The sequence below is a fragment of the Flavobacterium sp. LPB0248 genome, assembly GCF_013388355.1.
Classification (GTDB): domain Bacteria; phylum Bacteroidota; class Bacteroidia; order Flavobacteriales; family Flavobacteriaceae; genus Flavobacterium.
In genome coordinates this window covers 1,153,430-1,210,899 of record NZ_CP058246.1, presented here as the reverse complement: position 1 = coordinate 1,210,899, position 57,470 = coordinate 1,153,430, and the positions used below count along the sequence as shown (strand labels likewise).

Genomic DNA, 57,470 nt, shown 5'->3' with positions numbered 1-57,470 from the left:
TTAGCGAAGGCTGAAAATCTATGGATTCTCTCGAAATGGTAAAAGTGTGTTTTAGTTTGAGATTGTATTCTCTTAAAATTAGTTTCATTGGTATGCGATGTTTTTTTATGTTTTTTTCAATTAATAGCCAAGCCAGAGTATTGCTTCTGTAAAATGATCACGCCAAAGCTTTTCATTATGTTCTCCGCCTTTTACAATCTTGGTTTTATCGAGATGAAGACAATAACAGCGTTTGGTATCTAGTAAACGTTTCATTTTAGTTAAATCTTTTTCCATGTCGTCACTTTCTTTATCGCCACACAGAAAATAGATCTTAGTTTTAATTTTAGATTGCTTTTCTGTGAAAGTATAAATCTTAGGTGAAAACCAGAATGAAGGCGAAAAAACACCCGCTTTTCCAAAGACTTCAGGATATTTTAAAGCTCCGTAATAAGAAACTAGTCCGCCCAAAGAGCTTCCAAAAAGAATAGTGTTTTTGGCTTTTATTTTGGTTCTGTAATTTTTGTCGATATATGGTTTTAAGGTTTTTATGATAAATTCGAGATAATTATCGGCATTTCCTCCACCATATTTTTCATTTTTGAAAGGAGTAAGCTCTTCGATTCGTTTTTCATTTCCATGTTCAATTCCTACAACAATGATGGGAGCCTTTAGGCTGTCCAATTTTTCGTCTACATTCCATTCGCCAGAATAAGAAGTTTTAGCATCAAACAGATTTTGAGCGTCGTGCATGTAAATAACGCTGTATTTTTTCTGAATGTTTTTGGAATAATTTTCTGGAAGATAAATCCAGATTTTTTTTGAGGTATTTAGTTGAGGCGCTTCAATTGTAAAAGTAGATACATTTTTTGAAGCAGTGCTTTGTGCCTTGCCAATAAGAGTAAATAGAAGTAAAATTGCCAAGAAAATCCTCTTCATCATCCTTGTTTTGTATTTTTATTTAAAAGCAATATTTTAGCTAAAAATAATAAATTGATGAATACAGAAGCAGAAAAAAGAAGTTTACTTTTAGAAATGATTACCCTCGCCACTGTAGATGGACATTTGCACAAACGTGAGCTTGAATTTTTAAGAATTGTAGCTTTGGAATTGAATATTAGCGAGGAAGAATTTCAAGATTTATTTCATCAGGAAACAAAACCATTGCCAATACCATCTGAAATGCAGCGTATCAATCAGTTTTATAGATTGGCTTTATTAATGCATTGTGATGGCGTTTTGCACGAAAGAGAATTTCATGCTATTCAACAGATAGCTATCGGAATGGGACTGAATCTTTCTGCAGTAAAACGTGTTTTAGAAATGATGAAAAAAGCACCAAATACAGTAATTAACCCAATTGTGCTGTTAGAAATTTTTCACGAACAACACAATTAGATTAAAACCTTTTGTAGTTTATTATTTGTTTCGGATTTATTTTTTAGAGGGTTGAAATTTTGGATGTCCAGTATACGCATAAGCAAAACTGATTAAGTTGCTGTCTTTTTCGATAACTTTTGTTGCGCTGTCACCCATTCCATGACCAGATTCAAAGTCGGCTAAAAAGAAGATTGGATTGCTGGAGGTGTTTGCATTTTGAAGTGAAGCTGCAAATTTTGCAGGTTGCCATGCAATTACACGAGGATCATTCATTCCCGCTGTTATTAACGTTGCCGGATAGGCAGTTCCTTTTTTAATATGATGAAACGAATCCATTTCTAAGAGCGCCTTGAACTCTGTTTGGTCTTTTATAGTTCCAAATTCAGGAATATTACCAGGACCATTTGGCGCTAATTCTGAACGAATCGTATTAAATTCCCCTACTTCTGGAATGGCAGCGGCAAACAAGTCTGGTCGTTCCGTAATGGCTCGTCCAATTAATATACCGCCAGCACTTGCGCTCCAAATGGCAATTCTTTTAGGAGAAGAATATTTCTCTTTAATGAGATATTCAGTGACCGCAATTAGATCTTTCCATGTATTAGGTTTGGTGGTTTTAAAACCTGCTTTATGCCAAGCTTCGCCCAATTCTCCGCCACCTCTAACGTGAGCAACAACATATATGCCGCCATAAGTGCAGTAAGGCAATGCAAATCCAGTACTAAAACGTGGTTCAAGAGAGATTCCGTAAGCGCCATATCCAACCATAAGGATTGGATTGTCGCCATTTAATTTGATATTTTTATTATAAATGATAGAAACAGGAACTTTAACACCATCATAAGAGGGAACCATAATTTCTTTAGACACTAAATCTTTAAATTCAGGATATTCAATAGGTTTTGATAATGGCTGAAAAGTAAACGTATTTGATGCTGGATTATACAAATAGCGTTTTTGAGGAGAAGTCCAGCCTGAAAGCGTCATCCAAATTTCGCTTTTATTTTCGCTTATAGCCAAAAAAGAGACTGAACCTGCTTGCAGAGGTAATTTTAATTCAATCGGATCTGTTTTTCCTTTTGCTAAGAAAAATACTTTTGCTTGGACACCGTTTTCGGTAATTGAATAATATAAGCCATCCTTTGTAAGTTTAAAATCGGTAATGTTTCCGTTTTTTGGTTCGGGTATAACTGTTTTTGCTTTTTCGATATCTGGATCAGATATAGGAACTTTGATGATTTTATAGTTGGAAGCATTTTTATAAGTTAAATAATAAATAAACTCTTTATCGACAAGATAATTGGTCACTTCATCTTTTTTATCGACCAAGTTGGTCCATTTTGCAGGTTTAAAACTATCTTTTAAATCGGTGTCATATAACTTAATCCGATTATCAACCGTAACGACCAGTCCGTAGTTTTTATTAGAATTTTTATGGTAAAGATTTAAAGGGAATTCTTCTGCGCCTATATTGAGTTCAGGATTGGTTGTATTGGATAAAAATTCGACATCTTTGTTTGGATCTTCGCCTAATTTATGATAGTAAACTTTGGAGTTTAATAATCTATTTGGATCTGTAACATTGAAAGAATTTAATCGTCCGTATGTAAATGAATTTCCGTCTGGCATCCATGAAGGGGAGCTGAACCAGCATCTGTCGAATACTTCAGGATAAACTTTTCCGTCGCTGTTTATAATAAGCAATTCGGCACTTTCAGAACCGCTTGGTGAAATTTCTATCGCTACTTTATCTCCTTTTTCATTGGGAGTTATAGAGCTAATGTTGTAATTTACTCCAGCTGCTTTTTTATAAGTTTCTGGATCAAAAAGTAGTTTCTCGGCTCCTTTATAACCAATTCTCTGGTACAATTTGCCATTTTCTTCGTTGGCATTTCGTTTTAGATAAAAATAATGGTCGTTTTCTGTAATTTGTAATTCAGAGATTGTACTTTCTTTTCTTGCATCAAGCTCTTTGAGTTTCTTTTGAAGATTTTGCCGTTCTGGAATTTCGCTTAATTTTTGCCGAGTATAATCTGTATTTGCTTTCATCCAAGCGACAACATTCGGATCATTTAAATTTTCTAAATATTGATAGCCATCTTCTATCTTTTCTCCAAAATATTCATCTGTGACAATTTTTTCTGGCGCGGGCTGTGGTTTATTTTGCCCAAAAAACGATACTACTGAGCTGAGTGCTACAGTAGTGCAAAGTAATTTCGTATTCATAATCTGTCTAGTTTAAAAGAAAGGCTGAATTTCCAGATAGATTATGGACAGGTAAAGTTATGAAATTATTTTAATTAATTGATATATAGTTAATTATGTTTTGCTTGTGTTAATTGCTCTTGTAGTTTTTTAATTTCGTCACGAAGTTTAGCTGCTTGCAAGAAGTCTAATTCTTTAGCTGCTTTTTCCATCGTTTTGCGTTTTTCACGAATCATTTTTTCTAATTCAGCTTTAGATAGATAAGCTGTTTCTGGTTCAGCTGCAACAGGAATCGGATGACCTAATTCATATTCAACTAAAGGATTTTTAGTGAAAGCACTTTCGATTTTTTTATTTAAAGCTTGAGGAACAATATTATTTTCAACGTTGAAATTAATTTGTTTCGTTCTTCTGTAATTGGTTTCATCGATTGTTTTCTGCATGCTTGCCGTAATTTTATCAGCATACATAATGGCTTTACCGTTTAAGTTTCTCGCTGCACGTCCAATAGTTTGTGTTAACGAACGATAATTTCTCAAGAAACCTTCTTTATCAGCATCTAAAATAGCTACAAGCGAAACTTCTGGCAAGTCTAAACCTTCACGAAGTAAGTTGACTCCAATTAAGACATCAAAAAGACCTTTTCGTAAATCCTGCATAATTTCGATACGCTCTAAAGTGTCTACTTCAGAATGTATATATCGGCATCGAATGTTCACTTTGGTTAAATATTTAGCTAATTCTTCGGCCATTCTTTTGGTCAAAGTTGTCACAAGAACCCTTTCGTCCAATTCACAGCGAACCTGGATTTCCTCAATCAAATCATCAATCTGATTCAAGCTTGGCCGCACTTCAATAACAGGATCTAATAATCCTGTAGGGCGAATAATCTGTTCGACATAAATACCATCCGATTTTTGTAGTTCGTAATCAGCTGGTGTTGCAGAAACATATATAACCTGATTTTGCAAGGCTTCGAATTCTTCAAATTTTAAAGGTCGGTTGTCCATTGCTGCAGGCAATCTAAAACCGTATTCAACAAGGTTTTCTTTACGACTACGGTCGCCTCCATACATAGCATGAACTTGAGAAACGGTTACGTGACTTTCATCAATAATCATTAAAAAATCGCTCGGAAAATAATCTAATAAACAGAAAGGTCGCGTTCCTGCTTCACGTCCGTCAAGGTAGCGTGAGTAATTTTCAATTCCAGAGCAATAACCCAATTCGCGAATCATTTCTAGATCAAAATTGGTTCTTTCTTCCAAACGTTTGGCTTCCAGATGTTTTCCAATTTCTTTAAAATAATCAACCTGTTTCACCAAATCTTGCTGAATCTGCCAAATTGCGCCTTGTAAAACTTCTGGAGAAGTCACAAACATGTTGGCAGGATAAATGGTTAATCTTTGAAATTTCTCTATAACTTGAGATGTTTTTGCATCAAAGGATTCAATCTCTTCAATTTCGTCTCCAAAGAAATGAATTCGATATGCATCGTCTGCATAACTTGGATAAACTTCAACCGTATCTCCCTTAATCCTGAAAGTTCCCGGGTTAAAATCGGCTTCTGTTCTAGCGTATAAACTCTGCACTAAACTGTGTAATAATTTAGTTCTTGAAATAACCTGATCTCGTTTAATTTCAATAACGTTTTTCTGAAATTCAACTGGGTTTCCAATACCATACAAACAAGAAACTGAAGCTACAACCAAAACATCGCGGCGACCAGAAAGTAGGGAAGAAGTAGTGCTCAAACGCATCTTTTCCAACTCTTCATTGATTGATAAATCTTTTTCAATGAAGACTCCAGTTACAGGCATAAAAGCTTCTGGCTGATAATAGTCGTAGTACGAAACGAAATATTCAACAGCATTATTTGGGAAAAATTGTTTGAACTCAGAGTATAATTGAGCGGCCAAAGTTTTATTGTGTGCCAGAACCAAAGTGGGTCTTTGCACTTCCTGAATTACGTTGGCAACGGTAAACGTTTTTCCCGAGCCTGTAACTCCTAATAAAGTTTGGTATTTATCTCCGTCGACCACGCCCTGTGCCAATTTTTGTATGGCTTGAGGCTGATCTCCTTTTGGGCTATATTCTGAGGAAACTTGAAATTTCATTTGAGTATACTGAAAATTTGGTTTTGTAAAGATACGAAGTTTGAATTCTAATCTAAAAAATTAATGATCGCATCATTTACCACTTTTGGCTGATCTATCGTTAAAAAATGTCCTGCATCTTTTACCGTTTTTGTTTTACAATTGACAAGGTGTTTTTTTGCACGATCCAAACTTTCTTCTGAATTAATAACATCTTTATCTCCGATTAAAATTAGAACCGGATTTTGAATAGATTCTAATTCTTTATCTGAAAAAGGCATCATTTTAAGCATGCTGGAATTTGATTTTGCATATTTATTGGCCAAATAGAATTGTCTTTTATAAATGACACTAATATTTTCTGGATGAGTAGAAAATGTCGAAAGCGTTTTGCTGAATTTCTTTTCGCTTGGAAAAAGTTTTAAAAGTAAAGCCGATGATGTTTTTCTTGGTTTATCAAGAAATTTAAAAGTCTGTGCTGGACTTAATAAAACAATTTTATCGATCGAATTTGATTTTTGAGTGGCTAATAATGTTGCAATCCAGCCGCCTCGTGAAGCGCCAATGATATCAAATTTCTTTAATTTGTAATAGCTGAAAACTTCATTGTAAAAAACAACAATATTATCGGATGAAAGCGGTTTAGTGGTTAAGTTGGATTTATTGGGTTCCATTATAAAATCGATGGCGTAAATGCGATGATTTTTGGCCAAAGTTTTAATGTTAGGATACCACATGGTCGAACTGGCATCCATTCCGTGAAGTAAAACAAGATCTTTTCCGTTTTTTGGTCCAGCAATAATTACATGCGCGGTTCCAAAACTAGTTTTTACATCTTCTTCGGTATACGGAATATTCCAAAGTTTTAAAGCTTTATCATAAGCGGTTTGATATTTTACCTCTTCAGTTCTAGTTTTAAAAACATAATCGTCAAATTTTGCCTTTTTGGACGAAGAACAACTTGTGACTAAAAAGAGCACAACTGCCAATCGGAAATATAGTTTCAACATAGTAATAAAATTCAATTTTCAGCTTAAAGTTACGAGCAGAGCTGGCGAAAAGTGTATCAGAATTTTATTTTAAAATATCATAATTTTAAGATTTGTCGTTTTTGGAAGTCAGATAATAAATCTGTACAAAAGCTAAAATAGCGTTCGGAATTATTACGGGCCAAAGCCATTGGTTAAAATCTCTATAGTCGTTTAAAAAGATGCCATAAATGGCAAAACAGATACAGCCAAACATATTAATAAATCGGATTGCTCGGAGATTTTTCAGCAAAAAACCTCCAACAATAAATACAGATGCGAGATAACCAATATATTCTGCCATAATCTTGATTTTAAATAGTTTACAATAAATGTAGCAAAAGCTAATTATAAAATCAAGGTTTTGTTTTGGAAATGAGTTATTTAAGTAGAAAAAAGATTATAGTTTTTTTTGATTACGACTTGTGTGACGAATTCTCAAAATATGAATCTCATTGAAAGTTATTTTATAAGATATTCGATAACTATAAATTTCGTATGCGCGATAACTTCCATTGTTTGGAATTTTCATTTCATCCAATTCGTAAATTTCCCAATTTGTTTTTAAAATTGTTACAGAATTATAAATACTATCAATTACTTTGTTTGGGATATTTTTACTTTTAGATTCTTTAAATATATGAAAGTATATTTTTTCAAGCTGAATTTTAGCGGCTTTAGACCAAATTATTTCTTTTTCCATTGTTCAATTTGATCCTTCATTTCATTATGAGAATAGAAATTACCACTTTGAATATCTTCTTCAGCAACTTTTAAATCTTCATTATATCTTTCAGAATAATTGACAGGAGTTTTGCGACTATCTAAAATTGTTTTTAAAGCAGATAAAAACTGATCGTCATCAATTTTTTCAATTTCAGAAATTAAAATATTTTTAAGTTCAAGAGTGTTCATAATAGCGTAATTTTATCGAAGTTACAAAACAAAATCATACGATTGGTTTTGAAAACCTTAAAATTTCCAAGAGTTGTGCTCAGTGTCATTTAGAAAACTCCAAGCTACAATTCGGCTATTTTTTTGTCCTTGTGACATTTCTATTGTTTTGACAGAAACGGCGTTTACTTTTTTCAAGATTTTGTAAATCGAAGAAAGATTCTCTTTTTTAGAAACTAGAGTAGTAAACCATAAAACTTGCGATGGATATTTAGCACTTTCGTAAATCATTTGCGTGATGAATCCGATTTCGCCACCGTTGCACCACAATTCTGCATTTTGTCCGCCAAAGTTTAGAACAGGATTTGTATTTCTTTTTTCTTTAGGGTTTAAATTGGAAACTTTTCTAGAAGTGCTTTTATGAGCTTCTTCGGCAGATGCATGAAAAGGCGGATTGCACATCGTGAATGTAAAACGATCTTCGGGCGTGATAATATTTTTAAAAATAAATCGAGGTTCAGTTTGCTGTTGCAAGCTGATAGAATCAATTAATTCGGGATTGGTTTCAATAATTTTAGCGCAATTTTCAATTGATCTTTGGTCAATATCTGTTCCAACAAAACTCCAATTGTAAATTGAATTTCCTAATATCGGATAGATTAAATTTGAGCCTGTACCGATATCTAATCCTAAAACAGTGCTGGTTTCTGGAATTTGATTGTTATTGCTTTCAGCCAATAAATCGGCTATATAATGAATATAATCGGCACGTCCTGGAATTGGCGGGCAAAGATAATCTTTAGGAATATCCCAGTTTTGAATGTTGTAATACGTTTTAAGTAAAGCTTTGTTTAATGTTTTTACTGCAAGCGGATTACTGAAATCAATGGTTTCTATTCCGTGTTTATTAATGGAAACAAAAGCCTTTAATTCGGGACAATTTGAAATGAGAAGTTCAAAATCATATCGGTTTCGATGAAGATTTCTTGGATGTAAATTGTCTTTTTGGGAATTGTTTTCTGCTTTCATTTTTTTTGATTTCGATGCAAAGATAGGCATTCCTTTTTTGGAAATGATTTTAGGAAATTCCCATTAGTCCTATTGCCAAAATCTGTTATAGTAGCTATTGGCTGCAGTTTTTTATTTCCATTCAGTTTCTGTTGCTAATTTGGTTAGTTTTGAATACAGAGCACTTAATCCATAAGTACCACTTAATCCGTAATCCTTTATTTTCTTAATTGACCCATCTTCAAAAATTATGTGAAGAGTTGCTGTTGAAGCATCAGTATAATTAACTTCGTAGTAATCTTTTAATTTCTTAATTTCTATGTAATTTAGTAAGTCAAATATTTCTGCAACATTTTTTGGGTCAAATTGATTTATTGATTTTCCTCTAAACTTAGTAAATTCTATACCATCAAACTCAGCTAGACCATTTTTATTAATTGTAAGTTTAAAAACTGGACAGGTTCCATAGCAATAATCCGTTTTAACTTCTATAGATTTAATTTTATTATCAATGATGACTTTGTCGTTAAGTTCAATAAAAGAATTAAACTTATATGTTAAAGTATCTATCTTGATATATTTCTCAATGTTATCATCAAAATCAAAAGGTAAATTTACTTTTCGAATTTGTAATTCATTTTTATCTTTAACTTTAATTGGTTTCACATATTCGCAAATAGCAAAATCAATAATAAATCTAGTTAGTTTAAAATTATTACTGCCTTGATCAATTATAGCATATTGTGAATATCCGTAATAATGCGGAATGAAAAGCAAATCAGTTAGTCCATCGTTGTTAATGTCTACTTTTTTCCAATTATTTATGTCAGATTGATTGAAAATCTTCTGACATTTTAAATTTGTATAAATGCTATCTGTTGGAACGATTCTAAAATTTCCATAATCAAAATCTTTCCATACTTTCTTAATAAATTTAGGAGCTACAGTTTTGATAAAATCTTCAACGTCTTTATCTGTTTTGAGTTCATCTATTTTATTTCCAAACGCTACGTTTGAAAAAATAATTACGAATATTAGAGTTAGTTTCTTCATATTATTGGTAACATCCTGCTACTACAGTGGCTTTGAGACTAAATTAAGGCTATTATCGGATTTACCACCCGAGCGATAGCGAACAGGTGAAGCAAATCATTCAAACACAAAAACATTTTCCATTAAGCTTATTGTTCAAATCTGTTGTACTAATGTTAGTTACCGACTTTATTGGTTTATTTTTGCCATTTTATTTTTACTGCTGAAATTTTGTCAAGTTCAAGTCTTACATCTTTTAAAATTCTAAAACCACATTTTTCATAAAATTTTAATGGCGAAATATATTCTTGCCCGTTTTTTTTCTTGTCCTTGTTATGGTCTATTACCCAACCATTTAATACTAATTCAGTATTTTTAATTTTGTCTAGCATTTTTCGCCCTAATCCATTTCCTTTTATTTTTTCTGATAAAATGATAGCAAACCACTTCTCATTATCTCTGTCAAATGTCAAAGCCCAACCCAAAATTAAGCCTATGTCACTTGTCAACAAAAAATGCTTAAGGTTATTTAAGTTTTGCAGATAATTGTCAAATTCAGTTAAACTATTGTATGAAAGTTTTTCAGGATATTCCCTATTCCATAAGTCAAGCACTTGCTTTTTTGCTTGTTCGTTTAGTTCAGTTGTCTGTATAATTTCAATATTCTCTATCATTTGTCTTTGTGAATTCTGCGCTTAAGTCTGGGACTAACGTTCTGGCACTAGAGCGGTTTTGGGATTAAATAAAGTCCATTCTTCGGATTTGCTATTTGAGCGATAGCGAACTGGCGAAGCAAATTATTCAAATATAAAACCATCTTTTTATTAAGCCTATTGCCCAAATCTGTTGTAGTGGCTGTTGTGAGCTGTTTTTAAATTTAGACTTTGTTTCTTTTCAAAAATTGTAAGTAAAGAATTTTTGCTGTCAAAGATTATTTTGTTTCCATCAATTTTTCCTTTTCGTACATTTCTGATATAGTAATTAGTTGCACCACCTGTTGACGGATAAAACTGCTCGAGTTCAATGATATTCTCTTTTATTTTATATTTTCCACCGTAATAAATAGAATTTTTATTTCGATGAACATTTTTATCTATACCAATTAGCATAAACTTCTTAAAAAAGCCATCGTTATGAAATTTTAAAATTTGAGGATTTTCTTTTTCTCCATTATTATAATATCGTCCTTCAAAAATTTGAACATAGTATGCGGATGTATCTATTTTTTTTAAGTCAGTTTCAGTTGGCATATCTAAAAAAGTGTATTTGACTTTTTCGTTCAGAACAGGTTCTCCATATTCGTTTTTGGGTATTCTGATATATCCACAGCTAATTAACGAGAAAAGACAAATTATAAATAAAACTTTTTTTGAAAACATCTTATTAATTTTTAGCACATTTTTGATCAAAATAGCATACAACGTCCCACAACTACAGCGGGTTTGAGACTAAATTAACCTCATTCTTCGGATTTGCTATTTGAGCGATAGCAAACAGACAAAGCAAATTATTCAAATATAAAAACAACTTTCCATTAAGTCAATTCCCTAAATCCTTTAGAGTAGTTGTTATGCGTTCGGTTATTTTTTTTCTTTTTTATAAACATCTACTAAACCTCTATTATCAATCAACATTTCATCTTTTTCCATTTTTATTATTCTGTCTTCTATTCTTTCGTAATATTTTCCATCTACGGATTTAATGGCCAATTTTCGCCTGATTAAATCTTTACCAACGAAATCTGTACTATCAATGTATAAATCGTGTTCAATCGTATTTGTCTTACTATTAAATTTCCAATTGCCAATATCAGTATTTTTTGGTGTAAAAACTTTTTCATAAGTGAAATTTGCTTTATAGATTAATTTCGGGCCAGTTGCTTGAACAGTTCCAAAACTGCCTTCATAATTATCAAGTTTCTTTCCATTTATATCACGTGTTTCAATAAAATTCCAACTTCCAATTATATTTTCTGATTTTATATCATTTACACTTTCTTTCTCAACTTTTGGAGTTTGGTTATTTCCTGTTTTAAAGCAACTTGATAATAGTGAGATAATAATTAAAGAATAGATGTGTTTCATTTTCTTGTTTGGTTTAATTGACTCTTTTAATTCTGTTTGGATTAACTGACGTAAACGTCCCTTCGCACAAGAAGTTTGAGGTTAGATCAGCGATATCTTTCGGGTTTTCCAAATCTTTCCCCAAAATACAAGCCAATTCTTCCATTAAGCCAAATGCCCAAATTGCTTGTAGCGTGTCCTCGCAGATAATCCTTTTTTAGTTTAATTGTCGTTTAAAACTACAAAATATAAAATTTTGTTTCGTTTCAAACGGAGTTGTATGATCTTCAATAATGCATTTTAATTTTTTAAATCCATTCTTCATTTCGGCGGTTAATGTTTCTTCATTATATTGTTTTATGTCTAAACCGCTACATTTTTTCGGCCCGTTTTCAGAAAATGTACCAATAGTTAAATATCCTGAAACTGATTTTCTTGCAGTTTCTATATATTTTTGAATTTGCTCTCTACTGGTTAAGAAATGGAATGTTGCTCTGTCATGCCAAACTTCAAACGTTTCATCTGTTTCAAATTCTGTTATATCGCTTACAATCCAATTCACTTTTTCTGCATTTGATCCTAACCTTGCTTTCGCTTTCTCAATTGCTTTTGCAGAAATATCTAAAACAGTTATATTTTCGAAACCTTCTTCGATTAGAAAATCTACTAGTTTGCTATCTCCGCCACCAATATCAATAATTTTAGATTTTTTCGTTAAGTCGAAAGATTTTATAAGATCTAGTGAAGTCTTCGGAATTTCTTGAGTCCAACTTACTTCGTTTGCATTTTTAGTTTCGTAAACTGTTTCCCAATGATTTTTTCTGTTTTCTTCCATTATTCCTATTTTTTTACTTACGTTTCTTTTGTAGTGTATTTGCTAAAGTCCCGCTACTGCAACGGGTTTAGAACTAAATTGGCCAATTCCTCGGATTTGCCACCCGAGTGATAGCGAACAAGCGAAGCAAATTATTGAAATATAAAATGATCTTTTTATTAAGTCAATTACCCAAATGCTTTGTAGTAGCTGTTAAGTGACGTTTTTATTTCCAGAATTGCCAAGGTTTTTTGTTATTTTTTTTCTGCCAATCTTTAAAGCGTTTATCTATTACAAGCCTTACTTTTTTGTAGTTTTCCCAACTGTTTTTATATTCATAAATGCTATCTTGATTTGAATCTAATGTGTTTACATAGTCGTCAAAATATTTGTCGGATGAATAATAATCCTCGGTAAATTTTAGTCCTATTTCATTCAAATCTTCTGCCCAAAACTTTCCATCACAACATTTAATCAGGAAATCACGACCAGTAATTTTTTTAGCTTTTACATTTTCTAATAAGCTAGCTGATTCCGTGATGTGAATTTCGCCAATTAAATTGTTATCAATTATCCAATTTAAATACATTCCAATATGAGTTCCTCCATTTTCAAGAGGAACATTTTTAGGGAAATCTTCCGTTTGATGCCAATCTATTCTGTCGATACTTGCCATTTCTGATGGTTGTGTTAAAATGTCGCCTAACTTGAGTTTTGTCTTCGGTTAGTCAAAAATATCGCATAATTAGGATATATATGTATGACGAAAACATACAAAGCTACCCAACGTCACGCATATATATGATTAATGGTAATACTTTAATTAAATCAAATATATAAACAATCTTTTTATTACAGATTTTTAAAAGAAAACTCGTTTGTTTGTTTTAAATTTTTTCGGGTTTATTTGTGGTAAATTAACATTGGTAAATGACAAAAAATACTATTTGCGAAGCTTCGACATGAAGAAATTTAAGAAGACAAATTAATCAAAACACTCCATTAAAAGCAAATCACCGTCGCGATGTGTTATGGTTACAATTCCGTCTTGTTCAACAGAATTACTGCTTCCGGTTCTGTAGCCCATTGTGAGTGTATCGTTGTTTAATTCGTATTTTAAATTGGTTGAAGAAATTCCGTTAACAACACCAATTGGAATTAACGAAATAGGTGTTTTTGCGGTATACCATTTTTCGAATTTTGTCGGCAGCAAGAATATTTTAGAATGATCGTCGAGAATTACAATTTTGAGTAAATCTCTGTAGCGAACAATCTGCGTTAGGTTTGTAATCGTATGATCCGCACGTTTTCCGGTTGCCCAAACGACATTTGCGGCAGGAATTTTTCTTTCGATAAGATAATCAAAAGCTTTTTCTAAATCTGTTTTATCTTGATCGGGTGTATGGACGATTTCGATTGGAAATTGCGAAGTTTTATAAATTTCAGGGTCAAAACCACGGTCAAAATCACCCAATAAAACATCTACTTTTATACCTAATTCAATTACTCTTTCTATAGCCGAATCTAAAACAATTACCAATGGTGACCATTCTAATAATTGTCCTAATAATTCTGGATCACAGGCAGCGCCATTTGCAATGATTAAAGCAGGTTCTTGATCGTCTCGGACTATATGATGTGATGACATAAGTGTTTTTTGAATGTGATGCAAAGGTAAGGTTTACAATTTTAGATTTTAGATTTTTTCAAAGCTTGTAAAATCTGCAATCTACAATCTACAATCTGTAATCAGAAATCAAGCAATCTTCTATGGTAATTGATTTGCCCTAAATGATACGCCAAATGGGTTGAAAGATGAATTAAGAAAAAGCCTGTTGTCATTTCTTTTTCGAAAATAATCTGCGGATAAATTTTTTCTAAATCTGTTTCGGTTAAGGAATCTAAACTGTTATTGATAACGTTAATCGTATTTTCGATTTTTGAAATCAATTCTGCTTTTGGAATATCTTTTAATGAAAATTCTAAAGGACGATTTCGGACATAATCGGTTTTGCCAATTTCAGCTCCGATGTAGGTATTTAGGTTTCCAATTAAATGAAGACACAGATTTCCAGCCGAATTGGAGATGTTCTTATCAATTGCCCAAATTGAATTTTCATTTTGATAGGATTCAATTTCGATTTTTAGTTTGTTTAAATCTCGATTGAAAAGTGTTTTTAGAGTTTCTATTGACATTTTTTATTTAAATTAACGATAAATGGAAAAAAGGCAAATCAATGTTAGTATTGTTCCTATTAGTGATGTTAGAAATACAAATGTATTATCTCGTGTTTGTTTAGTTATGAATTTAATAGTTCGATAGCAAATGAAATATACACCTATAATAGGATAATATATAAATTTTCCTAAAAGGTTAATAATCAAAATATAGAAAATTAAACTGATTATAATTCCTAATGCCATTCCGGCTAGACTTCCATAAATTGTTTTTTGATTAACTTCTCTATCTTTTAAAATTGCTTGGTGTTGATTAAATTTAGAGTCGATTAAATTGTTTAATTCATGGGAATCTAATATGTCTGATTTTATAAATTGTTTTATGAAGTCCAAATCAGAATAATCATTACTCAAATCATACACTTCCTTTGTTATTCTTTGTATTTCTTTTTTATTAGTTTTATTGGATTCCAGAGTAGATAAAAAAACGTCAATTCCTCCTCTGTTATTTATCTCCAAAAGTATTTCCTTACTAGCTTTTCCAGAGTAATCAACCATAGTAATATAAGCTTCCTCAAGATCTTTGTCAGAGTAATTTTTATAATTCATTATTAATGATAAATTCCGATTGATTAATTTCTGCTTTTTATAGGAATCCAGATTTCTTCTTCAGAATTAGGATCATCTTTTTTATACTTTTCATTCATTACAGCAAAATGAGGTCTATTATCTACCGTATATTCAGAATTTGGAAGCCATTCTGCAAAAATATAATGATAGGTTTGATGAGCTTCTGTCGCTGGCCCTAAATGAAGAAAAACAGCATATAAACCATCAGGAATAATTAAAGTTTGCATTCCTTCTGGAATAGTTGAATAATCTGAAACTTCTACGGCAGCCCATTTTTGGAAACTGTCATTAGGGTCAAAATTATCAAAATGATTTTCTGCGTAAACTTCTAAAGAATATAAATTGGCATTAATTGTATTTTTTATTTCTTTTCGATTTGGCATAAAACCATTCCATAATTGAAAAGTTTTATTCTCAATAAAAGACATTTCAATAAAATGTCCAAGGAGTTTTTTTTCGGTTAAGTTTCTAATGATAGGTTTCATAATTACTTAATTTTGTAATTTTCTGTACTGGTTTCACTTAGAGAGAAATAGCCTAACGGATAATTTTCTTTATTAGTTACATTGATCATATTTCCTTTTACGGTTGCTGGAGGAGACTGAAATGGTCCTCCAACAGTGCTTCCAGCAATGCTGACCAAAATATTCATATAATTATAGTACTGTTTTGAAATCCCGTAATGTGTGATTTCAATTTCATTTCCAATTATTAAATCTTCATCGTCTGAAAGGCTAAAAAATTCATTGCCATTAAAAAATTTATCCTCGTCTACATAGAAAGTTGATTTAACTTTATTAGAGTATAAATATTTGTATAAATAAAAATTATCTGCATCGGCAGGATCAGTATAAAAAGCTTTTATTTCAATGTCTTTTCCAGTAAAACCGCCTTGATTATTTTGTTCTATGCGGGTAATGGGAGCTACTGATTTTAAAGTTTCTGTTCCAATATATCTATTTCCTCGACTAATGACAGTTAACGTATATTGTTCATCGATAACGGGTGTAAAATTTATGCATGAATATTGACCAGTCTTTTTAATTTCGATAAAATTAAATTTTTCCTTTTTACTATTTTCTATATAAATAATTGCCCCAGAAACGGTTGGAATTTTATTTTCAAAATAACCCGTTGTCGTTGTCAGCTTTATTGTCTGCTCATTTCCTGTTGTTCCTTTCTCCCAAGTAATTGCAGCTTCTATTACTAATTTCGGAGGAGCTGTATCTAAATCAACATCCACAACTTTTTCGCAGCTTGCGAAAAACAAAGATGTGAAAAGCACGATTAAAAAAACTAATTTTTTCATAGGTATGTTTTTAGCCTTTAAACTTATTTTTAGAATTTGAAATTATAACTAACAGCTGGAACAATTCCAAAAATTGATAGCTGAACAGCTTCATTCAAACCTGTATCCGTATTTTGACGAAAATTGATTGAGGCTGCATTCATGCGATTATAAAGGTTGTAAATACTGAATACCCATTCGCCTTTCCAATTCCTATCTTTATTTGTTCTTGGTGTTAAGGTTGCTGAAATATCCAAATGATGATAGGCAGGAAGTCTATTTTCATTTCGCAAACCGTAACTTGGCACAGTGATTCCTAAATATTCGTACTGCCCATTCGGATAAGTAACTGGCTGTCCTGACTGCAAAGCAAAGTTAGCACCAAATGACCATTTTTCGTTTAAATTATAAGCAGATGTAATGGCAAGATTATGAGTTTTATCATAAGCTGAAGCGTACCATTGACCATTGTTAATTCCGATTTCTTCAGCAGTTCTTCCAGGAGTCTGCTGTTCAGATTTTGATAATGTATACGAAATCCATCCATTAAATTTGCCTTTGTTTTTCTTTATCATAAGCTCTAAACCATACGAACGCATATGGCCGTTTAAAATAACTTGTTCAATGGCATTGTTGGCAATTAAATCGGCTCCATCGATATAATCTAATCTATTTTGGATTTTCTTGTAATAGGTTTCTACTTCTAAAGAATAGGCATCATTATAAATATTTCTAAAGTATCCTAACGCCACCTGATCTGCGAGCTGAGGTTTAATGTAATTATCACTCGGCATCCAAACATCCAGCGGAGTAGGAGATGAGGTGTTTGAAATTAACTGAAGATATTGCGCCATTCTGTTGTAACTCGCTTTTATAGATTGATCTTCATTTAATTGGTAAGAAAGAGAAAAACGAGGTTCAAAATTATCATAACTCTGAATGACTTTGTTTTGGCTGAAATACTTTGTTGAAGTAGGTGTTCCTTTTTCGTAAATCTGCATATCATTATTGAAAACAACCGCTTGATTATTATCGTAATAATTAATAGTAGAAGCGCCTAATCTATAAAATAAGCTGTAACGCAAACCATAAGCAATGGTAATTTTTTTAGAAAGCTGACTTTCTGCATCCAGATAAATAGAAGGTTCAAAAGCATATTTTTTATCTAATTGATCAGGATTTATGCCCGAATCTTCGGCGGTTGGTTTTATGGTTCCAGGATTAAAATCATAATAAATACCGTTTACGCCATAATTTAGTTTTAGTTTATCTGAAAGATAATGCTTGAAATCGTATTTGATATTGTAGTTTTTGATTCCAGAATCCCAATTGAATCCTACAAAATCAAGATCTAATCCGTAATAATAGTCACTGTAAATTAAAGAGAGATTGGAGAATAATTTATTAGAATACAAATGATTCCATCTTAGGTTTAAAGTTGAATTTCCGTACGTATTGGTAAAGCTTTTGTTTAAACTGAAAACGTCACGTCCAAAATAGCCTGATAAATATAAACTGTTATTGTCGTTAAGTTTATAGCTTAGTTTGGTGTTTAAATCATAAAAATAAGCAGAGTTATTTTTGTTGTCTTCAGATAGTTTTAAAAAAAGATGGGCGTAAGAAGCTCTTCCGCCAATCAAAAAAGAACCTTTGTCTTTTACAATTGGGCCTTCAGCCAGTAAACGGCTTGAAATTATTCCGATACCGCCATTCATATGGAAATCTTTACTGCTTCCGTCTTTCTGGTAGATTTCTAAAACCGAAGAAGCTCTACCGCCATAACGTGCAGGAATTCCACCTTTATATAATTTTAAATCCTTAATAGCATCGGGATTAAAAACAGAAAAAAATCCGAAAACGTGAGAAGAATTAAAGATTGTTGCTTCGTCTAAAAGAATGAGATTTTGGTCTGCACCACCTCCGCGAACATTAAATCCAGAAGCGCCTTCGCCCGCATTGGTTACACCAGGAAGTAGCAAAATCGATTTTATAACGTCAACTTCTCCTAAAACAACCGGCATTTTCTTTATGGTTGAAATGGAGAGTTTATTTACGCTCATTTCGGGCGATTTGACATTTATTTTACCTTTATTTTCTGTAATAACAACTTCTTGCAGTTCTTCGCCACCTTCTTTAATTGAGAAATTGCTTTTTTTGTCTTGATTTAAAGAAATATGTTTTTGAATGGTTTGATAGCCAACATAGCTGATTTCGATTTCGTATTCTCCTTTAGGAACAGAAAGGGAATAAAAACCGTATTCGTTGGTTGTAGTTCCTATTTTTAAGGACGGAATAAAGATATTAACTCCAATTAAAGTTTCATTGTTTTTGCTGTCAATGATGGTTCCGCTTAGAGTGAATTTTTCCTGCGCAAATGAGGTGAAAATCGTAAGAATAAAAAGAAAAAATGTGCAGGTCTTTTTTGTAATCATTATATTGATTTTGATTTACATAGTTAACAAATTCTTACTACATATTCTTACGGAATTTTTGTTAAACATAAGTTAAGATAAAAAAAGGACAACTTTTCGAGTTGTCCTTTTACTTATTTAGAAATACAAAATGTATTCTGAATTATTTGATTTTAGCAACAATAGCGTTGAAAGTTTCGCTTGGACGCATTGCTTTGCTTACCAATTCTGGTGTTGGTTGGTAGTAACCGCCAATGTTTTGAGGTTTACCTTGAGCACCAATTAATTCTGCATCGATTTTAGCTTCGTTAGCTTCAAATTCAGCTGCAATTGGAGTAAAGATCGCTTTCAATTCTGCATCTTTAGTTTGAGCAGCCAAAGCTTGAGCCCAGTAGAATGCTAAATAGAAGTGAGAACCACGGTTGTCAATCTGACCCACTTTACGAGCTGGAGATTTATCGTTTGCTAAGAATTTATCGTTTGCTTGGTCTAAAGTTTCAGATAAAACAATTGCTTTAGAATTATCTAAAGTTTGTCCTAAATGCTCTAATGAAGCACCAAGAGCTAAAAATTCTCCTAATGAATCCCAACGTAAGTATCCTTCTTCTGTAAATTGCTCAACGTGTTTAGGAGCAGAACCTCCAGCACCAGTTTCGAACAATCCACCACCATTCATTAACGGAACAATAGAAAGCATTTTAGCAGAAGTTCCTAATTCTAAGATTGGGAATAAATCTGTTAAGTAGTCACGTAAAACGTTTCCTGTTACAGAGATAGTATCTAAGCCTTTGATGATTCTGTCTAAAGTAAATTCAGTAGCAGCAATTGGGTTTAAAATACGGATATCTAAGTTTGTAGTATCGTAGTCTTTAAGATATTTTTGAACTTTTACGATCAATTCTCTATCGTGTGCTCTGTTTTCGTCTAACCAGAAAACAGCAGGAGTGCTAGATAAACGAGCTCTATTTACAGCCAATTTAACCCAGTCTTGAATAGGAGCGTCTTTAGCCTGACACATTCTGAAAATGTCATTAGCTTCAACGTTTTGCTCCATTAAAACATTTCCGTTTGCATCAACCACACGTACAACTCCGTCAGCTTTCATTTGGAAAGTTTTGTCGTGAGATCCGTATTCTTCAGCTTTTTGAGCCATTAAACCAACGTTAGGAACACTTCCCATTGTTTTTGGATCAAAAGCACCGTGTTTTTTACAGAAATCGATAGTTGCAGTATAAACTCCAGCGTAAGAACGGTCTGGAATAACCGCGAATGTATCTTGAGCTTTTCCTTCTTTGTTCCACATTTGTCCAGAAGTACGGATCATTGCTGGCATAGAAGCATCAACAATTACGTCAGATGGAACGTGTAAGTTTGTAATTCCTTTATCAGAATTAACCATTGCTAAAGCTGGTCCGTTTGCGATTGCTTGATCGATAGCAGCTTCAACTTCTGCTTGCTCAGGTCTTCCAGCAATTTTAGCGTAGATATCGCCTAAACCGTTTCTTGTGTCAACGTTTAATTCAGCGAATAAAGAAGCGTATTTTTTGAAAACATCTGCAAAATATACTTCAACGATAGCGCCAAAGATAATTGGATCAGAAACTTTCATCATTGTAGCTTTTAAGTGTACAGAAAGTAAAACTCCTGCAGCTTTTGCTTCAGCGATTACATCAGCAGCAAAAGCTTTTAATTTGCTTACGCTTAAAACTGAACTGTCGATAATTTCTCCAGCTTTTAATGGAGTACTTGCTTTAAGAACAGTTGTTGAACCGTCTTTAGCAACAAATTCGATTTTTACATCGTTTGCTTCATTTACAGTCAATGATTTTTCACTTCCGTAAAAATCACCTCCTGACATAGAAGCTACTTTAGTTTTTGAGTCAGCAGACCAAGCACCCATTGAGTGTGGATTTGCTTTTGCAAAGTTTTTAACTGCTCTTGGAGCTCTACGGTCAGAGTTTCCTTCACGTAAAACTGGGTTTACAGCAGAACCTAAAACTTTAGCATATTTTGCTTTAATTTCCTTTTCAGCATCGTTTTGCGGATCTTCTGGGAAATTTGGTACGTTGTATCCGTGCGATTGTAATTCAGCAATAGCCGCTTTTAATTGCGGTACAGATGCTGAAATGTTTGGTAATTTAATAATGTTTGCTTCTGGCTGAGTTGCTAATTGACCTAATTCTGCCAATGCATCTCCAGTTTTTTGAGCATCTGTCAAAGAATCTGGGAAGTTTGATAAAATTCTTCCTGCCAGCGAAATATCTCTGGTTTCGATTTCAATTCCAGCTGTTGCTGTAAAAGCTTGAACAATTGGTAACAAAGAGTACGTTGCCAATAAAGGCGCCTCATCAGTTAAGGTGTAAAAAATTTTTGATTTATTCATTTTCTTTTTTTTTTATAATCGTATCGTCAGGAGTTAACGATGTAAAAGATATATTCGGCTCAAAATGAGCGGAGCAAATATAATAAAATCACAACGAAAACGGTTGAGTTTTGAAGAGAAAAGATGAAATTAACAGATTGTTATTTCGAGCTCGTTAAATTGCTAAATCGATGATTTTGGTATTAAAAAATTACAGTTTTAACAGTAGTGAAAATATAAGGCAAAAAAAAACTCGTTTCATGTAATCTGAAACGAGTTTTTTATAACATTTAGATAAATGATTATCTTCTTTTATCTTTAATCTTAGCTTTTTTACCAGTAAGTTGTCTGAAGTAGAAAATTCTAGCTCTACGTACAGCACCTTTCTTGTTGATTTCAATTTTTTGTAAAGCTGGTAAGTTTACTGGGAAGATACGCTCAACACCAACAGATCCAGACATTTTACGAATAGTAAAAGTTTCTGTAACACCAGAACCTCTTCTTTGAATAACAACTCCTTTAAAAAACTGAGTTCTTGTTTTTTCACCCTCTTTAATTTCGTAGAAAACAGTGATTGTGTCTCCAGCTCCGAAATCTGGGAAATCTTTTTTAGCAACGAATTCGTCTTGAACGAATTTTAATAAATCTGCCATGATAATTTAAATTATGGTTTTTATATTAGAGCAACATTCACGGATCTCGCCAGAGGTTGGTCAAATTCGGGTGCAAATATAGTTTGAAAAAAATGAAATTCCAAGAAATAAAATTCTAAATTCTATTTTTTTAATTAACTGATTATTTGTGGGTTAGTATTTAGTCTCAATCGCGATTTGCGTTGTTAAGACCGAGACTGTAAACTGAGACTGTAAACTGTAGACTCACTTCGGCTGTTGCTGTGTAACACAATGAATCATTCCTCCGTTTGCATATAAATTGCGAACATCAATGCCAATTACTTTTCGAGTCGGATACAAACTTTGAATTAGCTGATTGGCAACTATATCGTTAGGGTCATTATAATTCGGAACCAGAACAACCGTGTTTCCAATATAAAAGTTTACATAAGAACCTTTGTACCCTAAGTTTTTACCGTAAGTTGTCACAACATTATTTTTAGACAATGGCAATTTTAAGAAAGTAAAATTTTTACCGTTTTTATCTTTCGAATTGTATAAAGTGCCAATGTCATTTTGAGGAACTTCCCAATATTGCAAATCATTTTCATTCATGGTTACAATGGTATTTTTATTGCCAAAACGAGCAAAACCATCAATATGCATATCAGTAATTTCCCTGCCAGCTTTGCCGTCTAGCCAAATAAAATGTGTTACGCCAAGATATTTTTTAAAATTCGATTCGGCCTGTTGCTGCGTCATTGCAGGGTTTCGATTTGAATTTAGAATCGAACTTTTGGTAGCCATTAAAGTGCCATTTCCGTCTATTTCTACAGCTCCACCTTCATTGATCATTGTTTTGTTTAAATCTAAAACCGTGATTTTTTGTTCTGTAGCGATTTCTGATGGAATTATATTGCAATTTTGAAAAGCTGCTTTTTTGCCCCAACCATTAAATCCCCAATCTTGAATAACCAATTGATTGTTTTTGTCTTTTACATAAATTGGCCCATTATCTCTTATCCAAACGTCATCGGTTTTATGAATTTTAAATTCTATAGAAGATAATGAGACTCCTGATTCTTGTAATAGAGCTTCAATTCGGTTTTTTTCGACAAGGTCGTAGGCAATAATAAAAACTTTTTCACTTGTTATTAATGATTTAGCCATGGCGACCCATGTAGCATCTAAATCATTTCTATAGTCAATTCCATATTGATATTGATGTGGCCATTGAAGCCAAGTTCCTTCATGTGGAGCCGATTCTTCTGGCATGTTATACATAACTTCGGTATTTTCTATTTTATCTGTAATTGTATTCATTTCATCTCCTTGACAAGAAGAGATTAGAGGAATTAATAATAATGTTAAAAAAAGCTTTTCCATCTTAGTTGATTTAATTTTAAATGTTTAGTGCCTTTTTGTATCGATAACTTGACGGGACAAAAGTATTTCTAAATAGTAATTGCGAAGTTGTCCAAAATGGACAATTTAAATAAGAGGAATATAAATAGCTGTAAGATAATCGGCTGGCGTTTTGCAATTTGAATCGTTTTTGATGTACTGTTCAATAACTGGTAAATGAGATATTTCAAAATCATTACTAAGAAACCATCCGCCAAAAATTTGCTGATAAGTGTCTTCTAGGGTTTCATAAGATCCGTGATGAAGAAAACGTGCATATCTACCTCCAAAAAGTTTTTTTGTTGGAAGATTTCTAATAATGGTTTCAGTAATGATGCAAGCTTCATACGTGCATTTCGATTTTTCGGTAATTAAAATATCGTCTGTAATAATACCGAAATAGTCTGAAATGGATTCTGTGATTTCATTTTCTAATAAAGTATCCCAAAGAGTTTCTATTTCAGGATTAATGTATGAGGTTTTACAGCTGGAATAATAAGCTATTATTTCGGGAACAAAAACAATTTTGGGTTCTAAAATACAAATAACAAGTTCTTTTGGGTGAAAATCATTTAGCAGCAATTCTTTTTGATTTCGTGCCGCAGAAGGAGAAGATTTAAAATGTTTTTTAAAAGTTTTTGAAAAAGACTGTACATCAGCAAAACCAACTTCAAGTGCAATGTCTGAAATTTGTTCATTAGAATATAAAAGCTTTTTATATCCGTTTTCTACTTTCAGTCGAGTCTGGTAAGCGCCAATGGTTTCTTGAAACAAAGAATAAAAAACGCGCTGTAAATTTCTGTAAGAGTAACTAGAAATATCTTCAAGATCACTTATTGAGATAATTTCATTGTAATTTGTCTCAATATAATTGCGAGTATTATAAATGCGTTTTAGATTCATTTTTTTCTAGTTTTCAGTCTCACTTTTATCAGGCTGAATACTGTGGCTGAATACTGAACACTTTTTTAATGACCTTCCAATAAATCTGGACGTCTATTTTTAGTATGTTCGTATGCCTTGTCTTCACGCCATTTATCGATTTTTGCCGCGTGACCGCTAGTTAAAACCTCCGGAACTTTCCATCCTTTATAGTCTGCAGGTCTTGTATAGATTGGACCTGATAATAAATTGTCCTGAAAACTATCTGTTAATGCTGAGGTTTCATCACTTAAAACACCAGGAATTAATCGAATTAAGGCATCAGATAAAACTATTGCGCCCAATTCTCCACCAGATAAAACATAGTCGCCAATTGAAATTTCTTTTGTAATAAAATGGTCTCTCACTCTTTGGTCAACTCCTTTATAATGTCCGCATAAAATGATAATGTTTTCGTACATAGACATTTTATTTGCCATTTTCTGATTTAAAGTTTCCCCATCAGGAGACATATAAATTACTTCGTCGTATTCGCGCTGGCTTTTCAAATGTGTAATGCAGTCATCGATAGGCTGAATTGTCATTACCATTCCCGCACCTCCACCAAAAGGATAATCATCTACACTTTTCTGTCTGTTTGTGCTATAATCACGAAGATTGTGAAAATGCACTTCGACCAAACCTTTATCAATGGCACGTTTCATAATTGAAGCCTCAAACGGACTTCTTAATAATTCAGGTAAGAGAGTAATAATGTCAATTCGCATCTTTATTCGATAATTTTCTTGCGAGCAAAGATACAAATAATGCCAATGAGTCTTTTGCTAATAATTATATAACATACCGATTAAATTGTGTAAAAGTTAATTCCGTAACTTTATTTATCATTACATTCCTAATTATCAATTTATCACGACCAAAATCTAAACATAAATTCAAACGCTTTTTATGAAAAAAACAATAGTAATGTCCGCATTTCTTGCACTCTTTATCTTCTCCTGTGCAAGTACTAGTTCAGCTACGGTCGCTGTGGGAGAATCTAAAACTAAAGTCCTAAAAACATTGGGAAATCCAGTGAGAACTTTAGATAATAATCAAAATGGAGAAATTCTCGTCTATGCCGATCAGATTTTTGACAGAGAGAACTCCGATGGATCAAAAATTGCTGGGCCAAATTATTGGCGTTATAATTATGTCTACTTAAGTAAAGAAGGCAAAGTGACCTCGACGCGTCAGGAGAAACAAAATTATCCACCACAGGCAATTGATTCTCAGAAAATGCAGGGAATGAATTTGTTGACTGCAAAATAATTTTTTTTAGAAATATCTTTAAGCAATTCGTATTTTTATAATTAATTATAAAAATACGAATTGCTTATTTAATGGCTTCAGCAAAAATGAAAATACTTGCTATATCGGGCAGTACTAGAAACAACTCCAGTAACTTCAAAATTCTGAAATATATTTCAAATTACTTAAAACCTGAATTTGAAGTAGAGTTTTTTGAAGATTTAGAGCGTCTTCCACATTTTAATCCAGATTTGGATACTGATAATCCTCCACAAGAAATCACTACATTTAGAGATAAAATTATAAATGCTGATGGAATTATCATTTGCACGCCCGAATATGTGTTCAGTCTTCCCGGAAGTTTAAAAAATGCCTTAGAATGGTGTGTGTCGACGACTATTTTTTCAAACAAAAAAACGGGTCTTATTACAGCTTCAGCCTCTGGCGAAATGGGACACGAACAGCTGCTATTGGTAATGAAAACACTTGAAGCAAAATTTGATGATGCAACACAACTTTTAATTCAGGGAGTACGCGGAAAAGTTAATGCTGAAGGAGAAATCACATCAGAACAAACTGCAGAAGCACTTCAAAATTTTGCAAAAAACTTTAAGAATCAATTTTTATAATATATTTACTTTCTGAAATTTAAATCATTAACATGATTAGCAGAAGAAATTTTATCGTAACCACAAGTCTTGCTGCAACAGCAGTTTTAGCTTCACCATCATTTGCACTTTCTATGAATAAAAAAGAAATAGGTTTACAGCTGTATACGCTTCGTGATGAACTTCCTAAAGATGTAAAAGGAACTTTAGCAAAAGTAGCAAAAGCGGGATATACGACCATTGAAACGTACGGTTTTTCGACAAAAGATCAGTTTTGGGGATTAACGCCAAAGGAACTTAAAAAGATCTTAGATGATAATGGATTGAAAGCAGTCAGTGGTCATTACAATCTAGGAAGCTTTTTGTATGATGGAAATACGGAGGAATTAATTGCCTCAATTGAAGCAGCAAAGATTCTAAAAAGTGAATTTTTGACTATTCCGTGGGTCGATGAGCCATTTAGGAGAAATATAGAAGATTATAAAAAGATTGCGGCTCGAGTAAATGAAGCTGCAAAAATGTGCAAAAAAGCAGGCTTAAAACTGGCTTATCATAATCATGATTTTGAGTTTCAAAAACATGATGGAGTTACAGGTTATGAGATTTTATTAAAGGAAACCGACAAAGATCTGGTTTATTTTGAATTAGATTTATATTGGGTAGTCCATTCTGGAAATGATCCTGTAAAATTGTTCAAAGAAAATTCTGGGCGTTTTACAATGTGGCATGTAAAAGATAAGGATAAAAACAACAATGATTTGAATACGGAAATTGGATCTGGAACAATCGATTTTAAGCCTATTTTTAAAGAAGCCAAACAATCTGGAATGATTCATTTTTTTGTTGAACAGGAAAATAATTTTGCTTCTGATTCTTATGATTCGATTAAAAAGAGCTGTGATTTCATTTCGAAGAATTTAGCCTAATTCATATTTATGAAGAAACTTCTTTTGCTGGTATTTGTGATTTTTATGTCTTGTCAATCTGATAAAAAAGAAAAGATCAATTTAAAAACAGAATCAGTTCCACAGCAAATCTTGTCGCCTCAACCTTATTTCGTAGATATCAAAGTTAATGATGTTAAGCTTGGGAAGCCTAGCTTTGGAGATTGGTTATTTTCTCATAAAGAAAATGGACAGAGTTTTGAACAATTTATCCGAACTAAACATGTTGTTCCAACGAAAGAAGAAAATATTATTTATTTGCAACCTATAGGGAAGTTTAATTCGTTGCAGGTGAAACAAATCGAATTAGTTCGTCAATATTTGCAAATATTCTTTCAGCTAGAAACCAAAGTTTTAAAAGATGTTTCAAATGATATTATTCCAAATAATGCTAGAAGAATTGGGGATGTTGGACAGGAACAATTTTTAGCGGGATATATTTTAACCGATGTTTTAAAAGAAGAAAAGCCTGATAAAGGAGTTGCTCTAATGGCAATAACTGAAAAAGATTTGTATCCAAAACCCGAATGGAATTACGTTTTTGGTTTGGCATCATATAGAGATAAAATCGCAGTAAGTTCTATGTATAGAATGCAAAAAGAAGCCGATTTTAATTTAGGTTTAGAACGATTGTTGAAAATTTGTTCACACGAAATAGGACATATGTTTGGTTTGCATCATTGCATAGAAGCGAATTGCGTTATGAACGGTACAAATAGCATGATAGAAACAGATAGACATTTCGTTAGATTGTGTTCTCTTTGTCAAAGAAAACTAAATTCGGGATTTAAATACGATAATGTAAAAAGATTAAAAGAATTAGAAAAATATTTTAGGGATAACCAATTAACCAGTGGTGTTGAGTTAATGGAAAAAGACCTTAAAAGAATTCAATAAAAATAAAAAAATATGAGTCTAGGAACTAGCAAAGAATTTATAAAAGGTGACGAAATCGAGTGGGAAGTAGTCGGTGAAGGAATCAAGCGCAAGATTTTGGCTTTTGACGAAAGAGTGATGCTTGTAAATGTATATTTTGAGAAAGGCGGAATCGGTACTTTACACGATCATTATCATTCGCAAGTTACTTATATCGCAAGCGGAAAGTTTGATGTGACCATCAGTGGTGTAACGCAGACTTTAAAAGAAGGAGATAGTTTTTACATTCCGCCACACGCTGTGCATGGTGTTGTCTGTTTGGAGAAAGGAATGCTTACAGATGTCTTTAGCCCTGCAAGAGAAGACTTTTTAAACTATTAAAAGCTTAATAAAAAAAATAAACCTATAAGTGATTTAAGAAAATTTAAGTTTGGCTGTAAGTTTCACCAAGATATTTTTAAATGAACTTATATCACTTATATGGTTAAAAAAAAACTTAAAAATTATATTTTTTTTAAAGTTTTGCTAAAGATTAGAGTGGTATTTTTGCAGCATGAATTTATCTAAAAATAATGTACTGTTTATGGCAGTTTGCACTGGTCTTATAGTTGCAAATCTTTATTACTGCCAGCCCTTAATTGTTTTAATTGCCAACGAATTTAAAATTCCTGAAGCTAGCGCCGGAACGATAACATACTTAACTCAGGCGGGTTATGCTATAGGATTGTTTTTTATGGTGCCGCTTGGCGATAAAATTGAACGAAAAAGGCAAATTTTAATGACTACTTTTGCTACTGTAATTGCCTTATTAATTGCAGCAACAGCAAAGAGTTTTCTTGTTTTACAAATCGCTTCATTACTAATCGGTATCACCTCGATTGTGCCACAGCTTATCTTGCCTTTGGCAGCTTCTTTGAGCGCGCCTGAACAAAGAGGAAAAGTTGTTGGAACAATCATGAGCGGACTTTTAGTAGGGATTTTGCTTTCGCGAACTTTAAGCGGTTTTATCGGCCAAGTGTTAGGCTGGAGGTCGATGTTTTACATTGCTGCTGGAATCTGTCTTTTAATCTTTTTTGTAATTCAAAGCAAATTTCCAGTTAATAAGCCTCAGTTTAAAGGAACTTACGGGCAGTTAATCAAATCCTTATTTACTCTTATAAAAACACAGCCTGTTTTGCGCGAAGCAACAGCAATTAATGTTTTCAGTTTTGCTCAGTTTGGAGCATTTTGGACTACAATGGTGCTTTTACTTTCAGGCAAGCCATTCGATTTTAATAGTGCTACAATTGGTTTGTTTGGAATCGTTGGTGCTTCTGGAGCTTTAGCAGCGCCTCTTGTTGGGAAATTGGGAGACAAAGGAAATTCAAGAATTGCAGTTGGTTATGGCTGTTTATTGGTCTTGATAAGCTTTATAGTATTTTATTTTGCGATTGAAAGTGTAATTGGAATTGCAATAGGAATTGTGTTTATTGACATCGGAATTCAAGGTGTTCACATTTCTAATCAAACAAGAGTATATTCTCTATTGCCGGAAGCAAGAAACAGATTAAATACCGTATTTATGTCGCTTACCTTTTTAGGAACAGCAGCGGGATCGGCATACGGTTTATTGTTGTGGAAAATGGGCGGATGGCCATATGTGACAATTGGCTGTATGGTCCTATCATTATTGTCATTAACGATTTATGGATTCACATATAAATCAAAGTCTAAAAAAGCAAAAGCTCAAATTGATTAAAAAATTAATTTGTAAATTTGCGTTCAAATTAAAAATAACAACATGGAAAACGGAATATACGCTAAATTCAATACTAGCAAAGGTTCAATTTTAGTAAAATTGACACATGATTTAACACCGGGAACTGTAGGAAACTTTGTTGCTCTTGCAGAAGGAAATATGGAAAATAAAGTGAAACCTCAAGGACAAAAATTCTATGATGGATTAACTTTTCATAGAGTAATTGCAGATTTCATGATTCAAGGTGGTTGTCCAAAAGGAACTGGAACTGGAGATCCGGGTTACAAATTTGATGACGAATTTCACCCAAGTTTAAAACACGATCGTCCAGGAGTTTTATCTATGGCAAATTCTGGTCCTGGAAGCAATGGTTCTCAATTTTTCATTACTCACGTTCCGACTCCTTGGTTAGATAACAAACACACTGTTTTTGGACACGTTATTGAAGGACAAGATATTGTTGATGCTGTTGCTCAAGGTGATAATTTAGATTCTGTTGAAATCATCAGAGTTGGAGATGAAGCTCAAAAATGGAATGCAATTGAAGCTTTTATTGGTTTAAAAGGTGCTCGTCTTAAAAGAGAAGCAGCTTTAAAAGCGGAATCTGAAGCAAAAATGGAACAATTAGCTGCTGGTTTTGATAAAACAGAAAGCGGTTTACGTTATAAAATGATCCAAAAAGGTGAAGGTAAAAAAGCTGAAGCTGGAAAAACAGTTTCTGTTCACTACGAAGGATCTTTAGAAAACGGAAAAGTATTTGATTCTTCTTACCCACGTAAAAAACCAATCGAATTCAAATTAGGAATTGGGCAAGTTATTGAAGGATGGGACGAAGGTATTGCTTTATTGCAAGTTGGAGACAAAGCTCGTTTTGTAATTCCATCTGATTTAGCTTACGGTCCATCTGGTGCAGGAGGAGTTATCCCACCAAACGCAACTTTGATTTTTGACGTTGAATTAATGGACGTAAAATAAGGTTTTACAAACAATTTAGTATTGTTTTAAATAATAATCCCATATGCCACGGCGTATGGGATTTTTTTATATTTACTTGAATTAAAAACAAGACCAAGAAATGAAAAAAACAATCTTAAGTTTAATGGCTATCATGTTGCTTGCAGCAGCATGTGGTACGAAAAAAACGGCTGTTGCAGAAGCTCCTGCTGCAGGAAAAGAAACAAAAGCTACAGAATTAACTCCTGCATTAGTTGAGGGTAAAAATCTGTATGAAAACAATTGTGCTAAATGCCACAAGTTGTTTGAGCCTAAAAAATTCACAAAAGAAGAATGGACTCCGATTTTGGTTAAAATGGGTAAAAAAGCAAAATTAGATGATACTCAAATGGCTTCGATTACAAATTATATTGATTCGCAATTGTAATTTGAATTTTAAAAAGAGGTATAAAAAAACTGTTCAATCGAACAGTTTTTTTATTTTCAAATAGATATAAAAAAAACACCGTCACAAAATGAGGTGTTTTAAAATTTAAGAATGATGTACAGCCGAATTGTCTACAGCTATTACTTTTAAAGTTTTGATGCCAGCAGGTAATTCCCAATCTACTTCGTCATTTTCTTTAAAACCAATAATAGCAACACTTAAAGGTGCTAGAATTGATATTTTAGATTGTTTTACGTCTGCTGCAGAAGGTAAAACGATTTGAATTTTCATTTGTTTCTTTGCTTTTACATCTTCTATCGTTACAAATGAATTGATTCGAATTACCGAACTATCCAATTCGCTTTCTTTACTAATTACAGCGCGATCTAATTCTTGCGAAAGCTGATTGGCTTCTTTAGTATTTGTTGAGTTTTTACTTTTTAAAATCAATTCTCTTAAAAATTGATAATCTGATTTGCAGAAAGTGGGTGTTGGTTTCATATCTATATTGAATTTATTGTTATAAAATTTTAAATGATTTTTTTTTCTTAGAACAATTTACAAACGAAAAATTTCAGAGTCTTAAAAAAGACAGAATCGAAATGTTTAATCTGAAAAACAAAAAAATATCTGATCAAAAATTGATTTTTGTCAAATAAGTGAATGCTTAAGCTGATGTAAATCCTCCGTCAAAAAGAAGAAAAGTGAAGTAGACGGAGGCCTAAAAAATAAAGGCCTTATTATGTGAAATAATTACAGCAAGTAGCGGTTTTGCTACGCAAAACGACTTTATAGAAGCTGTAAATGGTGTTTTATTTCCCATAAGGAGGATTAAATTGATTTGCAAAGATACGTAATCTTTTTGAATTTAGTGAGGTTTTACTTCCATTTAATGCCACAACCTAAACTTGGCTTTTGCGGTTCTTTTAAACTTCTGTTGTAAATTAAGGCGTCTATAGCACCTCTCAGATCGCTTCCGCTAAGTGGAATTCCGTTGCTTGGTCTAGAATCGTCTAGCTGACCGCGATAGAATAATTTGTCTTGATTATCAAATAAATAAAAGTCTGGAGTGCAAGCTGCTTGATATGCTTTTGCTATTTCTTGACTTTCATCATACAAGTACGGAAAGTCAATTTTGTTTTCTATAGCAAAGTCCGTCATTAATTCTGGGCCATCTTGCGGATATTTAACAACATCATTGCTTGAAATAGCAATAACTCCAATTCCTTGTACGCGATAATCATTGGCAATCATTACAATTTCGCTTATTACGTGATGCACAAACGGACAATGGTTGCAAATAAACATAACCAAAGTACCTTTTGAACCTTTTAAATCTTCAAAAGAATAGCTATTATTAGAATTAGTGTCTTTTAAATAAAAATCAGGTGCAATTGTTCCTAAAGGAAGCATTGTTGATTCAGTTCGTGCCATTTTATTCGAAATTTGATTTTCAAAAGTAGCTTTAAAAATCTGTAAAAAAAAGAGCACAAGAATAAAAAGTATCCAAAGAAAGCAGTTAGCTACAACAGCTTGCTTCTTTGGATACTTTTTTAAGTTTTATGAATTCAAAAATTCCAGTAAATTTTCATTTAATTTGTCTCTATCTGTATAAAAAAGGCCATGAGGCGCACCTTCATATTCGATAAAAGTATTATTTGCAATTGATTTTGCTGCTTTTCGAGAAGTAAGGTCGATTGGAACAATTTTATCGTCGTCTCCATGAATAATCAGAGTTGGAACTTTTATAAAATCTAATTCGTCTCTAAAATCAGTGTAAGAGAATGATTCTGCACATTTTAAAGTAGCTCTTGGAGAAGCCACTGAACATAAAGCTCTGTAATATTCTAATAAAGGTGTGCTTAAAGGCTTATTGATAATATTGACTCCAAAAAACGTTTTTCCGAAATTATCAATAAATCCTATTCTGTCTTCTTTTATTGCCACAGCAGTATTTTCGCTTTTCTCTTTTGGATGCCCATCAGGATTATCATGAGTTTTTAGCAGAAATGGAATAATTGACGAAATCAAAGCTGCTTTGGTAACACCTTTTCCGCCATGACGACTGAAATAACGAACTACTTCGCCACCGCCCATTGAGAAGCCAACAAGAGTTACATTTTCTAACTCTAATTGCTCAATAATTTCTTTAAGATCATCAGTCAAAGTATCGTAATCGTAGCCATCCCAAGGCTGAGAAGATTTTCCGAACCCGCGTCGGTCGTAAGCGATAACTCTGTAATTATTTTGGACAAGATGGTCTATTTGATATTCCCACATTTCATTCGAAAGTGGCCAGCCGTGAATTAGGATAACGGGTTTTCCCTGACCATAATCCTTTACATACAGTCTTACGTTTTGAGCAGTTTCTATATATTTATCAGTGTGAACCTGTTTTAAATTAGATTCAAAATCTTTAATTGACATGCATGCATTTGGTTCAGTATGTTCCATGTTATATCTTTTTACGTGAGTATTTTCTTTTATCTTCTCGTAAAATTAGATTTAAGAAAAAGAAATTGGTTATAGAATTAGGTGCATTAATTACAAAATTTATAGGTTTGTAAATAATACAATTAAAAATGGATTTAACCTGGAACGAATTTGAGCGCACCGATATGCGCGTTGGAACAATCATAGAAGTAAACGATTTTCCTGAAGCAAGAAAACCTGCATACCAATTAACGATAGATTTTGGTTCGGAAATAGGAATTAGAAAATCATCGGCACAAATTACCAAGAGATATCAGAAAGAAGATTTAGTAAATCGTCAGATAGTTGCGGTTGTAAATTTTCCAAGAAAACAAATCGGAAAGTTTATGAGTGAATGTCTGGTTCTTGGCGCAGTAGGCGAGGAGGGGGATGTTATTTTATTAGCTCCAGATTTTAAGATTCCTAATGGATTGCGTATTGGATAGTTTGCAGTCGCAGTCTCAGTTTACAGTTTTAAATTGAGACTGAAAACTGAGACTGAAACTGAAAACTTATTTTATTCTTTCAATTAACTTCAGTAGTATCTCCTGTCCTTCCTCCCAATATTTTAAATCAGAATCAGAATTGATGTGACCTTGCTGTCCGATGTTTACAAAATCGCTTCCCCATTTTTCAGCGAAGAGTTTTTTTCTTTCAAAAGAAGCATAAGGATCATTTTCGCTTGCAACGACTACAGACGGAAAAGGTAATTTATAAAGCGGAATAGGCGAGAAGTTTCTCGTGCATTCTGGCGTATGTTGAGGTGAATCAACATCTGCAGGAGCTACTAAAAAAGCGCCAATAATATACGGATTATTGTGTTTTTCTGCCCAATGCAGAACCAATGAAACCGCCAAACTATGCGCTACTAAAATAGTTGGTTTGTTAAGTTTTGAAATATTCTCATTTAATCTTTCAAGCCATTCTTCGCGAACAGGTTCGTCCCAGTTGTCTTGCACAACACGAATTGAGTTTTCGAATTTCTTATGCCAAAAGGTTTGCCAGTGTTTTTCTCCAGAATCTCCAAGTCCTGGTATAATTAATAGTTGTGTTTCCATTGCCGTGGATTTTATTTAGTGATTATTTTTTACGTTCTTTTAAAATTCGGTTTACTTCATTGACTAAAAGCGGAAAGCCAGGTTCTGTCATTCCGTGTCCGTAACCGTCTAATTCATATAATTTAGTTTGTGTATGTCCAACCAGTTTCATCATTCTGGCCATGTAGGCGTTTTCTTCGTAACGTCCAAGCATTTCTAGTTCGCGATCTCCAGTAATTAATAACATTGGCGGAGCATCGGCACGAACGTGGTATAAAGGAGCAAAAGCATCAATTGTAGGCTGTTTTTCAGGAATGCCGTTTTCTCTTCTAATCTCAAAATGCGTAATGCATTGTCCGCTAAACGGAATAAGACCAGCAATTTGGTTGGCATCAATGTTTTCTTTTTGAAGATATTTTTTATCCAGACCAATCATCATTCCTAAATATCCTCCAGCAGAGTGTCCAGAAACAAAAATTAAGGATTTGTCTCCGCCATAATTTGCAATATTATTGAAAGTCCAAGCAACTGCAGCAGCAGCATCTTCAATCGCTTTTTCAGCTTTTGCTTTTGGAGATAATCTGTAATTAACACCAATAATAGCAAAGCCTTTGTTTTTTAAAGCTTCAGGAATTTCTTTGTTTCCGCCAGTTAATCCACCGCCGTGAAACCAAACGATTGTAGCAAATCCAGTTTTATTTTTTGGATAATAAATATCTAGAACGCATCTTTCGTTGATGTATTTATCGGCTTTATTTACAGCTGCACTATAATATTGAATGTTGCTTTTTGTTTCGTATTCTAAATTTTGGGCAGATAGCGAAATTCCGTAAAGGAAGAAACTTAGGAGAATAATTAATTTTTTCATCAGAAGTAAGGTGTAATTTGTAAAATTGTTAGAAGTAAAAAGTGCATGAATCGTACGTCTCACATTTTACAATTCACATCTCGAAACATAAATATATAAAAAAAGTCCAAAATGCATAACAAATTGGACTTCTACTTTATGTAGATGATTTTGGATTTAAATATCATCAAAATCAATATCTGTAAAACTAGATCTTTGGCTTTCACTCTTTTCAGAGCTATATTCTTTTTTAAAATCTTTTTGGTGTCTTTCAGAAATTACTTCTTCGCCTTTGTGGTTTAAAACATAAGAAGTCATTTCTTCTAATATTTCAGAGAAAGCACTAAAATCTTCTTTGTATAAGTAGATTTTGTGTTTTTTGAAGTGAAAAGAACCATCTTCTTCAGTAAATTTTTTGCTTTCTGTAATCGTGATATAATAATCATCAGCTTTGGTAGCTCTCACATCAAAGAAATAAGTTCTTCTTCCTGCGCGTAATACTTTAGAAAAAATCTCTTCTTTTTCTAACATGTCATTTTCTCTCATAATACGTTCTATCATTTTTGGAATTAATAGTACTCAAAAATCATAAAAAATTATCTATTACGCAACAATTAAAGTAATTCTTTTTCCGAAAGTTGTTTTAAATATAACGATGCATAATAACCTTCTTGATTTATTAATTGATTATGAGAACCTTGTTGAATTATCTTACCATCTTCAAGTATAATAATTTTATCTGCATTCTTGGCAGATGATACTCGATGACTTACAATTATGGTTGTTTTGTCTTTAGAAATTTCGAACAAATTATTCAAAATCATTTCTTCGGTTTCAGTATCAACAGCAGATAAACAATCGTCAAAAAGCAAAATTGCTGGGTTTTTAATAATGGCTCTTGCAATAGATACACGCTGTTTTTGTCCACCAGAAAGTGTAATTCCTCTTTCTCCTAAAACAGTGTCGTACTGTTTGTTAAAGGCAATAATGTTGTCATGAACCACAGCGTTTTTAGCAGCTTCGATTACCTCTTCGTCAGTTGCATTTTGGTTTCCGAATTTGATATTGTTCTTAATCGTATCCGAAAATAAGAAAGCATCCTGAGGTACAATTCCAATATTATTTCGAAGATCATTTAAGTTTAAAGTACTGATTTCGTTTCCGTCAATTTTAACTTCACCTTCTGTAACATCGTACAATCTCGAAATCAAAGAAAGAATAGTCGATTTTCCAGAACCTGTTTTTCCAAGGATAGCCAATGTTTCTCCTTTTTTTACTGTAAAAGAAACATTTTTTAAAGCTTCAATATTGGTGTCATCATAAGTGAAAGACACATTTTCGAAAGAGATATTTCCTTGGATTTCTGAAGTGTTTTCGTTGTTGTTTTTAATTTCTGGTTCAATTTTCAAGAATTCATTCAAACGTTTTTGAGAAGCTTCTGCTTCCTGTACCATAGATGAAACCCATCCTAAAGAAGCAACGGGCCAAGTTAGCATGTTTACGTATAAAATAAATTCAGCTATGGTTCCAATATTAGGAATGCTTCCGTTAATGTACATCACGCCTCCAAAATAAATAACAACCAAATTACTGATTCCGATTAAGGCAATCATTAAAGGTCCGAATAATGATTGCACTCTAGCAAGACTCAAACTTTTACGTTTGCTTTCTTCGGCCAAATCAATCATATTATTTTGATGCTGATTTTCTAAAGAATATGCTTTTATAACACGAATTCCTGAAAATATTTCTTGTGTAAAACTCGAAACCTTAGAAAGGTATTGTTGGAATGTCGTGCTTCGTTTATTGATTTCTGAACTTAACTTAAAAATGCAATACGAAAGAATCGGCAAAGGCAGTATAGTATATAAGGTAAGAAGTGGCGATACATTATACATATATAATATGACTATCGCGAAACGGATAGCTGTATTTATAGTATACATTACTGCTGGCCCAACATACATACGAACTTTTGAAACATCTTCGCTAATACGGTTCATTAAATCTCCAGTTCTGTTTTGTTTGTAGAAATTTTGCGAAAGATTCTCGTATTGTCTAAAAACTTCATTTTTTAGATCAAATTCAATATGACGAGACATTACAATTAAGGTCTGACGCATTAAAAACGTTAAAAATCCAGCAACAATTGTTGTTCCAATAATAAGTAATACGTTGTGAATGAGATCTTGGCGATATGCATTAATCACAATTTGAGAACTTTGCTCTGCAGCAGATAATTTGTCAAAATTCTCAATAGCGTTTAAAGACTTGCTAATCAGTTTTGGAGTAAATAGAGAAAATATTTGTGCGATTATGGTGATTAAAATACCAAGCGAAAAACTGTATTTATATTTAATGAAATATTTGTTTAAATAGCTTAATTCTTTCATTTTTTTAAGAAATATGATGTTGAATTGTTTTGGATTTAAGAATTATTGTTAAATAAAATTATAATAATTTGCGATTTAATCAAAACAATTAGATTGTAATATTGTTATTTTAAAGATAAAAAATTAGCACATATGTATTTTTTAATTATGTTTGAGTTGTCTTTTTGACGAATTCATAATTTTAACCTAATTAATACTAGCGCTATGGATGCAACTTTCGCAACTGGAAAGGAACTTCAAAAAATGGATCCTGTTTTTGGTCAATTATCTTTTGACGATCACGAACAAATTGTATTTTGCAATGACAAAGATACAGGTTTAAAAGCAATTATTGGTATTCATAATTCGGTTATGGGGCCAGCTTTGGGAGGAACCAGAATGTGGAATTATAACACAGAATGGGAAGCTTTAAACGATGTTTTACGTCTTTCTAGAGGTATGACGTTTAAATCTGCTATTACTGGACTTAATATTGGTGGAGGTAAAGCCGTTATTATTGGCGATGCTAAAACTCAGAAAACGCCTGAATTAATGCGTAAGTTTGGTGAATTCGTTCACTCATTAAGCGGAAGATATATTACTGCTGAGGATGTCGGAATGGAAACTAAAGACATGGACACGGTAAGAGATGTAACGCCTTATGTTACGGGAATTTCTGAAGAAAGAGGTGGTTCTGGAAACCCTTCTCCAGTTACTGCTTACGGAGTTTACTTAGGTATGAAAGCTGCTGCTAAAAGTCAGTTTGGAACTGATGTTTTAGAAGGTAAAAAAGTTTTAGTACAAGGAATTGGACACGTGGGTGAAACTTTGGTTGATTATTTAACTAAAGAAGGAGCACAGGTTACTATTACCGATATTAACGAAGAAAAATTATATCAAGTTGCTTCAAAATACAATGCAGCAATTTATACGGGAGAAGATTTGTATACTGCAGATGTTGATATCTATGCACCGTGTGCAATGGGAGCAACGATTAATGATAATACAGTAAACAAAATTAATGCTAAAGTTATTGCTGGAGCAGCTAACAATCAATTGGCAGATGAGAATGTTCATGGTGCAAGATTACAAGAAAGAGGTATTTTATATGCTCCAGATTTCTTGATCAATGCTGGTGGAATCATCAATGTTTATGCTGAATTAGCAAACTACGGTAAAGCTGAAATCATGAGTAAAACAGAAAACATCTATAATACTACTTTAGAAATTATAGATTTTGCTGCTAAAAACAATATTACAACGCATAAAGCAGCACTTACAATTGCTCAAAATCGTATCGATCAAAGAAGAATCGAGAACGCTTCTAAGTAATTTTTAAGTTTACAGTCTCAGTCCCAGTTTTCAGTTTTTTTTCTGGAAACTGGGATTTTTTTTAGTTTACAGTATTCAGTCTCAGTTCTCAGTTTCTGTTTTAGCTGAATACTGCAAACTGCGACTGCAAACTGCGACTAAATACTGCATAGCGGCAACTACATATTTTGAATAAAACTGAAAACTGCGACTGAAAACTGCGACTTTTTTACGATTTAATTTTAAAATACGCATCAAAAGTTATACTTTTGCAGACTAATTTTTAAATGTTCTTACACGGTGGTAAATAGAAGACACATACGCGTTAAAGTAATGCAATCCATTTATGCAATGCACCAAAGCGGTTCTGATAATATGGAAAAAGAAGAAAAATTTCTTTTTTATAGCATAGATAATATTCAGGACTTATATCTTATAATGCTTTCTTCATTGATAGAAATTTGCAAAAAAGAAGCTGTCTATTTGCATCTGTCAAGTAAAAAACACCTTGCTACTGCAGCAGAACGTAATCCGAACGAAAAGTTCATCAAAAACAAAATCTTTCAGCTTTTAGCAGAAAGTAATTCTCTTAGCATTGCTTTAGAAAATCGTAAGATCAATAACTGGTCTTTAAACGATGATTATATCATTTTACTTTTAAATGATGTAAAAGCAAGCGATATCTACAAAAAATACATGAGCAATAACGTAAATACGTTTGAGGAAGACAGACAATTTATAATTGATTTGTTTGAAAATGTTATTGTTCCAAACGAAAAATTATACGAGTATTTAGAGGATGATAAATTAACTTGGGTTGATGATATTCCGGTTGTAAATACACATATTGTTAAACAATTGAAAGCGATCAAAACAGAAGATCCAGACGATTTTAGAGTGCCAAAATTGTATAAAGATGTTGAAGATAAAGATTTTGCTAAAGATTTGTTTAGAAGAACAATTTTAAATGAAACTGCTTTTGCAAAAGAATACGAAGATAAAACACCAAATTGGGACAGCGATCGTATTGCCGAAATTGATACTATTATCTTAAAAATGGCAATTTGCGAGTTTATTAAATTCCCTTCAATTCCTGTAAAAGTAACTCTTAACGAATATTTAGAAATTGCAAAAGAGTATTCTACACCAAAAAGTAGTATTTTTATCAACGGAATTTTAGATAATCTTGTTAAGGAACTGACTGCCAATAAAAAAATGGTAAAAGTAGGAAGAGGGTTAATGTAATTACGGCAAATTCCAAATTTTAAATAAGAAATTCCAAAAAAAGAATTAAATATAAATCAAAAATAAATTTAAATTATGGGACAATTAACTCAATTTGCGCCATTTCTATTGATGTTTGTGGTAATCTATTTCTTCATGATTAGACCACAGCAAAAAAGAGCAAAAAACGAAAAAGAATTTGAAAGCAGCCTAAAAGTAGGTGACAAAATAGTTACAAAAAGTGGTTTCCACGGTAAAATCGCTGAATTAGCAGAAACTACTGTTGTAATCGAAACAATGTCTGGAAAATTAAAATTAGAGCGTTCTGCTATCTCTTTAGAATTGAGTGCAGCTTTGAATAAGAAAGCGTAAATTTTAAATTACATCCCGATAGCTATCGGGATTAAAAATCCCAAATTCCAAAATGGAGTTTGGGATTTTTTTTGCTTTGTATTGTCATTTCGAGGAACGAGAAATCTTCGCAAGTAGCTCCTCAAAGCATGGAGGAAAATCTTTGTAGAGTCTCTTGCGGAGATTTCTCGTTCCTCGAAATGACAAACTGTGAGAAGGAATCTTATCATCCTTCCTTCGTCAGGATGACAAAAAAAGAAAAACCTTTGTCAAAGTTTTAAACTTTGACAAAGGTTCTCTTATAGTTTCGTTCTTCGACTTCGCTCAGAATGACAGCAGTTTTGGAATTTTAAAATTCTACCTGTATTTATCATTCAATCCAATATTTGCCAAAATCATCGGAATCACTTTTTCGATTCTAGAAAGTTTTGTTTTTTCCTGTTTAGCCGTTTCGATATATTCTAAAAACTCATATTGTTTATAAGGAGAAAACTTTTCAAAAGCTTCTTTTAAAGCTGGATTTTGAATCATTTCTTTTTCTAAAAGCTCAGATACAATAGCCTCTTTTTTAGAAGGTTTAATGACTTTTCCTTGTTTTTCGTTTTCAATCGCTTCATGAATGTATTCTAAAACTTCTTTTTCATTTACTTCTTCTTTTGAAGTAAAACGCCATTGGCGCATCGATTTTGTTTTGTCTTCTTGAGCGTTGATTAGTCTCTTTTTTTCATCTTTCAGAAAAACGCCGTTTAGAAACCAAATGGCAAAATAATTTTTGAAACCTCCAATTCCGATAACATTTTTTTTGTTGTAGACATAAATAGGCCCTCCCCATTTTATGGTTTCGACCAGTTCTGTTTTGTCAATAATTGATTTCAGGAAAAGAAGTTCTTCTTCCCATTGATTGACTTTGTCCCAAACGTGTTTTTTATCAGAATTCGGTTCCACTTTATCTTTTTCTTTTAGATTTTTCTGGTGCATCAAAAATTCCTGGAATAGCAGTCAGTTCGGCAATTTTTACAATAACATCAGTTGCTTTCTGAATGCTTTCTGCAGGCACATATTCGTATTTTCCGTGGAAGTTATGTCCGCCCGCAAAAATGTTCGGACAAGGCAATCCCATAAATGATAATTGAGAACCGTCCGTTCCGCCACGAATTGGCTTAATGATCGGTTTGATGTTCAATTCTCTCATTGCTTTTTCAGCAATATCTACAATATATTTTACAGGTAGAACCTTTTCTTTCATATTGTAATATTGATCTTTTACTTCGGCGATCACAATATCTTCGCCAAATTTCTTTGCAAATTTTTTATTGAATTGTTTCGCCAACTTATGAATCAATTCTTTTCTTTTTTCGAATTTCTTTCTGTTGTGATCACGAATAATCAATTCTAAAACTGTTTCTTCGATGTTTCCTTTGATATGATGAACGTGGAAGAAACCTTCATAGCCTTTAGTTTCTTGTGGAGTTTCGCCTTTCGGAAGTTCATTGATAAAGTCGTTTGCTAAAAGCATAGAATTGATCATTTTTCCTTTTGCATAACCTGGGTGAACGCTTTTTCCTTTAAAAGTAATTTTAGCTCCAGCTGCATTGAAATTTTCATATTCTAATTCACCAATCTGGCTTCCGTCCATTGTGTAAGCCCATTGCGCTCCGAATTTTTCAACATCAAAATGATGTGCGCCACGTCCGATTTCTTCATCTGGTGTAAATCCGATTCTGATTTTTCCGTGTTTGATTTCAGGATGCTGAATCAGGTATTCCATTGCCGAAACAATTTCAGTAATTCCAGCTTTGTCATCAGCTCCTAATAAAGTTGTTCCGTCAGTTGTAATGATGGTTTGACCTTTATATAATAATAAATCTTTAAAGTAATCAGGAGATAAAACAATATTTTTCTCGGCATTCAAAATGATATCTTTTCCGTTGTAATTTTCAACAATCTGCGGTTTTACATTTGCTCCGCTAAAGTCTGGCGAAGTATCAAAGTGAGAAACAAAACCAATCGTTGGCACTTCATGATCAACATTGCTAGGAAGTGTTGCCATGATGTAAGCTTTGTCGTCTATAGTCACCTCTTCAAGTCCAATTGCTTTTAGTTCTTCAACTAATTTGTTGGCAAGATTCCATTGTTTTTGTGTGCTTGGAGTGGTTTGTGAATTTGGATCCGATTCAGTATCAATTGTTACATAACTGATAAAACGATCTATGATATGTTGCATTTTTTTAGATTTTTAGCAAATATAGAAAATTTTTCTGCTACGAAATTTAGCTTTCCATATCTGAATTAATAAAAAAAGGGATTCGTTGTCGAATCCCTTTCTAGTATTTTAAGTTTGCTATTTGCTTTTTACGCATCTAAAGCCAACATGGTTAGCAGCCGATCTGATTTCGCCTTTTCCTCTTGTTCCCACCATGTATCGAGTGCAGTATTGGTCTGTACACAAGAATGAACCACCGCGATGAACTCGTTTTATTTCGCTTGGATCACTAGGATCATAATAAGCGCTAGGTCCTTGTGGATTTTTTGTTACTTTCCCGCTTTCTGCTAATGATTTGTAATAGTCAACGCTGTACCAGTCGTTTACCCATTCCCATACATTTCCAGCCATGTCATACAAACCGTATGCGTTTGGAGCGTATTGTGCTGTTGGAGCAATGCCTTTAAAACCATCTTCTCCAGTATCACCATCTTTAATAGGGAAATGCCCCTGGTAAATATTAGCTTGAAATTTTCCTTTAGGTTTTAAATCATTACCCCAAGCATAAAGATTTCCTGTTTTGCCACCGCGTGCCGCAAACTCCCATTCTGCTTCTGTTGGCAATCTTTTTCCAGCCCATTTAGCATAAGCCACCGCATCTTCGTATACAACATGCACAACCGGATATTTTTCTTTTCCTTTAATAGTGCTCTGCGGACCGTCTGGATGTCTCCAATCTGCGCCTGGTTCGTAACGCCACCATTGCAAGAAATTGTTCAGATTAACCGCTGAAGGAGTAGGAGTAAAGACAACAGAACCAGTAACTAGATCTTCCTCATTTGCTGTCGGAAATTCTTCTTTTGTTGGTTTTTGTTCGGCAACAGTTACATAACCTGTAGCTTTTACAAATTTTTCGAATTCTTCATTGGTGACTTCAGTTTCATCCATATAATATCCATCAACATAAACTCTATGTATTGGAGCCGCATCTTTAGTAACGCCTTTAATACTGCATAAACTTTCATCTTCTACATTTGTTCCCATTGAAAATTCTCCTCCAGGAATCCAAACCATGCCTTTCGGAGCTTTTTCTGTCGGTTTAAATTTATTTTCGACAGTTGGTTTAAATTCAGATTCTGCAGTAGTACTTGGAGTTTCATGACATTCGACAGCTGTTTTTTCTGCTTTATCTGTAAATCTGGTATAACTGTAAGCAATTGAAATAATGGATAATGTGAGTAAAGCAAAGATCCAGAAGGTTTTAGTTTTCATTTTGGTTAATTTAAAAATTACTTATCAAATGTAAGAATAAACTTTAAAAAAAAAGTTTTTTATATCCAAATATATAAAATTCTATTTAATCTATAGAATTAATCGTTTAAAGTTGGTTAACTTTCTTTCTCAACTTGAACTACTTCATATTTATCTTTGCCATCAACTTGTACAGGCTGGTAATAGGTTTCGCCAAATTTTACATATTTTACATCTCCAATTGTCACTTCTTCTCCGCCTTCAGGCAAGTTTTCTACAATTGTTCCAGCAGTAGGAGCAACGACAGTATATTTTCCACCGTCTTTTTCGTAATAGGTTCCTCCGTAATAGTAATTATTGACTGTTCCCGTATTGACTGTTTCTGCTCCACTCGGAATGTTGTTTACAGTTCCGCCAACTGGTGCAGGTACAGCAGTATAACCGCCATTTGTCGAGGTATACCAAACTCCTTGGTCGTAGTGGTATTTCTGATTTTCCACACTAACAATAATCGCTGTAGTTGCTAGAGTTGCAACAAAAAATCCCCAAGGATGCCAAACTGGTCCCCAATAAAAAGGTCTGTAAGGACGTGGATAATAAGGATGGTAGCAATTGTATCTGTAACCACCGTATACATAAGGTGGACGTGTATATGGTCTATATCCAGGACGAACTACTGTATTTCGATTATTGCGAACATGAACACTATTGTTAACATTGATGTTGACGTTATTTCTGTTTCTGTTAACGTTATTGCCGCTTATGTTGGTGTTTCTGTTTCCAACATTGTTTCTGTTTACAGTATTATTTCTATTTACCGTATTGTTTCTGTTGGAATTGTTAGAAGGTCTATTTATTTTAGTTCCTGAGTTATTTGCTCCAGGTCTAGTTGCAGCTGGTCTAGTCGTTGCTGTAGGTCTTGTTGTGGTAGGTCTACTCACATTTGGTCTAGATTGTGTAGCAGGTCTAGCTTGACGAGTATGTGTAGCTGCTCCGCCACCGCCTCTGTTAAATCCGCCGCCACCTCCGCCGCCACGATGACGCTGTGCTAAACTGTCAACAGAAATAAACAAAAAAGTTCCGGTCAAACACATTAAAAGTGCCAGTTTTTTTACTGTTTTCGATATATTTTTCATATTCAGCAATTTATGTGATTTAAAGTTATGAAAAAAAAATGTTGGTTTTGAATTAATGAATTAAAAGTTTGAATTATAATGAGATATCCCATTGTATTCTAAATCGCCACCCTTCTTGTAAAGGAAGTGTTTTATCTTGAAAACTAAAATAACTTACCTCTGAAGTTAGTTTGTTTTTATGTCCTTTAAAAAACCAGTTAAATGCCAAAGTAGACTCGTCTTGTCTATTTTCTCTTATAGAATTGTCAGGTCTATAGGCGGCATGTCGTCCAGCCATTTCTAAATGTTTTGGCCACCATTCAAAAATATTATGGAAGAAATATCCAGCTTGAACATAATAGCCTTTCATTACAGTCATATCATTATTATTGTATTTGTCTATAATTTCTTTGGTATGCCATTCGCTCTGCCAAGAAAAACCGCGATACATAAAAGCACTTTCTAAATTCCATTGATTGACTCTGTATTGTCCTGGCAAACCATCTTCAAATCCGTCGAGAGAACCTCCACCGGCTTGCGAGAAACGAGTATAAGGACTTCGGTTTGTGATGGCAGAAAAGGCGATAATTGGAGTTGGTTTTTCATGAAATTCTAAATCACAGCCTTCGAAATCAAGAAATCTTCCAAGAAAATTCCATTGTGCTCTTCCAAAATACATTAAATGATTATCGTCATTAGAAGTGCTTCCTCGTCCTGTTCCTGTCAAAGCTGCAGCCCAATAATTAAAATCGGCAATTCCAGCACCTTTTAAGTGTCCGTAAACTTCAACTCCCAATTGTCGGTCTACAGTAAAGGGACGGTTAATTAATGATCGATCAACCATCTGCTGTTCGCCACTGCTAATAAAGCGTTCTCGCGTAAATTCCGTTTTCCATTGCCCAACTTTAAAGCTCAGAAAATCCCATTTTTCGACCATAATTCTAAAATCAAGTAAATTGGACTGGCTTAATTCGTATTCCCAATAATATTTAAGCCAAGGTTCAAAAGCATGACCGCCAATTTTTAATCTGGCACGATTTATTTTAAAAGTCGTTTTAGCATCTTGACTATAATCATCATAAGTTAAAGGGTCTGTGTCATTTGGTGTTGAAAAACGAAATTGAAGTCGGCTTGCCAATTGGAATAGAAATTTCTTGTCTCTAGTTTCTAATTCAATTCCTTTACTGCCATAACGAACATTCATTAGTTTGGTAGTGTCCTTTTCTTGCTGCGAAAATCCTTTGAAACCAATTAGTAAAAGAAAAACTAAGAGGGAATATTTAGAAATGCGATTTGGTTTATTTGTGCTGTACATAAGATCAATAGGTTGGTATAAATTATTTTCCTCCAAAATTTTTTGCGATTCCTAAACCAATTCCCCAGCTGTCATAAGCATTCCATTTGAAATCGTAGCTTGTAGTGCCAAAAATTTCCCATCCTTTAGGGAGTTCGTATCCATATTCAACTCCTGCTCTGGTCAGGAAAAAATCTTCTTCTTTGGCAAATTCACCTCCAAATCCTAAAAGAAAACTCCAATGCTCATTAGGTTTATAAATTCCCATTAGAGCAGGAGCAATAGGATAACTTCTTTCTACGGTTTCTTTGTCATTTCCGCTTTCATACACTTTTTCTACTTTGAATTTCTCAACAATAAAATCGGTATGTAGACCAATTGCCCATTTTTCATGAAATTGATAAGTATAATCAATTCCCCACGCCGGAAGAGTTAACGTCTCACGATTTCCTTCTTCATCTCGGCCTTCAAAAACATGAACATGATTAATAGAAATTCCGATTTGATGATGCGGGCTAAAAGTCTTTTCCTCATGTTCTTGAGCCTTAATTTTAGTCGAAAAAAAGCAGCTGATTAAAGAAATTAGAATTACAAGGAAGTTTTTTATATAATAATTGTTATCGAACATTTTGATTTACTCTTAAAGAAACATTCTTTTATTGCCTTGCATTAATTATAAAGGAAAAAGAGGTATTACTGTCCATTATTATGTTCATTAGATACCTCTTTTAAATTTCTCTTTAATTTATTAATCTCTTCCTAAAGCTCTTTTTGCTTCGTTGTTTAAGTCAGTATATTCAATTTTTCCAACACTAACGCCAACACCAATGATTTCACCGCCTTTAAAAGTACCTGGAGTTTTGTATTCTTTGCTTACAGAATCTCCGCTGTCAAATCCAACACAAAGTCCGTCTCCGGCAAGTGTAAATTTACCAGATTGTGTTCTCATTGGTCCAGAAGCAACTTCTTTACCATCAATATATAATTTCATTGTTCCAAGAGATTCGCCATTTGGCCCTGCTTTTTCACGTGTAAACTCCATTCCAAAAACATGTTTTCCTGTTGTGATAGGCACATTTGAAGTGAATTTTTGTTCAGGAGCAATTCCTAAGAAATTGTAGACATAATTTAATTTTTTGTCTTTAACAAATAGTGTGTGACCTCCAAAACGAGAACCATGTGCAAAAAGTACTCCTGAAGCGTTGGCGTCTTTTATGTCAACGTCTGCTAAAATTTTATAAGAACGTCCACGAACATTCACAGCAACTCCTTCTGGGACAGGTGATGTTTTAGGATAATATTTATAAAGATCACGAGGTGGTTCAGAAGAAGGTCTTTCAATTCCTAAAACTTCGATTGCGGAACGGTCATCAAGAGGCAATACTAAATTTTTAGCAGCTTCATCATTCCAGTCTTTAATTAGTTCTTTTAATTTATCCGGATATTTTTTAGCTAAATTATTTACTTCTGCTCGGTCAATATCCGTATTGTATAATTCCCATTCGTCCTTGTCAAAGTTGCCTTTTCCTACCAATGGAGTATGCAGAGCAACAGCTTTCCAGCCATCTTTCCATAAAGCTCGGCTTCCTAACATGGCAAAGTACTGAATGTGTTTTTGTGTTTTTGTATTCGGAGCAGCATCAAATGTGTAGCGCATAGAAACTCCAGATAATGGGTATTGTGGAACGCCTCTATATGTTTTTGGCATTTCTAGACCACAAATGTCCAATATTGTAGGTACAATATCAGTTGAATGATGAAATTGGTCACGAACAACTCCTTTTGCTTTTATTCCTTTTGGCCATGAAATCACTAAAGGATCACAAGTTCCTCCAGCATATTCACTGTATCTTTTAAACATTTTAAAAGGAGTAGAAAACGCTGCAGCCCAACCAGTAGGATAATGTTCGTAAGTATCTGGGCTTCCTAATTTGTCAATATATTTTAAGTTCTCTTTTAATTCATCAGGATAGCCGTTAAAGAATTTATTCTCGTTTACAGATCCTGTTGGTGAACCTTCGCCTGAAGCTCCATTATCGGCAGCATAAATAACAACAGTATTTTCTAATTGGCCAGTTTGCTCTAAATAATCAATTATACGGCCAACCTGAGCATCGGTATATTCAGAGAATCCGGCATAAACTTCAGCTAATCTTGAGAATAATTTTTTCTCATCAGCGCTTAATTTATTCCAATCTAATACTTCGTCACCTGGATTTGCAACGCCAGGAGGAAGCGGATTGAAATTTGCGTAAGTAGTTCCTTTCGGGATTACTCCTTTTGCAATCATTCTTGGCAATGCCCATTTGCGGTAAGCATCATAACCTTCATCAAATTTGCCTTTATATTTTGCGATATATTCCTCAGGAGCTTGATGCGGAGCATGATTGGCACCAGGACAATACCACATATACCAAGGTTTAGAAGGGTTTGTCGCTTTTTGATCTTTAAGGAACTCTAATGCATGATCTGCTAAGTCCTGAGATAAATGATAGCCTTCTTCTGGAGTTTTCGGAGGTTCAACAAAATGGTTGTCTTCTACTAAGTCTGGATACCATTGATTGGTTTCTCCACCAAGAAATCCGTAAAAACGATCAAATCCCATTTGCAAAGGCCAAGTGCTTCGATCTCCCCCTGAAGCTACATCCTGCTCAGGAACATTATGATCTTTTCCTATCCAGAAAGTACTCCAACCGTTATCTTGTAGAATTTGTCCAATTGTAGCAACTTGTTTTGGCAGTCGTCCGCTTCCGCCAGGAAAACCAGCAGCAGCTTCTGTAATCGCTGCCATACCATTAAGATGATGATTTCTTCCTGTTAATAATGTTGATCTTGTTGGAGAACACAAGGCTGTAGTATGCCATTGTGAATAGGTGATTCCGTTATCGGCTAGTCTTTGCATGGTCGGCATATTGATAGCCCCACCATAAGGTGACCAAGCAGCAAGTCCGGTATCATCATATAAAATAAATAAGATATTTGGAGATCCTGCAGGAGCTTTTTTAGGAGAATACGGTGTCCAGTCTTCTTTTGAATCACGTACATCTAATGCTATTTTGCCTTTAAAAGTTTCTTTGGTTACCTGTTGAGGATCAGCTTGTGCAGCTAATTTTGAGGTTAAGCCTAATGAAAGGCAAAATAGTAGTGTGAAAATACTTTTCAGAATGAATTGTTTGCTGACTTTCATGATTTAAGTTATTAATTATTATTGATCTTGTCCGAGGCAGTTTGTTGAACTTTTGGTTATAAAAAATAATCTGAAAAAAAATCGAATTTTAGTCTTCTCTGAATTGAAATATTTTTACTGGCTTGTAGTTTTTAAAATGTAATCTCTCAAATTTAGACATTCTAAGCTTGGAAGGATATTTTGAATAGATTTAAGTGGTTTCATTTTATAATTTGCAACATAAAAAACAAGTTCTATAACAATGGAGGCTCTTTGTTTTAAGAATAGTTTTATTTATGAGCGGAAAAATCAAACAAAAAGAAAATGATTTGTTTTCGCAAAAAGACACCTTTTTAAACTATAATATTTAAATTTGCAGCCAAAATAACAACAACACAACTCTTATGTATAAATTGATAATTCGCCCGATACTTTTTTGTTTTGATCCCGAAAAAGTGCATTATTTTACTTTTTCTTTTGTAAAATTCATTTCAAAAATCCCGGGAGTTTCGGCAATTATAAGATCAATTTATGAAGTAAAAGATGCTCGATTAGAAAGAGAAGTTTTCGGAATTAAATTTAAAAACCCAGTTGGACTTGCGGCTGGTTTTGATAAAGATGCAAAGCTGTATAAAGAACTTGGTGATTTTGGTTTTGGTTTTATCGAAATTGGAACTGTAACGCCAGTTGGACAAGAAGGAAATCCGAAGAAACGTTTGTTCCGTTTAAAAGAAGATCAAGCGATTATTAACCGAATGGGATTTAATAATGGCGGTGTTCTAGAAGCTGTAGAACGTTTGAAAAAGAATTCGGGTGTTTTGATTGGAGGAAATATCGGAAAAAATAAAGTAACCGATAATGAGGATGCAGTAAAAGATTATATCATTTGTTTCGACGCTTTGTTTAATCATGTAGATTATTTTGTAGTGAATGTAAGTTCGCCAAATACACCAAATTTGAGAGCTCTACAAGATAAAGAACCGTTAACGGCTTTACTGCAAACTTTGCAGAACAGAAATGTTGAAAAGCAAAAAACAAGCACTCAAAAAATAAAACCAATTCTTTTAAAAATTGCTCCAGACTTAACAGACGAGCAATTATTGGATATTATTGATATTGTAAAAACAACTCAGATTGCAGGTGTAATTGCTACAAATACTACAATTTCAAGAGAAGGATTACAATCTGCCAATCAAACAGAAACTGGAGGTTTGTCTGGAAAACCTTTAACGAAACGTTCAACAGAAGTCATTCGTTTTCTTTCTGAAAAAAGCAATAAAGCATTCCCAATTATTGGAGTAGGAGGAATTCATTCTGCAGATGATGCGATTGAAAAACTAAATGCAGGTGCAAGTTTGGTGCAACTGTATACTGGATTTATTTACGAAGGGCCAGCATTGATAAAAGCCATCAACAAAAAAGTTTTAGAGCAATTATAAGAGTAAAGCTTGAACGGATAATCCGGCAAGTATTGCAATTCCAAAACTGATTAAAGTTCCGATCATTACATATTCGGTCAATTTTCTGTCTTTGGCTTCTTTTAAATCTCCGAATCTGAAAATAGATTTGGCGGCCAATAGAAATCCGATCGCCTCAAAATGTCCGGTTAAAATAAAACCGAAAACAAACAAACGTTCTAAAATACCAATATAATTTCCAGCAGCTATCAGAGAATTATCCTGATGGCTGTTTCTGCTTTCAGGAGCCCATATTGAAATGATGGTTTTTATAAAAATAGAGGTAGGTTTAGTTAGCAATAAAATTCCGGTAATGAGAATCCAGAATGCATTATTTTGCCAAAAGTTGATTATGGTTTTGTTTTCATAAAGAAGCGCTACGCCAATTAGAACAAGAATATGCGCAATTTGATCGACAACAAACCAAGTTCTTTTGGTTTTCTTTTTCTGAAAATTCAGTTTGATTAAATCGATAATTCCGTGTGTAACAGCAATTAAAATAGCGTAAGGAATAAAGCTGATTTCGCCCACTAAAATTGCTGCTAAAACTCCATGCAGTAAAATATGGATATACAGGTAAATACTTTTGTGTTTTTTAATTTCCTTGTCGGCGACCCAGGAATTGGGTTGCCATATAAAATCACCTAACAAATGAGCGAGAAGCAGTTTTATAAATAAAATCATGAGGTTGTAAGTTGTTTTATTTGTTTTCTAAAATAGCGATCTAAATTCATAACCAAATCAAACTGAGCACGTTTTTGTCTTCGACTCACGGCAGCTTGGTTAATGCCTAATTTTTGTCCTAATTCTTCTTGAGACAAAGTCGGATTTTCAATGGCGACAGTGACAAATTCTGCCGACTGTACCAGCCAGCTATCCATGAAAGTTAACGCCAATTGCAGCATTAAATTCAATTTTTCGTCAAAATCCCTATTTCCAGTTCGAAGCGCTAAGGTGACTTTCTGTTTTTTTAAAGTTTCAAAAAGTTCTCCCGAGTGTATAAAAGCAGAACCATTGCTTTCAGAAATTCGTTCAGCTTGATGTGTTTTATCCCCAAAACCAATACTCATACGGGCATCAGATTTTATAGATCGTAAATGAGCTTTTATTAAAACAGCAATTAGTAATGCATCTTCAAGATTGGTTACTTCAACTTGAAACTCATCTCCACGATAAATCTCCCACTGACTTGGCGTATGACCAAATGGAGCCAAGATTTTTTTTAAATCTTCAACCCAATGTTCAGATTGCTGTCTCGAGCCAATTATGTCACCTGTAATTACACTAGTCATAATCAAATATAATTAAAAAATAATAAACTTTCTATTACAAATATAAGTAATAAAATTAATTATTACGTTTTTTGGTAATATTTTAAAATATTACATTTTTTGGTAATAATGAAAACTATTGCAATATTTTGTAATAAATAGGATTGCGCTAAAATTCTCTTTTATTTCATTAAAAAAGAAACTAACTTAGCCTTTACAAAAGAATAAGCTTTGAGTAAAGAAATCAAAATTATCGAATGCCCTCGAGATGCCATGCAAGGCATTAAGGATTTTATTCCAACAAAAAATAAAGTTACTTACATACAAGCTTTGTTGCGAGTTGGCTTTGATACTATTGATTTTGGAAGTTTTGTTTCTCCAAAAGCTATTCCGCAAATGCAGGATACTGCCGAAGTTCTAGAACAGCTTGATTTGTCGCAGACGTCCAGTAAACTGCTTTCTATCATTGCCAATACACAAGGCGCTATAACAGCTGCAAATTATGAGCAGATTCAATATCTAGGTTTTCCATTTTCTATTTCAGAAAACTTTCAAATGCGTAACACACACAAAACAATTGCAGAGTCTCTAATTACACTCGAAGAGATTCTTGAAGTGGCTGATAAAAAAAAGAAAGAGGTTGTAACTTATCTTTCTATGGGATTTGGTAATCCGTATGGAGATCCTTGGAATGTTGAAATTGTTGCAGAATGGACAGAAAAATTGGCAGGAATGGGCGTAAAAATTTTATCGCTTTCTGATACTGTCGGAACGTCTACACCAGAAGTAATAACCTATTTGTTTTCGGATTTAATTCCCAAATATCCTGAAATTGAATTTGGTGCCCATCTTCATACCACGCCAGACAGCTGGTTCGAAAAAATTGACGCCGCAGCAAAAGCAGGCTGTATACGTTTTGATGGCGCTATTCAAGGTTTTGGTGGCTGCCCAATGGCAACCGATAAATTAACAGGGAATATGCCGACAGAAAAGCTTGTTTCTTATTTTACTGCAAATAAAAAAATAACCGGACTTAATTCTCTTAGCTTCGAAAGCGCTTACAACGAAGCTTCAAAATTGTTCGGAAAGTTTCATTAAAAAATAGTTATATTTTCTTACCTTCGATACGGTTTGTAAACATTAAACGTTACATTAGTATTGATATAATTATTCTCATGAGATCAAGCTCGCTAAGTAAAATTTCAAGTATATTTTTTTCAGTTTTTCTATTATTTTCCTGCTCAAGCGACTTAGATTTTGATCAGGTAAACGATTTTAAAATCGAACCTGTATTTGTAGCAAACCTTGCTTATTTTGATATTCCAGCAAACAAACTTGTAGACGATGGCGGAACTAATATTTATCCCGACGTAAGAGATTTTGATATTTTTAAAAATAAATTTTTTAATGAGCGTCTTAAAAAAGCCGAATTTGATTTTGAAATTGAAAACAATATAAATCGTTCTTTTGTTATAAATATGCTCTTGCTTAGCGAAGGGAATCAGATTTTACAAACCCTATCCTTTACCGTTCCCGCCTATACAGGAACACCAAATGTTATAAAATACCCAACAGAAGTTTTTGAAAACGCGCGATTAGATTTTTTAAAGCAAACCCAAAAAAATGGCTTTGTGGTAGTAATTGCTGCCGGACCTCCATTAAATAGTGAGAGTCTAGGAAATTTAAAATTAAGATCAAGTGCAACGGCTTATTTGGTAATTGAATGAGAAAAACCCTAATTCTTTGCTTATTTTTTCATCTTTCTTGTTTTGCTCAAAACAGAGAGTTGTTATATAACTTTACTTCAATCCCGCAATCTTCACTTGTAAATCCGGGAGCTGATGTTTCGTATAAATATTATTTTGGATTTCCGGTTTTATCTGGAATTTCTGCGAATGTAGGCTCCAGCAGTTTCTCGGCTTATGATCTATTTTCAAAAGATGGAGTCGATTTTAATCAGAAAGTGAGAGATGTTGTCAATAAATCTTCTAGTAATGATAAAGTAGTTACAAATCAGCAATTGGAATTGTTTTCTGGCGGATTTAGAATTGGTGGCAGAGAAAGCCGTTCTTACATTACGTTTGGTCTGTATCAGGAATTCGATTTTTTTATGTTTGTTCCAAAAGATTTGGCTTTGTTAGCTTTAAACGGAAACAGAGATTATATTGGTAAATCATTCAATCTAGGCGATTTGAATATGAAAGCCGAAGTGCTTTCTGTTTTTCATGTTGGATTTCATAAAAAAGTAAATGATAAGTTTGTTTACGGAGGACGAGCCAAAATTTACTCAAGCGGTGCAAATGCTACTTCGACAAAAAATTCTGGTTACATATACACAGGCCAACAAACAGGAACTCCAAATCTTTACAATCAGGTTATTTCTTCCAATTTAGAATTAAAAACCTCTGGAATTGCAAGTTTTACGAAGGATGAATATGACGGAAATATAGCTCGTGATCTTGCCAATAATACTTTTTTTAACGGAAGTCTTGGTTTAGGAGTAGATGCAGGAATTACCTATTATATAAAAGACAATTTGCAGTTTACAGCAAGTATTGTAGATTTAGGTTTTGTAAGGCAATCTAAAGATATTGAAACCCTAACATATAAAGGAACCTATCGTTACAATGGCGCTAATCCTGATTTTTTGGGTTCTGATGATCCAGAAAATGTCTTCGACGAATTTGACAAAGCAATACCAAGAGATACCTTATACCATAAGTATACAACCTGGCGCCCAACAAAAATTTATTCTTCTATTCAATATTCATTTGGAGAAGCGCGTCCTGATGACGAATGTAATTGTCACGGAAAAGTCGATAAATATTATAAAAATGCGGTAGGAGCACAGTTCTTTGCAATGTCTGCGCCTCGAGTGCCTTTATTTGCTATAACAGCTTTTTACAGAAGAAATATTTTTAAAAAACTAGATCTTAAAGCAACTTATACCCTAGATACTTTTTCAAATAAAAACATTGGCTTAGGACTTGCAGGAACACTAGGTCCAGTTAATATCTATGCTCTAGTTAATAATGTTTTAGAATATAAAGATATTTCCAAAGCCAGCAGCGCAGCCTTTCAACTCGGAATCAATTTTGTTTTTCAAGACAAGGACGATTAGTCTTTTAGGTAATAATTATAAGCCTTTTCCAGCTATCCATTTCAAGCACTCGAGCCAAAATACTTTTTTTCAAGGCATAAAAAGAGCTTCCTTTGGTCGCTTTTTTAAGCCAGAAAAAAAAGCATTTTAGCTTTTCGTGGCTTTCCATTTCTATCTGGGCTAGGACATATTATTTTGTAAGACGATTCGTGTAAAGTCAAATTTATGAATAAGTTAGTATTCAAGTTACCAATTTATTCACTATATTTGCACGCAATTCAACTAGAAATTGCACCATGATAGCACACAACTCCAAGATTATCGGCGAAGGTTTAACTTACGACGATGTATTATTAGTACCTAACTACTCGAATGTGCTTCCTCGCGAAGTGAGCATTAAATCAAGATTCTCAAAAAACATTACATTAAACGTTCCAATTGTATCAGCTGCGATGGATACAGTTACAGAAAGTGCAATGGCAATCGCTATGGCACAAGAAGGCGGAATTGGTGTTTTACATAAAAATATGACTATCGAACAGCAAGCAGGAAAAGTTCGAAAAGTAAAACGTGCAGAAGCAGGTATGATTATCGATCCGGTAACTTTACCAATGAACTCTACAATTGCTGATGCTAAAAATGCTATGAAAGAATTCGGAATCGGCGGTATTCCAATCGTTGACGAAAACAGAATTCTTAAAGGAATTGTTACCAATCGTGACTTACGTTTCGAGAAAAACGGAGCAAGACCAATTGCTGAGGTTATGACAAGCCAAAACTTAGTAACAGTTTCTGAAGGAACTTCATTAGAGCAGGCAGAAGTTGTTTTACAAGGTCATAAAATCGAAAAATTACCAGTTGTAAACGATAAAAACGAATTAGTAGGTCTAATTACGTTTAGAGATATTACAAAACTGACTCAAAAGCCAATCGCTAATAAAGATTCTTTTGGTCGTTTAAGAGTTGCTGCTGCAATTGGAGTTACTGGAGATGCAGTTCAAAGAGCTGAAGCTTTAGTTGCTGCTGGTGTAGATGCTATTATTATCGATACAGCTCACGGACATACAGAAGGTGTAGTGAATGTATTGAAAGAAGTAAAATCAAAATTCCCTCAAATAGATGTTGTGGTTGGAAACATTGCAACGCCAGAAGCTGCTAAATATTTAGTAGAAAATGGTGCTGATGGAGTAAAAGTTGGAATCGGACCTGGTTCTATCTGTACTACACGTATCGTTGCAGGTGTTGGTTTTCCACAATTCTCAGCGGTTTTAGAAGTTGCTGCGGCTATCAAAGGAACTGGAGTTCCAGTTATTGCCGATGGTGGAATTCGTTATACAGGAGATATTCCTAAAGCAATCGCTGCAGGTGCTGACTGTGTAATGTTAGGTTCATTATTAGCAGGAACAAAAGAATCTCCAGGAGAAACTATCATTTTTGAAGGAAGAAAATTCAAATCTTACCGCGGAATGGGATCTGTTGAAGCAATGCAAACAGGATCTAAAGACCGTTATTTCCAAGATGTTGAAGACGACGTTAAGAAATTAGTTCCAGAAGGAATCGTTGGACGTGTTCCTTACAAAGGGGAATTAAACGAAAGTATGCTTCAGTTTATTGGAGGTCTTCGTGCAGGTATGGGATACTGTGGTTCAAAAGATATTCCTACTTTACAGGAGACAGGACGTTTCGTGAGAATCACTTCAAGCGGAATCACTGAAAGTCACCCACATAACGTAACAATTACAAAAGAAGCTCCAAATTATTCTAGATAATTTAGGGTGTATCATAAAAAAAAGGAGTTGTCTCAAAAAGACAACTCCTTTTTTTATAAGCTTCGGAGAAGCAAAATATTTATAGAGAAAATGAGACGTTTACAATACAAAGCTCCATCGGAGCG

At 33.5% G+C, this 57,470-nt stretch carries 60 protein-coding genes (1 of these 60 cut by a window edge); 18 read left to right on the top strand and 42 right to left on the bottom strand.

Features of this window, described 5'->3' with window-relative positions:
* Both LPB248_RS05070 and LPB248_RS05065 read right to left on the bottom strand, forming a co-directional pair.
* On the bottom strand, positions 1-88 hold the start of the coding sequence (locus LPB248_RS05070) for a dipeptide epimerase (protein ID WP_177210487.1). Its footprint begins 923 nt before the window's first position; 88 of the gene's 1,011 nt are visible here — the first part of the coding sequence; the start codon lies at positions 86-88; its stop codon lies beyond the left edge, outside the window.
* A gap of 32 nt (positions 89-120) precedes the next feature.
* On the bottom strand, positions 121-918 hold the full coding sequence (locus LPB248_RS05065; RefSeq protein WP_177212506.1) for an alpha/beta hydrolase: 798 nt from the start codon (positions 916-918) through the stop codon (positions 121-123).
* A gap of 57 nt (positions 919-975) precedes the next feature.
* Between LPB248_RS05065 and LPB248_RS05060 the strand changes: the two genes are divergently transcribed.
* On the top strand, positions 976-1,377 hold the full coding sequence (locus LPB248_RS05060; protein ID WP_177210486.1) for a TerB family tellurite resistance protein: 402 nt from the start codon (positions 976-978) through the stop codon (positions 1,375-1,377).
* 36 nt (positions 1,378-1,413) lie between these two features.
* On the opposite strand, the gene LPB248_RS05055 is transcribed toward LPB248_RS05060, so the two are convergent.
* The 24 genes from LPB248_RS05055 to trmD form a co-directional block, all read right to left on the bottom strand.
* Entirely contained in the window at positions 1,414-3,585 is a 2,172-nt protein-coding gene (locus LPB248_RS05055) for a prolyl oligopeptidase family serine peptidase (RefSeq protein ID WP_177210485.1), read from the bottom strand.
* Between the two features lie 89 nt (positions 3,586-3,674).
* Positions 3,675-5,681, bottom strand: coding sequence for an excinuclease ABC subunit UvrB (uvrB, locus tag LPB248_RS05050; protein WP_177210484.1), 2,007 nt, complete (start codon positions 5,679-5,681; stop codon positions 3,675-3,677).
* 47 nt (positions 5,682-5,728) lie between these two features.
* Positions 5,729-6,670, bottom strand: coding sequence for an alpha/beta fold hydrolase (locus LPB248_RS05045; RefSeq protein ID WP_177210483.1), 942 nt, complete (start codon positions 6,668-6,670; stop codon positions 5,729-5,731).
* A gap of 85 nt (positions 6,671-6,755) precedes the next feature.
* Positions 6,756-6,992 carry a uroporphyrinogen decarboxylase gene (locus LPB248_RS05040; RefSeq protein WP_177210482.1) on the bottom strand — a complete coding sequence of 79 codons (237 nt, stop codon included), beginning with the start codon at positions 6,990-6,992 and terminating at the stop codon, positions 6,756-6,758.
* Between the two features lie 96 nt (positions 6,993-7,088).
* On the bottom strand, positions 7,089-7,391 hold the full coding sequence (locus LPB248_RS05035; RefSeq protein ID WP_177210481.1) for a type II toxin-antitoxin system RelE/ParE family toxin: 303 nt from the start codon (positions 7,389-7,391) through the stop codon (positions 7,089-7,091).
* The gene (locus tag LPB248_RS05030) at positions 7,376-7,603 is read right to left on the bottom strand and encodes a hypothetical protein (RefSeq protein ID WP_177210480.1); all 228 of its coding nucleotides are present in this window, start codon (positions 7,601-7,603) and stop codon (positions 7,376-7,378) included. Before LPB248_RS05030 ends, LPB248_RS05035 begins: the two co-directional genes overlap by 16 nt.
* A 57-nt stretch (positions 7,604-7,660) precedes the next feature.
* Positions 7,661-8,611, bottom strand: a complete 951-nt coding sequence (gene rlmF, locus LPB248_RS05025; protein ID WP_177210479.1) for a 23S rRNA (adenine(1618)-N(6))-methyltransferase RlmF — start codon at positions 8,609-8,611, stop codon at positions 7,661-7,663.
* Between the two features lie 111 nt (positions 8,612-8,722).
* Positions 8,723-9,643 (bottom strand): DUF6438 domain-containing protein, encoded by a 921-nt coding sequence (locus LPB248_RS05020; protein WP_177210478.1) that lies wholly within the window; start codon positions 9,641-9,643, stop codon positions 8,723-8,725.
* Between the two features lie 176 nt (positions 9,644-9,819).
* Positions 9,820-10,296, bottom strand: coding sequence for a GNAT family N-acetyltransferase (locus LPB248_RS05015; RefSeq protein ID WP_177210477.1), 477 nt, complete (start codon positions 10,294-10,296; stop codon positions 9,820-9,822).
* A 156-nt stretch (positions 10,297-10,452) separates the two neighbouring features.
* Positions 10,453-11,001 carry a hypothetical protein gene (locus LPB248_RS05010; protein WP_177210476.1) on the bottom strand — a complete coding sequence of 183 codons (549 nt, stop codon included), beginning with the start codon at positions 10,999-11,001 and terminating at the stop codon, positions 10,453-10,455.
* Positions 11,002-11,202: 201 nt separating this feature from the next.
* Complete coding sequence (locus tag LPB248_RS05005) at positions 11,203-11,706, bottom strand: hypothetical protein (protein ID WP_177210475.1); 504 nt, start codon at positions 11,704-11,706, stop codon at positions 11,203-11,205.
* 196 nt (positions 11,707-11,902) lie between these two features.
* Positions 11,903-12,520 carry a class I SAM-dependent methyltransferase gene (locus tag LPB248_RS05000; protein ID WP_177210474.1) on the bottom strand — a complete coding sequence of 206 codons (618 nt, stop codon included), beginning with the start codon at positions 12,518-12,520 and terminating at the stop codon, positions 11,903-11,905.
* A gap of 205 nt (positions 12,521-12,725) precedes the next feature.
* On the bottom strand, positions 12,726-13,175 hold the full coding sequence (locus tag LPB248_RS04995; RefSeq protein ID WP_177210473.1) for a hypothetical protein: 450 nt from the start codon (positions 13,173-13,175) through the stop codon (positions 12,726-12,728).
* Positions 13,176-13,484: 309 nt separating this feature from the next.
* The gene (locus LPB248_RS04990; protein ID WP_111423842.1) at positions 13,485-14,147 is read right to left on the bottom strand and encodes a thiamine diphosphokinase; all 663 of its coding nucleotides are present in this window, start codon (positions 14,145-14,147) and stop codon (positions 13,485-13,487) included.
* A 101-nt stretch (positions 14,148-14,248) separates the two neighbouring features.
* Positions 14,249-14,695, bottom strand: a complete 447-nt coding sequence (locus LPB248_RS04985; protein ID WP_177210472.1) for a DinB family protein — start codon at positions 14,693-14,695, stop codon at positions 14,249-14,251.
* A gap of 12 nt (positions 14,696-14,707) precedes the next feature.
* Positions 14,708-15,286, bottom strand: coding sequence for a hypothetical protein (locus LPB248_RS04980; protein ID WP_177210471.1), 579 nt, complete (start codon positions 15,284-15,286; stop codon positions 14,708-14,710).
* A gap of 23 nt (positions 15,287-15,309) precedes the next feature.
* Positions 15,310-15,792 carry a GyrI-like domain-containing protein gene (locus LPB248_RS04975; protein ID WP_177210470.1) on the bottom strand — a complete coding sequence of 161 codons (483 nt, stop codon included), beginning with the start codon at positions 15,790-15,792 and terminating at the stop codon, positions 15,310-15,312.
* A 2-nt stretch (positions 15,793-15,794) separates the two neighbouring features.
* The gene (locus LPB248_RS04970) at positions 15,795-16,616 is read right to left on the bottom strand and encodes a DUF4249 domain-containing protein (RefSeq protein WP_177210469.1); all 822 of its coding nucleotides are present in this window, start codon (positions 16,614-16,616) and stop codon (positions 15,795-15,797) included.
* Positions 16,617-16,645: 29 nt separating this feature from the next.
* Positions 16,646-19,027 carry a TonB-dependent receptor gene (locus LPB248_RS04965; protein WP_177210468.1) on the bottom strand — a complete coding sequence of 794 codons (2,382 nt, stop codon included), beginning with the start codon at positions 19,025-19,027 and terminating at the stop codon, positions 16,646-16,648.
* A 142-nt stretch (positions 19,028-19,169) separates the two neighbouring features.
* The gene (locus LPB248_RS04960; RefSeq protein WP_177210467.1) at positions 19,170-21,389 is read right to left on the bottom strand and encodes an NADP-dependent isocitrate dehydrogenase; all 2,220 of its coding nucleotides are present in this window, start codon (positions 21,387-21,389) and stop codon (positions 19,170-19,172) included.
* Positions 21,390-21,670: 281 nt separating this feature from the next.
* On the bottom strand, positions 21,671-22,021 hold the full coding sequence (gene rplS / locus LPB248_RS04955; RefSeq protein WP_111423834.1) for a 50S ribosomal protein L19: 351 nt from the start codon (positions 22,019-22,021) through the stop codon (positions 21,671-21,673).
* Between the two features lie 225 nt (positions 22,022-22,246).
* The gene (locus LPB248_RS04950) at positions 22,247-23,368 is read right to left on the bottom strand and encodes an agmatine/peptidylarginine deiminase (RefSeq protein ID WP_177210466.1); all 1,122 of its coding nucleotides are present in this window, start codon (positions 23,366-23,368) and stop codon (positions 22,247-22,249) included.
* Positions 23,369-23,473: 105 nt separating this feature from the next.
* The gene (locus LPB248_RS04945) at positions 23,474-24,289 is read right to left on the bottom strand and encodes a GyrI-like domain-containing protein (protein WP_177210465.1); all 816 of its coding nucleotides are present in this window, start codon (positions 24,287-24,289) and stop codon (positions 23,474-23,476) included.
* 65 nt (positions 24,290-24,354) lie between these two features.
* A complete protein-coding gene (gene trmD, locus LPB248_RS04940; RefSeq protein ID WP_177210464.1) occupies positions 24,355-25,035 on the bottom strand; it encodes a tRNA (guanosine(37)-N1)-methyltransferase TrmD in 681 nt (226 codons plus the stop codon).
* A 199-nt stretch (positions 25,036-25,234) separates the two neighbouring features.
* Between trmD and LPB248_RS04935 the strand changes: the two genes are divergently transcribed.
* From LPB248_RS04935 to LPB248_RS04900, 8 genes are all read left to right on the top strand, one after another.
* Positions 25,235-25,579: a hypothetical protein gene (locus LPB248_RS04935; protein WP_255463013.1), complete on the top strand. Its 345-nt coding sequence runs from the start codon at positions 25,235-25,237 to the stop codon at positions 25,577-25,579.
* 71 nt (positions 25,580-25,650) lie between these two features.
* Entirely contained in the window at positions 25,651-26,187 is a 537-nt protein-coding gene (locus tag LPB248_RS04930) for an NADPH-dependent FMN reductase (RefSeq protein WP_177210462.1), read from the top strand.
* Between the two features lie 32 nt (positions 26,188-26,219).
* Positions 26,220-27,092 (top strand): sugar phosphate isomerase/epimerase family protein, encoded by an 873-nt coding sequence (locus tag LPB248_RS04925; RefSeq protein ID WP_177210461.1) that lies wholly within the window; start codon positions 26,220-26,222, stop codon positions 27,090-27,092.
* A 9-nt stretch (positions 27,093-27,101) separates the two neighbouring features.
* A complete protein-coding gene (locus LPB248_RS04920; protein WP_177210460.1) occupies positions 27,102-28,007 on the top strand; it encodes a Zn-dependent protease in 906 nt (301 codons plus the stop codon).
* Positions 28,008-28,019: 12 nt separating this feature from the next.
* Entirely contained in the window at positions 28,020-28,367 is a 348-nt protein-coding gene (locus LPB248_RS04915) for a cupin domain-containing protein (protein WP_177210459.1), read from the top strand.
* Between the two features lie 202 nt (positions 28,368-28,569).
* On the top strand, positions 28,570-29,724 hold the full coding sequence (locus LPB248_RS04910) for an MFS transporter (protein WP_255463012.1): 1,155 nt from the start codon (positions 28,570-28,572) through the stop codon (positions 29,722-29,724).
* Positions 29,725-29,766: 42 nt separating this feature from the next.
* Entirely contained in the window at positions 29,767-30,699 is a 933-nt protein-coding gene (locus LPB248_RS04905) for a peptidylprolyl isomerase (RefSeq protein ID WP_177210457.1), read from the top strand.
* A gap of 100 nt (positions 30,700-30,799) precedes the next feature.
* Entirely contained in the window at positions 30,800-31,105 is a 306-nt protein-coding gene (locus LPB248_RS04900) for a cytochrome c (protein WP_177210456.1), read from the top strand.
* A 105-nt stretch (positions 31,106-31,210) separates the two neighbouring features.
* Here LPB248_RS04900 and LPB248_RS04895 read toward each other — a convergent pair whose 3' ends face one another.
* The 3 genes from LPB248_RS04895 to LPB248_RS04885 all read right to left on the bottom strand — a co-directional run bounded on the left by LPB248_RS04895 (position 31,211) and on the right by LPB248_RS04885 (position 33,559).
* Entirely contained in the window at positions 31,211-31,606 is a 396-nt protein-coding gene (locus LPB248_RS04895; protein ID WP_095931379.1) for a GreA/GreB family elongation factor, read from the bottom strand.
* Between the two features lie 378 nt (positions 31,607-31,984).
* Positions 31,985-32,539 carry a thioredoxin family protein gene (locus LPB248_RS04890; protein ID WP_177210455.1) on the bottom strand — a complete coding sequence of 185 codons (555 nt, stop codon included), beginning with the start codon at positions 32,537-32,539 and terminating at the stop codon, positions 31,985-31,987.
* Between the two features lie 126 nt (positions 32,540-32,665).
* The gene (locus LPB248_RS04885) at positions 32,666-33,559 is read right to left on the bottom strand and encodes an alpha/beta fold hydrolase (protein ID WP_177210454.1); all 894 of its coding nucleotides are present in this window, start codon (positions 33,557-33,559) and stop codon (positions 32,666-32,668) included.
* Between the two features lie 128 nt (positions 33,560-33,687).
* Between LPB248_RS04885 and LPB248_RS04880 the strand changes: the two genes are divergently transcribed.
* A complete protein-coding gene (locus LPB248_RS04880) occupies positions 33,688-34,023 on the top strand; it encodes a tRNA-binding protein (protein ID WP_095931381.1) in 336 nt (111 codons plus the stop codon).
* A 66-nt stretch (positions 34,024-34,089) separates the two neighbouring features.
* Here the strand turns inward: LPB248_RS04880 and LPB248_RS04875 are convergent, their stop codons facing one another.
* From LPB248_RS04875 to LPB248_RS04860, 4 genes are all read right to left on the bottom strand, one after another.
* Positions 34,090-34,635, bottom strand: coding sequence for an RBBP9/YdeN family alpha/beta hydrolase (locus LPB248_RS04875; protein ID WP_177210453.1), 546 nt, complete (start codon positions 34,633-34,635; stop codon positions 34,090-34,092).
* A gap of 22 nt (positions 34,636-34,657) precedes the next feature.
* Positions 34,658-35,482: an alpha/beta hydrolase gene (locus LPB248_RS04870; RefSeq protein WP_177210452.1), complete on the bottom strand. Its 825-nt coding sequence runs from the start codon at positions 35,480-35,482 to the stop codon at positions 34,658-34,660.
* Between the two features lie 156 nt (positions 35,483-35,638).
* Positions 35,639-36,007: a PUR family DNA/RNA-binding protein gene (locus LPB248_RS04865; protein ID WP_177212505.1), complete on the bottom strand. Its 369-nt coding sequence runs from the start codon at positions 36,005-36,007 to the stop codon at positions 35,639-35,641.
* A gap of 68 nt (positions 36,008-36,075) precedes the next feature.
* The gene (locus LPB248_RS04860) at positions 36,076-37,854 is read right to left on the bottom strand and encodes an ABC transporter ATP-binding protein (RefSeq protein ID WP_177210451.1); all 1,779 of its coding nucleotides are present in this window, start codon (positions 37,852-37,854) and stop codon (positions 36,076-36,078) included.
* 204 nt (positions 37,855-38,058) lie between these two features.
* Between LPB248_RS04860 and LPB248_RS04855 the strand changes: the two genes are divergently transcribed.
* The 3 genes from LPB248_RS04855 (at position 38,059) to yajC (ending at position 40,740) form a co-directional block, all read left to right on the top strand.
* The gene (locus LPB248_RS04855) at positions 38,059-39,165 is read left to right on the top strand and encodes a Glu/Leu/Phe/Val dehydrogenase (protein WP_317168851.1); all 1,107 of its coding nucleotides are present in this window, start codon (positions 38,059-38,061) and stop codon (positions 39,163-39,165) included.
* Positions 39,166-39,477: 312 nt separating this feature from the next.
* A complete protein-coding gene (gene nusB / locus LPB248_RS04850; RefSeq protein WP_177210450.1) occupies positions 39,478-40,389 on the top strand; it encodes a transcription antitermination factor NusB in 912 nt (303 codons plus the stop codon).
* A gap of 75 nt (positions 40,390-40,464) precedes the next feature.
* Positions 40,465-40,740, top strand: coding sequence for a preprotein translocase subunit YajC (yajC, locus tag LPB248_RS04845; RefSeq protein ID WP_053471036.1), 276 nt, complete (start codon positions 40,465-40,467; stop codon positions 40,738-40,740).
* 336 nt (positions 40,741-41,076) lie between these two features.
* Here the strand turns inward: yajC and LPB248_RS04840 are convergent, their stop codons facing one another.
* The 7 genes from LPB248_RS04840 to LPB248_RS04810 all read right to left on the bottom strand — a co-directional run bounded on the left by LPB248_RS04840 (position 41,077) and on the right by LPB248_RS04810 (position 49,769).
* Positions 41,077-41,664: a YdeI/OmpD-associated family protein gene (locus LPB248_RS04840; protein WP_177210449.1), complete on the bottom strand. Its 588-nt coding sequence runs from the start codon at positions 41,662-41,664 to the stop codon at positions 41,077-41,079.
* 1 nt (position 41,665) lies between these two features.
* Positions 41,666-42,943, bottom strand: coding sequence for a peptidase T (pepT, locus tag LPB248_RS04835; protein WP_177210448.1), 1,278 nt, complete (start codon positions 42,941-42,943; stop codon positions 41,666-41,668).
* Between the two features lie 117 nt (positions 42,944-43,060).
* Positions 43,061-44,194, bottom strand: coding sequence for a formylglycine-generating enzyme family protein (locus LPB248_RS04830; protein ID WP_177210447.1), 1,134 nt, complete (start codon positions 44,192-44,194; stop codon positions 43,061-43,063).
* A 116-nt stretch (positions 44,195-44,310) separates the two neighbouring features.
* A complete protein-coding gene (locus LPB248_RS04825) occupies positions 44,311-45,309 on the bottom strand; it encodes a DUF6515 family protein (protein WP_177210446.1) in 999 nt (332 codons plus the stop codon).
* Positions 45,310-45,382: 73 nt separating this feature from the next.
* Entirely contained in the window at positions 45,383-46,603 is a 1,221-nt protein-coding gene (locus tag LPB248_RS04820; protein WP_177210445.1) for an OprO/OprP family phosphate-selective porin, read from the bottom strand.
* Positions 46,604-46,625: 22 nt separating this feature from the next.
* On the bottom strand, positions 46,626-47,210 hold the full coding sequence (locus tag LPB248_RS04815; RefSeq protein WP_177210444.1) for a hypothetical protein: 585 nt from the start codon (positions 47,208-47,210) through the stop codon (positions 46,626-46,628).
* A 120-nt stretch (positions 47,211-47,330) separates the two neighbouring features.
* On the bottom strand, positions 47,331-49,769 hold the full coding sequence (locus LPB248_RS04810; protein ID WP_177210443.1) for an arylsulfatase: 2,439 nt from the start codon (positions 49,767-49,769) through the stop codon (positions 47,331-47,333).
* Positions 49,770-50,152: 383 nt separating this feature from the next.
* On the opposite strand from LPB248_RS04810, the gene LPB248_RS04805 reads away from it, so the two are divergent.
* Positions 50,153-51,187 (top strand): quinone-dependent dihydroorotate dehydrogenase, encoded by a 1,035-nt coding sequence (locus tag LPB248_RS04805; protein WP_177210442.1) that lies wholly within the window; start codon positions 50,153-50,155, stop codon positions 51,185-51,187.
* Here LPB248_RS04805 and LPB248_RS04800 read toward each other — a convergent pair.
* Together LPB248_RS04800 and LPB248_RS04795 are read right to left on the bottom strand one after the other, a co-directional pair.
* Positions 51,182-51,889, bottom strand: a complete 708-nt coding sequence (locus LPB248_RS04800; protein WP_177210441.1) for a DUF3307 domain-containing protein — start codon at positions 51,887-51,889, stop codon at positions 51,182-51,184. The genes LPB248_RS04805 and LPB248_RS04800 overlap by 6 nt on opposite strands.
* Positions 51,886-52,497 (bottom strand): hypothetical protein, encoded by a 612-nt coding sequence (locus tag LPB248_RS04795; protein ID WP_177210440.1) that lies wholly within the window; start codon positions 52,495-52,497, stop codon positions 51,886-51,888. The genes LPB248_RS04800 and LPB248_RS04795 overlap by 4 nt, the downstream gene beginning before the upstream one ends.
* Positions 52,498-52,707: 210 nt before the next feature.
* Here LPB248_RS04795 and LPB248_RS04790 point away from each other — a divergent pair, with 210 nt between their 5' ends.
* The 4 genes from LPB248_RS04790 (at position 52,708) to guaB (ending at position 57,345) form a co-directional block, all read left to right on the top strand.
* On the top strand, positions 52,708-53,574 hold the full coding sequence (locus LPB248_RS04790; RefSeq protein WP_177210439.1) for a hydroxymethylglutaryl-CoA lyase: 867 nt from the start codon (positions 52,708-52,710) through the stop codon (positions 53,572-53,574).
* Between the two features lie 77 nt (positions 53,575-53,651).
* Positions 53,652-54,203: a hypothetical protein gene (locus LPB248_RS04785; RefSeq protein ID WP_177210438.1), complete on the top strand. Its 552-nt coding sequence runs from the start codon at positions 53,652-53,654 to the stop codon at positions 54,201-54,203.
* A complete protein-coding gene (locus LPB248_RS04780; RefSeq protein WP_177210437.1) occupies positions 54,200-55,597 on the top strand; it encodes a DUF5723 family protein in 1,398 nt (465 codons plus the stop codon). The genes LPB248_RS04785 and LPB248_RS04780 overlap by 4 nt, the downstream gene beginning before the upstream one ends.
* A gap of 275 nt (positions 55,598-55,872) precedes the next feature.
* A complete protein-coding gene (gene guaB, locus LPB248_RS04775; RefSeq protein WP_177210436.1) occupies positions 55,873-57,345 on the top strand; it encodes an IMP dehydrogenase in 1,473 nt (490 codons plus the stop codon).
* The last annotated feature ends 125 nt before the right edge of the window (positions 57,346-57,470 follow it).

What these genes read in the sequence shown, in the direction of transcription:
- LPB248_RS04910 (WP_255463012.1), top strand. Translation starts at nt 28,570, where the DNA reads ATGGCAGTTTGCACTGGTCTTATAGTTGCAAATCTTTATTACTGCCAG.
- LPB248_RS04995 (WP_177210473.1), bottom strand. Translation starts at nt 13,175, where the DNA reads ATGGCAAGTATCGACAGAATAGATTGGCATCAAACGGAAGATTTCCCT.
- LPB248_RS04810 (WP_177210443.1), bottom strand. Translation starts at nt 49,769, where the DNA reads ATGAAAGTCAGCAAACAATTCATTCTGAAAAGTATTTTCACACTACTA.
- LPB248_RS04945 (WP_177210465.1), bottom strand. Translation starts at nt 24,289, where the DNA reads ATGAATCTAAAACGCATTTATAATACTCGCAATTATATTGAGACAAAT.
- guaB (WP_177210436.1), top strand. Translation starts at nt 55,873, where the DNA reads ATGATAGCACACAACTCCAAGATTATCGGCGAAGGTTTAACTTACGAC.
- LPB248_RS04935 (WP_255463013.1), top strand. Translation starts at nt 25,235, where the DNA reads ATGTCCGCATTTCTTGCACTCTTTATCTTCTCCTGTGCAAGTACTAGT.
- LPB248_RS05060 (WP_177210486.1), top strand. Translation starts at nt 976, where the DNA reads ATGAATACAGAAGCAGAAAAAAGAAGTTTACTTTTAGAAATGATTACC.
- LPB248_RS04875 (WP_177210453.1), bottom strand. Translation starts at nt 34,635, where the DNA reads ATGGAAACACAACTATTAATTATACCAGGACTTGGAGATTCTGGAGAA.
- LPB248_RS04960 (WP_177210467.1), bottom strand. Translation starts at nt 21,389, where the DNA reads ATGAATAAATCAAAAATTTTTTACACCTTAACTGATGAGGCGCCTTTA.
- LPB248_RS04900 (WP_177210456.1), top strand. Translation starts at nt 30,800, where the DNA reads ATGAAAAAAACAATCTTAAGTTTAATGGCTATCATGTTGCTTGCAGCA.
- LPB248_RS04965 (WP_177210468.1), bottom strand. Translation starts at nt 19,027, where the DNA reads ATGATTACAAAAAAGACCTGCACATTTTTTCTTTTTATTCTTACGATT.
- LPB248_RS04805 (WP_177210442.1), top strand. Translation starts at nt 50,153, where the DNA reads ATGTATAAATTGATAATTCGCCCGATACTTTTTTGTTTTGATCCCGAA.
- LPB248_RS04985 (WP_177210472.1), bottom strand. Translation starts at nt 14,695, where the DNA reads ATGTCAATAGAAACTCTAAAAACACTTTTCAATCGAGATTTAAACAAA.
- LPB248_RS04880 (WP_095931381.1), top strand. Translation starts at nt 33,688, where the DNA reads ATGGATTTAACCTGGAACGAATTTGAGCGCACCGATATGCGCGTTGGA.
- LPB248_RS04820 (WP_177210445.1), bottom strand. Translation starts at nt 46,603, where the DNA reads ATGTACAGCACAAATAAACCAAATCGCATTTCTAAATATTCCCTCTTA.
- nusB (WP_177210450.1), top strand. Translation starts at nt 39,478, where the DNA reads ATGCAATCCATTTATGCAATGCACCAAAGCGGTTCTGATAATATGGAA.
- LPB248_RS04885 (WP_177210454.1), bottom strand. Translation starts at nt 33,559, where the DNA reads ATGGAACATACTGAACCAAATGCATGCATGTCAATTAAAGATTTTGAA.
- LPB248_RS05030 (WP_177210480.1), bottom strand. Translation starts at nt 7,603, where the DNA reads ATGAACACTCTTGAACTTAAAAATATTTTAATTTCTGAAATTGAAAAA.
- LPB248_RS04785 (WP_177210438.1), top strand. Translation starts at nt 53,652, where the DNA reads ATGAGATCAAGCTCGCTAAGTAAAATTTCAAGTATATTTTTTTCAGTT.
- yajC (WP_053471036.1), top strand. Translation starts at nt 40,465, where the DNA reads ATGGGACAATTAACTCAATTTGCGCCATTTCTATTGATGTTTGTGGTA.
- LPB248_RS05040 (WP_177210482.1), bottom strand. Translation starts at nt 6,992, where the DNA reads ATGGCAGAATATATTGGTTATCTCGCATCTGTATTTATTGTTGGAGGT.
- LPB248_RS05015 (WP_177210477.1), bottom strand. Translation starts at nt 10,296, where the DNA reads ATGATAGAGAATATTGAAATTATACAGACAACTGAACTAAACGAACAA.
- LPB248_RS04890 (WP_177210455.1), bottom strand. Translation starts at nt 32,539, where the DNA reads ATGGCACGAACTGAATCAACAATGCTTCCTTTAGGAACAATTGCACCT.
- LPB248_RS04970 (WP_177210469.1), bottom strand. Translation starts at nt 16,616, where the DNA reads ATGAAAAAATTAGTTTTTTTAATCGTGCTTTTCACATCTTTGTTTTTC.
- LPB248_RS05065 (WP_177212506.1), bottom strand. Translation starts at nt 918, where the DNA reads ATGAAGAGGATTTTCTTGGCAATTTTACTTCTATTTACTCTTATTGGC.
- LPB248_RS04905 (WP_177210457.1), top strand. Translation starts at nt 29,767, where the DNA reads ATGGAAAACGGAATATACGCTAAATTCAATACTAGCAAAGGTTCAATT.
- LPB248_RS04950 (WP_177210466.1), bottom strand. Translation starts at nt 23,368, where the DNA reads ATGGAAAAGCTTTTTTTAACATTATTATTAATTCCTCTAATCTCTTCT.
- LPB248_RS05005 (WP_177210475.1), bottom strand. Translation starts at nt 11,706, where the DNA reads ATGAAACACATCTATTCTTTAATTATTATCTCACTATTATCAAGTTGC.
- LPB248_RS04930 (WP_177210462.1), top strand. Translation starts at nt 25,651, where the DNA reads ATGGCTTCAGCAAAAATGAAAATACTTGCTATATCGGGCAGTACTAGA.
- LPB248_RS05055 (WP_177210485.1), bottom strand. Translation starts at nt 3,585, where the DNA reads ATGAATACGAAATTACTTTGCACTACTGTAGCACTCAGCTCAGTAGTA.
- LPB248_RS04975 (WP_177210470.1), bottom strand. Translation starts at nt 15,792, where the DNA reads ATGAAACCTATCATTAGAAACTTAACCGAAAAAAAACTCCTTGGACAT.
- LPB248_RS04980 (WP_177210471.1), bottom strand. Translation starts at nt 15,286, where the DNA reads ATGAATTATAAAAATTACTCTGACAAAGATCTTGAGGAAGCTTATATT.
- LPB248_RS04865 (WP_177212505.1), bottom strand. Translation starts at nt 36,007, where the DNA reads ATGAGAGAAAATGACATGTTAGAAAAAGAAGAGATTTTTTCTAAAGTA.
- uvrB (WP_177210484.1), bottom strand. Translation starts at nt 5,681, where the DNA reads ATGAAATTTCAAGTTTCCTCAGAATATAGCCCAAAAGGAGATCAGCCT.
- LPB248_RS04795 (WP_177210440.1), bottom strand. Translation starts at nt 52,497, where the DNA reads ATGACTAGTGTAATTACAGGTGACATAATTGGCTCGAGACAGCAATCT.
- LPB248_RS04925 (WP_177210461.1), top strand. Translation starts at nt 26,220, where the DNA reads ATGATTAGCAGAAGAAATTTTATCGTAACCACAAGTCTTGCTGCAACA.
- LPB248_RS05035 (WP_177210481.1), bottom strand. Translation starts at nt 7,391, where the DNA reads ATGGAAAAAGAAATAATTTGGTCTAAAGCCGCTAAAATTCAGCTTGAA.
- pepT (WP_177210448.1), bottom strand. Translation starts at nt 42,943, where the DNA reads ATGCAACATATCATAGATCGTTTTATCAGTTATGTAACAATTGATACT.
- trmD (WP_177210464.1), bottom strand. Translation starts at nt 25,035, where the DNA reads ATGCGAATTGACATTATTACTCTCTTACCTGAATTATTAAGAAGTCCG.
- LPB248_RS04990 (WP_111423842.1), bottom strand. Translation starts at nt 14,147, where the DNA reads ATGTCATCACATCATATAGTCCGAGACGATCAAGAACCTGCTTTAATC.
- LPB248_RS04815 (WP_177210444.1), bottom strand. Translation starts at nt 47,210, where the DNA reads ATGTTCGATAACAATTATTATATAAAAAACTTCCTTGTAATTCTAATT.
- LPB248_RS04800 (WP_177210441.1), bottom strand. Translation starts at nt 51,889, where the DNA reads ATGATTTTATTTATAAAACTGCTTCTCGCTCATTTGTTAGGTGATTTT.
- LPB248_RS05020 (WP_177210478.1), bottom strand. Translation starts at nt 9,643, where the DNA reads ATGAAGAAACTAACTCTAATATTCGTAATTATTTTTTCAAACGTAGCG.
- LPB248_RS04915 (WP_177210459.1), top strand. Translation starts at nt 28,020, where the DNA reads ATGAGTCTAGGAACTAGCAAAGAATTTATAAAAGGTGACGAAATCGAG.
- LPB248_RS05010 (WP_177210476.1), bottom strand. Translation starts at nt 11,001, where the DNA reads ATGTTTTCAAAAAAAGTTTTATTTATAATTTGTCTTTTCTCGTTAATT.
- LPB248_RS04870 (WP_177210452.1), bottom strand. Translation starts at nt 35,482, where the DNA reads ATGAAAAAATTAATTATTCTCCTAAGTTTCTTCCTTTACGGAATTTCG.
- LPB248_RS04855 (WP_317168851.1), top strand. Translation starts at nt 38,059, where the DNA reads ATGGATGCAACTTTCGCAACTGGAAAGGAACTTCAAAAAATGGATCCT.
- LPB248_RS05045 (WP_177210483.1), bottom strand. Translation starts at nt 6,670, where the DNA reads ATGTTGAAACTATATTTCCGATTGGCAGTTGTGCTCTTTTTAGTCACA.
- LPB248_RS04860 (WP_177210451.1), bottom strand. Translation starts at nt 37,854, where the DNA reads ATGAAAGAATTAAGCTATTTAAACAAATATTTCATTAAATATAAATAC.
- LPB248_RS04825 (WP_177210446.1), bottom strand. Translation starts at nt 45,309, where the DNA reads ATGAAAAATATATCGAAAACAGTAAAAAAACTGGCACTTTTAATGTGT.
- LPB248_RS04920 (WP_177210460.1), top strand. Translation starts at nt 27,102, where the DNA reads ATGAAGAAACTTCTTTTGCTGGTATTTGTGATTTTTATGTCTTGTCAA.
- LPB248_RS05000 (WP_177210474.1), bottom strand. Translation starts at nt 12,520, where the DNA reads ATGGAAGAAAACAGAAAAAATCATTGGGAAACAGTTTACGAAACTAAA.
- LPB248_RS04780 (WP_177210437.1), top strand. Translation starts at nt 54,200, where the DNA reads ATGAGAAAAACCCTAATTCTTTGCTTATTTTTTCATCTTTCTTGTTTT.
- LPB248_RS04830 (WP_177210447.1), bottom strand. Translation starts at nt 44,194, where the DNA reads ATGAAAACTAAAACCTTCTGGATCTTTGCTTTACTCACATTATCCATT.
- LPB248_RS04895 (WP_095931379.1), bottom strand. Translation starts at nt 31,606, where the DNA reads ATGAAACCAACACCCACTTTCTGCAAATCAGATTATCAATTTTTAAGA.
- rplS (WP_111423834.1), bottom strand. Translation starts at nt 22,021, where the DNA reads ATGGCAGATTTATTAAAATTCGTTCAAGACGAATTCGTTGCTAAAAAA.
- rlmF (WP_177210479.1), bottom strand. Translation starts at nt 8,611, where the DNA reads ATGAAAGCAGAAAACAATTCCCAAAAAGACAATTTACATCCAAGAAAT.